Origin of the sequence: Thermopolyspora sp. NPDC052614, assembly GCF_040678635.1 — a bacterium.
In the GTDB taxonomy this organism is placed as follows: Bacteria; Actinomycetota; Actinomycetes; order Streptosporangiales; family Streptosporangiaceae; genus Thermopolyspora.
This window is the reverse complement of record NZ_JBFATZ010000001.1, coordinates 242,266-298,946: the sequence shown is the minus strand read 5'-3', so window position 1 is coordinate 298,946 and position 56,681 is coordinate 242,266. Positions and strand designations below refer to the sequence as shown.

Genomic DNA, 56,681 nt, shown 5'->3' with positions numbered 1-56,681 from the left:
GCAGCCCCTCGGGCCGGTGCCGTTCGGTGTGTTGGCCGGGCTCCCTGCCGGAGGAGCCGACGCCTGCCGCGCCCGCCGCGCCCGCGTCCACGACGACCGTTCGGCCCGGATCGGCCTCGTCGACGCGGAGCGCGCCCGTCATGACCGCGACGACCTCGGACATGTCGCGTTCGCGCGGGTTCACCACCGCCACGCGGCGGCCCAGGCGCTGTACGTGGATCCGGTCGGCGATCTCGAACACCTGGGGCATGTTGTGGCTGATCAGCACCACGGGCAGGCCGCGGTCGCGGACCCGCCGGATCAGGTCGAGCACCTGGCCGGACTCCCGGACGCCGAGCGCGGCGGTCGGCTCGTCCATGATCACCACGTGCCGGGCCCAGGCGGCGGCGCGGGCCACCGCGACGCCCTGCCGCTGGCCGCCGGAGAGGTTCTCCACGGCCTGGGTGAGCGAGCGCAGGCCGATCTTCAGCTCGTCCATGTGGCGGGCGGCCTGCTCGCGCATGGCCTTCTTGTCGAGCATGCGGAAGATCGTGCCCAGGGGGCCGCGGCGCCGTACCTCGCGGCCGAGGAAGAGGTTGGCGGCGATGTCCAGGGCGGGGGCGACGGCGAGGTCCTGGTAGACGGTCTCGATGCCGGCGCGGCGGGCGTCCAGCGGGGTGCGGAAGTGCACGCGGCGGCCGTCGAGCAGGATCTCGCCCTCGTCCGGCTGGAGCGCGCCGGTCAGCGCCTTGATCAGGGTGGACTTGCCGGCGCCGTTGTCGCCGATGACGGCGAGCACCTCGCCGGGCAGCAGGTCGAAGTCGGCGCCGTCCAGGGCCGTGACGTGGCCGTAGCGCTTGACCAGGCCGCGCGCCGAGAGCACGGGCCGGGGACCGGCGGCCGGGTCCCGCAGCGGATCGGCGGCCCGGTTCTGCGCCGGATCGCGCGCCGGATCGCGCACGGGATCGAGCGTGGAGCCTCGGACGGAGTGATCGGACGCCCGGACCGTCGTCGGGTCCTGGGAGGGATCGAAGGTCACGTCGCCCTCCTGCGGGAGATCTGGTCGACGGTCACGGCCAGGATCACCAGGATGCCGGTGATGAGGATCTGATAGATCGACGGTACGCCGATGAGCTGCAGGCCGTTGCGGATCACGCCGACGATGAGCGCGCCGAGCAGGGTGCCGAGCACCACGCCGCGTCCGCCGAACAGGCTGGTGCCGCCCAGGACGACGGCGGTGATGCTGTCGAGGTTGTCGGTCTGCCCGGCCTGCGGGTCGCCGACGCCGGTGCGGGCCACCAGCAGCACTCCGGCGATGCCGTACACGAGCCCGGCGACGGCGTAGACCGACAGCAGCACCCGGTTCACCCGGATGCCGGTCAGTCTGGCCGCCTCGGGGTTGTTGCCCACCGCGTACACGTGCCGGCCCCAGGCGGTCTGCCCGAGAATGTACGCGAACAGCAGGAACAGCGCGATCGCCAGCACCGAGCCGTACGTGACGTCGGTGTCGCCGACGCCGAACGTCGAGCCGAGCGCCAGCATCTCGTCCGGCAGGCCGGTGACGGTCTGCTCCTGGGAGTACACGTGCGTCAGCGCGAAGGCGATGTTCAGCATGCCGAGCGTCACGATGAACGGCGGCAGCGGCACCCGGGTCACCAGCAGCCCGTTGGCGAGGCCGAAGAGGGTGCAGACGGCGAGCCCGGCGGCGACGGCGACCGGCGGCGGGAGGCCGTTGTCCACCGCCAGCCTCGTCATCACGATCGTGCCGAACGCCATGATCGCGCCGCAGGACAGGTCGATGCCGGCGGTGAGGATGATCAGCGTCTGGCCGATGGCGAGCGTGCCGACCACCATCACCTGCTGGATGATGAGCGAGAAGTTCGCGCCGGTCAGGAACCGGTCGGTGTTGAGGGCGAAGAACGCGCAGGCCAGGATGAGGGCCGCCAGCGGGCCCGCGATGGACCCGCCCGGTATCCCACCCGGGATCCTGCGGCGCGGCGAGGTCGCGGACCGGCCGGAAGGTGCCTTGGGCGGCGCCTGCGCCGGTGTGGTCATCGGGAACCTCCGGGGAAACTCTCGACATCAGGCGAGGGGGGAATCGGATCCTCCGCGGAGCTGGGCGGGGACCATTCGATCGCCGCCGAGGCGATCGCGGGCGCCACGTGCGGCGCCCGCGCCGTGTTCGCGCTCGCCTTTCCGGCGATCACCAGGCGTGGAGGGGCCGCCGCCGGGCCGGCGGGATGTGCAGCCGGTGGAGGCCGCATAGGACCGGTCACTGTCGCTCCTTGAGGAGTGGTGGCGAGGGCCGTCGCCCGTGAAGCGGGGAGGTCCGGCCCGCGAGAGCGGGAATCCCCTCGTTCACGAAGGGGAGGAAGTCAACGGCCGCTCCTTCCCTGGAGACCTCGGGCTTCCGCCCTGGCGTAGCAGGCGAACCCACCGCGTGGCGGCACGGGATCGTCGGTCCGTCGCCAGGGCGGAGTGACGTCGTGATCGGACGCCGGCGGGCGAGCCGGAATCCGCCGGGCCGGCGGACCCGTTCACCCTCCCCGTGTCGGCGCTTCGTACGGTGGGCCCTGCCGGTTCGCGGAGGATCGGTGGCCTTGCGACGCGGCGAGGGCCGGGCCGTACGGTCAGCCCCAGCAGTTGTCCAGCCCGAACTGCACGTCCTTGGACTCCACGCCGTCCACCGGCTTCGCGGCGATGAGCGTGACGCCGGTGTCGGTGTAGCCGGAGGCCTTCGTGCCGTTCTGAGCGAACTCGACGACCGCGTTCACGCCTTGCTCGGCCATCTTCAGCGGGTACTGCTGCGAGGTCGCGGCGATCTGCCCGCTCTGCACCGCCCGGACGCCCGTGCAGCCGCCGTCGACCGACACGATCATGACGTCCTTCTCCTTGCCCGCGGCCTTGAGCGCCGTGTACGCGCCGAGGGCGGCGGGCTCGTTGATGGTGTAGACGAGGTTGATGCCGGGGTCCTTCTGCAGGCAGTTCTCCATCGCCGTCTGGCCCTTGGCCTGGTCGCCCGCGGTGTCCTGGCTGCACACCACGCGCGGGTCGGTGAGCTGCTGCTTGGCGTTCTGGTCGATGCCGGGCACGCCGAAGCCGGACAGGAAGCCGTTGTGCCGCAGCACGCCGACGGTGATGCCGGGCGCGAGGTCCAGCGTGGCGATCTTTGCCTGCCGGCCGGCGAACGCGGCGGCGGCGTACTTGCCGATCAGCACCCCGGCCTGGAAGTTGTCGGTGGCGAACAGCGCGTCGGCGCCGTCCTGCGGGTCGGTGGGGGTGTCGAGCGCGATGACGAGCACTCCCTTGTCGCGGGCCCGCTGGATGACGGGGACGATCGCCTTGGTGTCGCTCGGCGTGATCAGGATGCCCTTCACGCCGGCGGCGACCATGTTCTCGATCGCGGTGACCTGGCTCGCGTTGTCGCCGTCGAATTTGCCCGCCGCCGTCATGAGTTCGACGCCCTTGGCCTCGGCGGCCTTCTGCGCGCCCTCCTTCATCTTGACGAAGAACGGGTTGGTCTCGGTCTTGGTGATCAGGCCGACCCGGATCGGGCCGCCGGACACCGACGACGAGGTGGATGTCGAGTCGTTCGAGCCGCCGCAGGCGCTCAGTGCGAGCGCGGCCGAGACGAGAACGGACGCGAGGGGAACGATTCCGCCCCGCTTTGGGCGATGGTTGACGTGCATCTGATTTCTCCTGCCGACTTGCCGTCCGCCTCCGCTCAGACGCGTTGCGCTAACGTTGTCACGCGATAACGTTGTCGCATTTTCTCCACAGTGATCTGGATCACAATGGAGCGTCAATACGCAGACTTTAACTAGTGGGTAACAGTCGGGGTGAAAGATCGCTGGAGGGAAAAGCATGATCGTCGTCTGCGGTGAGGCCCTGATCGACCTCGTGCCCACGGGGGAGCCGGACACCTATCGCGCGGTCCCGGGCGGCGGTCCGGCCAACACCGCGGTCGCCCTCTCCCGTCTCGGCACGCCCGCGCGCCTGCTGTGCCGGCTGTCCGGGGACGGCTTCGGCCGGCGGCTCCGCGATCATCTGGTCGCCAGCGGCGTCGATCTCTCGCTCGCCGTCGAGGCGGCCGAGCCGACCACGGCCGCGGTGGTGGGCCTGGACAACTCCGGCGGCGCCGCGTACCAGTTCTATGTGCAGGGGACGGCCGACTGGCAGTGGGCCCCGGCGGAACTGCCCGCCGAGCTGCCGCCCGGCACCCGCGCCCTCCATTTCGGCACGCTCGCCTCGATCCTGCCGCCCGGCGCGGAGGTGCTGCGCGCCTGGGCCGCCGCCCAGCGCGAGCACGCCACGGTCGTGTACGACGTGAACGTGCGCCCGGTCCTGCTCCCCGACAGGGCCCGCTACCGCGCCGCCGTCGACCCCTGGCTGAAGGCCGCCCACGTGGTCAAGGCGAGCGACGACGATCTCGCCTGGCTGTACCCGGAGCGGGACCCCCTCGACACCGCCCGCGCCTGGATCGGCGACCACGGCCTCGCCGTGGTGCTGCTCACCTGCGGCGCGGAGGGCGCGGTCGCGGTGACGCCGAGCGGCCCGCCGGTGCGGGTCCCCGGCTTCCCGGTGAAGGTCGTGGACACGGTGGGCGCCGGGGACACCTTCACCGGCGCGCTGCTGCACGCCCTGGCCGCCCGCGGCGCCCTCCCGGACCGCACCGCCGAATCGGGATCGTCCGCGGGCCCGGACCAGGTCTCCGCGAGCCCCGGCCCTGAATTCGCCTCCCGGTCCGACCTGGCCGACGCCCTGCGCTTCGCGGTGGCGGCGGCGGCGATCACCTGCACGCGCGCAGGGGCGGTCCCGCCCACGCGGGCGGAGGTCGACGGGTTCCTGCGCGACCACGAAGCGCTTGACGGCGACGGCAGGTGAGCTGAGGGCGCGCTCAAGGCGGAAGCGCGTACGGAAATGGCGATGGTAGGAGGCGCTGGGCGCGGTCGCCGGCCCGTGTGTGACGACCTGGGTGAGGACTCGCGGCCACATGGACCAGTGGCCGCAGGGATGCTCGCCGTGCAGCGGCGGCCGCTGATCTCCCGGCCCGCCGCTCCGGTTCACGTCCCGCCGCGTACCGTGCCTGCCGGTCGTGCAGTGCGGGCCCATCGGCGAGTCCCCCGATGGATCCGCCGATGGGCCCGCGGCTCAGGGACCCGCCCGGTCAGGCGGGTTCGGGCTCCTTCTGGCGCGGCTCGACGGGTTCGGCGGCGGCCTCGTCCTCGTCCAGCAGCGTGGCCTCGTCGAAGGGCAGGCCGCCCGACAGCACCTGCCGCGCCCGCTCCCGGTCGAACTCGCCGGTCCAGTGGCCGACGAGGACGGTCGCCACCGCGTTCCCGGCGAAGTTGGTCAGCGCACGCGCCTCCGACATGAACCGGTCGATGCCGACGATGAGGCCGACGCCGTCCACCAGGTCGGGCCGGTGGGCCTGCAGACCGCCGGCGAGGGTGGCCAGGCCCGCTCCCGTGACCCCGGCCGCGCCCTTCGACGCGATGATCATGAAGAGGAGCAGCGAGATCTGCTCGCCCGGCGACAGCGGCGAGCCGGTCGCGGTCGCCACGAACAGGGTGGCCATGGTGAGGTAGATCGCCGTGCCGTCCAGGTTGAAGGAGTAGCCGGTCGGCACCGTGATGCCGACGACGGGGCGGCTCACCCCCATGTGCTCCATCTTGGCCATGAGCCGGGGCAGCGCCGACTCGGAGGAGGAGGTGGACAGGATGAGCAGGAACTCGCGGGCCAGGTAACGCAGCAGCGACCACAGGTTGACCCGGGTGACCGCCCACAGCAGCGGGCCGAGCACCGCGCCGACGAACAGCAGGCAGGTGGTGTAGAACCCGACCATGATCATGGCGAGGCTGGTGAGCGCGTCGACCCCGGTCGCGCCGACGACGGCGGCGATCGCGCCGAAGGCGCCGACCGGGGCCGCCCACATGATCATGGCGAGGATGCGGAACACGAGCCGCTGAAGGTGCGTGATCCCGGCGATGATCGGCGCGCCCCGCTCCCCCATCGCCTGCAGCGCGAATCCGGCCAGCAGCGACACCAGCAGCGTCTGCAGGATCTCGCCCTCGGTGAAGGCCGAGACGAGCGTGGTCGGGATGATCCCGAGCAGGAACGCCACCGTGTCGCTCTCGGCCGCCTTGGCCGCCTCGGCCTCCGCCGCCTGCCGCGCCTGGTCGGTGAGCTGGAGTCCCGCGCCCGGATCGACCAGGTTGCCGACGACGAGGCCGATGGCGAGCGCGACGGTGGACATCACCAGGAAGTAGCCGATGGCGAGGCCGCCGACCCGGCCGACCTTGGCGGCCTTGGTCACCGAGCCGACGCCGAGCACGATCGTGCAGAAGATGATCGGGCTGATCATCATCTTGATCAGCGCGACGAAGGCGGTGCCGAGCGGGCGCAGCTCCTTGCCGAGCTCGGGGGCGGCGAAGCCGACGCAGATCCCGAGGATCACCGCGACGATGACGGCGAGGTACAGGTAGTGCGTGCGGTCCCGGCGGGCCGTCGGCGCCGCCTCGGGTGATCTACCCCGTGAAATGTCCTCTGACATGCGACTCGACCTTTCTGAGCGGGCCTGTGATGCACACCGCGGTCGAGTGACTATGTGCCGAGGCAGTGATGGGGGTCACTATTACGTACATTTCGTTCATCATGTGCCTCGGCGGAAAGTGAGGGCATCGCGATGACCCTGGTCGCGCGTCCCCGGCGGTGGAGCCTGGCCCGGCAGATGCTGGCCCTGCAGATCGCCGTCGTCGGGGTGATCGTGCTCGGCGCGAGCGTGCTCGCGATCGCCCAGGCGAGGGCCCTGCTCACCGAGGAGGCGGCGGCGGTGGCGCGCGGCGTGACGATCTCCGTGGCCGAGTCGCCCGTGGTGCCCGAGGCGCTCGGCGAGGCCAACCCCTCGGCGGTGCTTCAGCCGTACGCCGAGCGCATCCGGACCCGGACCGGGGTGGACTTCATCACGATCATGAGCCCGGACGGCCGCCGCTACACCCACCCCAATCCGAGCCGGATCGGCGGCCGGTTCCTCGGCAACACCGGGCCCGCCCTGGCGGGGCGGACGTTCACCGAGACCTACACCGGCACGCTCGGCCCCTCGGTCCGCGCGGTCGCGCCCGTACGCGACAAGGACGGCAGGATCGTGGCGCTGGTGAGCGCGGGCATCACCGTCCAGAAGATCAGCGAGTGGCTGCGCGGCCAGCTCGCCTGGACCGGGCTCATCGGCCTGGTCGGGCTCGGGGTGGGCGTCGCCGGCGCGGCGCTGGTCGGCGCGCGGCTGCGGCGGCAGACCCACGGCCTCGGGCCGACGGAGCTGAGCCGCATGTACGAGTACCACGAGGCGATCCTGCACGCGGTGCGCGAAGGGCTGCTGCTGGTGGACGCCGGGCGCAGGCTGACGCTGTGCAACGACGGCGCGCGGGAGTTGCTCGGGCTGGCCGCCGACGCCGAGGGGCGGCCGGTCACCGAGCTGGACCTGCCGCCGTCGCTGGCCGAGCTGCTCGCGGCCGGAACGACCCGCACCGACGAGATTCACGTGACCGGGGACCGGGTGCTGCTGGTCAGCGTCTCGGTGGTGCGGGCCGGGTCGCGTTCGCTCGGCACCGTGGTGACGTTGCGCGACCACACCGAGCTGCAGGCGCTCACGAGCCGGCTCGACGCCGAGCGCGGGTTCGCCGACTCGCTGCGCTCGGTCGCGCACGAGTCGGCCAACCGGCTGCACACGGTGGTGTCGCTGGTGGAGCTGGGCCGTACCGAGCAGGCGGTGGCGTTCGCGACGCAGGAGCTGAAGATGGCGCAGCGGCTCACCGACAAGGTGGTGGGGGCGGTGCGCGAGCCGGTGCTCGCCGCGCTGCTGCTCGGCAAGTCCGCCGTGGCGGCCGAGCGGGGCGTCGAGCTGGTGATCGAGGGTGAGATCGACGACACCGGCGTCGAGGAACGCGAACTCGTGACGATCGTCGGAAATCTGATCGACAATGCGATCGACGCGGCCGGCTCCGGGCCGCCGCCGCAGCGGGTGGAGGTCCACCTGCGCGCGGACGACGCGGAGCTGGTCATCCGCGTCGCCGACAGCGGGCCGGGACTCGACCCGACGGCGGCGCGGGAGGCGTTCCGGAAAGGCTGGACCACCAAGGGCGATGGGAGGGGCCTGGGTTTGGCTCTGGTCGGGCAGGCGGTCCGCCGACTCGGCGGAAGCGTGGAGGTCGGGCACGAGACGGGCCCGGTGGTCAGCGCGATCACCGGCCCGGGTTCCGCCACGCCGCCGGACCCCGACTCCGGGCCGACTCCCGGCACCGGCCTCGACGCGACCCCCGGGCGGCGATCCGGCAGGTCGCTCGGTGCGGTGTTCACGGTACGGCTGCCGCTGCGGCAGGGAGAACGGAATGATCCGGAATGATCTCGGTGCTGGTCGTTGAGGACGAGGAGATCGCGGCGGAGGCGAACCGCCGGTACGTCGAGCGGGTGGGCGGCTTCGAGGTCGCCGGCGTGGCCCGCTCCGGTGGAGAGGCGTTGCGATTACTGCGTGAGCGACCGGTCGAGCTGATCCTCCTCGATCTCTATCTGCCCGACATGCACGGGCTCGAGCTGTGCCGCAAACTGCGCGCCGCCGGCCTGCTCTGCGACGTGATCGCGGTCACCTCGGCACGCGACCTGTCGGTCGTACGGGCGGCCGTCTCCATCGGCGTGTCGCAGTACCTGATCAAACCGTTCACCTACGCCGCGCTGGCGGAGAAGCTGAAGCGCTACGCCGAATTCCGCTCGACGATGGACGGCGAGGCCGAGGCCGACCAGGTCGACGTGGACCGCGCCCTGGCGACGCTCCGTGGCTCCGCCGGTTCGGCGCTGCCGAAGGGCATGACCCTGGCCACCCTGGAGTCGGTCGCGGCCGAACTGCGCAAGGCCCCCGAGGGCATCTCGGCCCAGGCCGTCGGCGCGGCCATCGGCATCTCCCGGGTCACGGCCCGCCGCTACCTCGAGTACATGATCGAGACGGGCGTGGCCCGCCGCCTCCCCCACTACGGCTCCGTCGGCCGCCCCGAACTGCGCTACCAGTCCACCATCGACCGCCCAAACCCGACCCGAAAGCACCCCTGAGCCGCTCAGCCGGCCGCCAACCGCTCCGCGTCCGCCCGGTCCACCATGTGCTGTGTCGGATCGACCGGCAGGATCACCCGGAAGCGGGTGTCGCCGGGCCGGGAGTCCACCTTGATGCTGCCGCCGTGCTTGTTGACCACGATCCGGTAGGAGATGTCCAAACCGAGCCCGGTGCCCTCGCCCACGGGTTTGGTGGTGAAGAACGGCTCGAAGATGCGGGGCCGGATGTCCTCGGGGATGCCCGGCCCGGTGTCGCCGATCTCCACGAACAGGCAGTGCTCGTTCTCCCACCCGGTACGGATCGTGAGCGTGCCCGACTCGCCCATCGCGCTCAGCGCGTTGTCGATCAGGTTCGTCCACACCTGGTTGAGTTCCGCCGCATACGCCGGGATCGGCGGCAGGCTCCGGTCGAACTCCTTGACCACTCGCACCCCCTTGGGGATCCTCCCCCGGAGCATGGTGAGCGTGGCGATCAGCAGGTCGTGCACGTCCACCGTCTGGTACGGCGCGCGGTCCAGCTGGGAGTACTGCTTCGCCGCCGCCACCAGCGTCGACACCCGGGTCACCGAGTCGTCGATCTCCCGCATGAGGAGTTCGGTGTCGATGGTGTAGGTGAGCCACCGCACGGCCGCCTCGCGGTTCTCCTCGCCGACGGCGTCGGCGATCCGGTCCAGCCACTCGGCGTCGATGCCGCCGGCGACCAGCGTCGGCGCGATGTCCCAGCCGCCGGTGATGCCGTGCTCGTCGAGCCAGTCCTCCACCGCGTCCTCGGCGTCGCTGGTCTGCATCGCGGTCAGCTCGGGGGCGGACGCGGCCCGCTTCACCGCGTCCTCCTGCAGCTCGACCAGGGCGCGCAGGCGCGTGCCGTCCAGCCTGCCGTCGGCGATCAGGGCGAGCTTGTGGCGCATGCCCGCGACCTTGTCGCGCAGCACGGAGGTGGCCCGCACCGCGGCGGCGGCGGGGTTGTTCAGCTCGTGGGTGAGCCCCGCGGACAGCGAGCCGAGCGCGACGAGCCGCTCCCGCTCGCTCACCGCGCTCTGGGTGGCGCGCATGCCCATGAAGAGCCCCTCCAGCAGGTGCATCGCCATGGGGAACCATTCGCGCACGGCGGCGGCGAAGGTGTCGGCGGGCAGCGCCAGGAACGCGCAGTCGGTGATCGCGCGCATGGTGTTCACATAGGTGCGGCCCATGGGATTGGTGAGGTAGGCCTGCGTGGCCCCGGCGTACACGCCGCGCTGGCTCGTGCGGCTGACCTCGATGTCGACCCCGTGCACCCGCCGGTTGAGCGACACCTCACCGCTCAGCAGGACGAAGAAGCACGTCGCCTCCTCGCCCTCGCCGTACACGACCGAGCCCGCCGGCCGCCGGTCCACCCGGCCCTGCTCCGCGACCGTGCGGAGCTGCTCGTCGGTGAGCGACTCGAAAAGGAACAGCGTGCGCAGCTCGTCCGGCGTCAACCGGTCGCCGATGTGCTCGGTCATTGCGCCTCCAGATATCGGTGGACCAGCGATACCGCCATCGCGCCCTCCCCGACGGCGGAGGCGACGCGCTTGACCGACTCGGCCCGCACGTCACCGGCCGCGAACACGCCCGGCATGCTCGACTCCAGGTGGTAGGGATCGCGGGGCAGCGTCCAACCGGGCGGCTTGGCGCCCCCGGCGAGCAGGTCGGGGCCGGTCAGCACGAAGCCGCGCCGGTCCCGCAGCACCGCGTCGCCGAGCCACTCGGTGCGCGGCTCGGCCCCGATGAAGATGAACAGCCAGGACGTCTCGACGACGCGGCTCTCGCCGGTGCGGCCGTCGCACAGGTACAGCCGCTCCAGGTGGTCCTCGCCCTCGCCGCCGACGCACTCGGTGCGCGGATGCACCTCGATGTTCTCGATGCCCGCGATCTGCTCGATCAGATACTGCGACATCGAGCGGCTCAGATCGTCGCCCCGGATCAGCATGTGCACCCGCCTCGCGTAGCGGGAGAAGTGCACGGCGGCCTGCCCGGCGGAGTTGGCGCCGCCGACGATGTAGACGTCCTCCCCCCGGCAGCTCGGCGCCTCGGTGGGCGCCGCGCCGTAGAAGACGCCGCGGCCGACCAGGCCGTCCAGGCCGGACACGTCCAGCATGCGGTAGGAGACGCCGGTCGCCAGCACCACCGTGTGCGCCGCGATCGTGCCGCCGTCGTCGAAACGCAGCAGCCGGGAGGTGCCCCCCGCCTCCAGCCCGACGACCCTGCGGGCGGTGAGCAGCTCCGCGCCGAGCCGGATCGCCTGCCGCCGCGCCCGGTCGGTCAGTTGCGAGCCGGACACGCCGTCGGGGAAGCCCAGATAGTTCTCGATGCGGCTGCTCTGCCCGGCCTGGCCGCCGGTCGCCCGCTGCTCGATCAGCACCGTGCGCAGCCCCTCCGAGGCACCGTAGACGGCCGCGCCGAGCCCGGCCGGCCCCGCGCCGACGACGACGAGGTCATAGAAGTCGGAGGCCGGGCTGGTGGCCAGGCCGACGTGGGCGGCGAGGTCGGCCGTGCTGGGCCGTATCAGCGCCTTGCCCTCCGGCGTCACGACCACGGGGACGTCGGCGGCGGTCACCCCGGCCGCGGCGAGCAGCCGGCCGCCCTCCGGGTCGTCGGCGAGCAGCCACCGGTAGGGCACCAGGTTGCGCGCGAGAAAGTCACGGATCTTATACGACGGGGCCGACCAGCGATGGCCGATCACGCGCACCTCGGCCACCGCCGAATCCGGGCTCGACCGCCACGCCTCCAGCAGCGCGTCGACCACGGGATACAGCTTCTCTTCTGGCGGGTTCCACGGCTTGAGCAGATAGTGGTCCAGATCGACGACGTTGATCGCCGTGATGGCCGCGTCGGTGTCGGCGTAGGCCGTCAGCAGGACCCGCCGCGCCATCGGGAACAGGTCCATCGCCGCCTCGAGGAACTCGATCCCGTTCATGTGCGGCATGCGGTAGTCGGCGAGCAGCAGCGCCACGTGCTCACCACGCAGCTTGATCTCGCGCAACGCCTCCAACGCCGCCTCCCCTGAGTCGGCCCTGACGATCCGGTATCGGTCGCCGTAGCGCCGCCGCAGGTCGCGCGCCACCGCACGAGAGACGGCCGGATCGTCATCGACGGTCAGAATCGCCGGATTAGCCATGCGTCCATAAAAGCACGCGGGTCCAAACGTCGATTCCCGTTGATCTCTCACCTGTGGATGACTCTCGCCTGTGGATAACTGGCGGGTGGGCCGGCGATGAGGTAGTTTTTGGGCAAACGCCTAAGTCGTTTGCCCAAAAAATGGAGATCGCAGGGTGGGACGCGGAAACGAGACCCGGGAACGGCTGTTGGAGGCCGCAGCCGCGCTCATCGGCGAGGTCGGCTGGAACGGCGTCACCACCCGACTGGCCGCCGAGCGCGCAGGCGTCAACCAGGCCCTGGTGCACTACCACTTCTCCTCGGTCACCGACCTGCTCGCGGCCGCCGCCACCGCCTACATCGCACGTCTGCTCGACGAGGCCCTGGCACGGCTTGCCGACACCCGCGACGCCGACGACCTCGTCACCACGATGCTCGCCGAGCTCTCCCGCTACACCGGCGACGACCCGGCCTCACTCCTGGTCATCGAGGCCTACCTGGCCTCCACCCGCGTACCCGGCCTGCGAGAACGGCTCGCCGGGCTCATCGAGACTTTCCGCGACGGCCTGGCCGACCTGCTGCGCGCCCACGGTCACACCGCCGAGGCCGAGGCCTGCGCCACGGTGCTCGGCGCCGCGATGGACGGGCTGGTGCTGTACCGCTCCCTGAATCCCGAGGTGGACCTGGCCGCGTTCGCCGGACCACTGCGCCGCATGCTCGGCACCGACGAGAGGACAACCCCATAAAGACGATCACCTACGGGGCCGGAATCGCCGCCCTGACCCTCACCCGGTGGCTGGAGAGCTCAGGCCGACAGGCCGGGAACCTGGTCACCGACGGCGCGTGGCCGAAGGGATCGGACCAGGCGACGGGCCGCGCCTCGGACCGGGAACACCCCCGTCCGGCGGCCGACAGCCGCGAGGCCACGGCGACCCTGCTGAAGGAACGCGACGCGGCCGACGCGCCCGCCGACCCCTGGCTCGCCTCCGGGCATATCGGCCGCTCACGTAACAACCCACCCCGAGCGGTACAGGAACGATGAAGGAGCACATACGACATGGACGTCATCAAAACGCCTCAGCCCCCCACCGGACTCAGCCGTCTGCTGTGGCGGCTGCCGATCCGCCTCTACCAGATGCGCCTCGGCTTCCTCTTCGGGCACCGCATGATGCTGCTCACCCACATCGGCCGCATCTCCGGCAAACCACGCAAGGCGGTCATCGAGGTGGTGGAGCACGACCCGGTCCGCGGCGTCTACATCGCCGCCTCCGGCTTCGGCGCACGGTCGGACTGGTACCGCAACCTCATGGCCCACCCCAAGGCGACCATCGAGGTCGCGGGCCGTACCCTGCCGGTCACCGCAAGCACGTTCACCCCGCAGGAAGGCGCGGATCTCATGGCCCGGTACGCCATGCGCCACCCGAAGGCCGCCAGGCGGCTGTGCCGCATCATGGGCTTCGCCGTGGACGGCGGCGAGTCCGACTTCCGCGCCGTCGGCGAACGCATCCCCTTCGTCCGTCTCGTACGACGGGCCTGATCGCCGCCCCCGGCCACGACGCCGCCCCACCACATGGCCCCAAGACCACCCCCCGGCCTCCTCCTCGGCGTCCACCAACGCACCCGCGTCGTCGCCGCCAGGCCCACCGCCCTCGGGAAAGGCGCTTCTCAGACCATCCTCGACGAGGCGGCCAAGGCCAGCCACGGCACGGCGCTCACCGCGCACAACGTACGATGTGACTTCCGCAAGATCCTCGACAACGCCGATCTCCCCGGCAAGGACTGGTCACCGCGCGAGATGCGGCACAGTTTCGTCTCGCTGCTGTCGGACTCCGGCGTCCCGGCCACCGGAACACCGTGGTCACCGAGACCGTCTACCGCAAGCAGATCCGCCCGGTGCTCATGCAGGGCGCGGAGAAGGTGGACAGCCTCTTCGAGGCATAGTCACTCAGATGGTCACCCGCTCCACGAAAACAAGATCGGCAACACGCCGTTTCACCTGGTGGGCGGTACTGGGTTCGAACCAGTGACCCCTCGCTTGTAAGGCGAGTGCTCTACCGCTGAGCTAACCGCCCGGTGGGATGAGGATCGGACAACACCTTACGGCACAGCCGGGTGATTCGGCACATCGAGTGGGGCGGGTCGCCGGACCCGTGGCCCCGGGGGATCGGTCACTGGCGGGGCCGCCGGCCCAGGACCCGGTCGAGGGCGGCGGCCACCTCCTCGGAGAGATCGGGGGCGGTGGCGGTGCGGGAGGCGAGAGGGGGGTCGGGGGTAGTGCGGGCGGCCGGGCGGACGGTGCCGCAGGTGCGGCATTCGACGTCGCCGAGGCGGCAGATAAGGGTGGTGGAGCCGCAGGTGGCGCAGGTGTCGAGGTCGAGGTCGGGGGCACGCTGGCAGTCCGGGCAGATGAGGACCTGGGTCTCGTGGCGGACGCCGCGTTTCCATGGGCTGGCGCCGCGGACGGGGTCGGTCTGCCGGGCCCCGCAGCGATAGCAGGGCATGTTCGCCTCCAACGGCTCTGCCCGGGCGATCGCGGGCGCGGATGTCAGGAGATTTCGGCGAGTGCCTTGTGATATTCGGAGATGTCGCGTGCCGTGGACGTCGGGTTCACCACTTTCCAGCGGACCACACCCTCGGCGTCGATGACGAAGGTGCCGCGCTTGGCGACGCCCTTCTCATCGTCGAACACACCGTACGCCCGCGCCACCCCTCCATGGGGCCAGAAATCAGACAGCAGGGGAAAGGTGTACCTCTCTTGGTCGGACCATGCGCGAAGCGCGAATACCGAGTCCACCGAGACCGCGAACACCCGCACGTCGTCCCCTACGGTGGGCAGGAATTCGTCCCGGATCGCGGACAGCTCTCCGTGGCAGATGCCGCTGAACGCCAGCGGATAGAAGACCAGCACGACCTTGCCGCCACGGTGGGCGGAGAGCCGGACGGGCGCGCCGTGCTGATCCCGGAGTTCGAAGTCCGGAGCAACATCGCCGACTTCGACCGACATGTCGGTCCTTTTCCGCCGCGGTCACGCCGCGGCATGGCGCGGATGAGAAATGGGATGGGCAATATCGACGCACACCATCCTGCCGTACGGCCACGGCAGACCGTACGGCAGGGCAGCGTTGCCGGGACCGGCTGCCCGCCGGAGAATCACGTGCCTATCGGCGTGCCTTCGGCGCGACCAGCCGGGTCCCCGACCAGTCCTGGGCCGCGCTCACGCTGCTGGTCTGCGACAGCCCCGCGGTCGCGGCGTCCTCACCGATGTCGCTGGGCTCGACGTGCCCCTCCCGGCCGGCCTTCGGCGTCAGCAGCCAGATCTGGCCGCCGTCCGCGAGAGCGGTCTTGGCCTCGGTCAAGGCGTTGAACAGATCTCCGTCGCCGTCGCGCCACCACATCAGCACCACATCGACGACGTCGTCGTAGTCCTCGTCCACCAGCTCGTTGCCGGTCAGTTCCTCGATCGACTCGCGCAGAGCGTCGTCGCTGTCCTCGTCCCAGCCGACCTCCTGCACCACCTGACCCGGCTTGAGGCCGAGTCGTTCGGCCAGGCCGCGTTCACCCTGCGCCTGACCCGCGGTCGCGCTCACGTTCATCCCTCCTGCTTGAGTGGCCCCGCCCTTTGCGGTTACACGCGCTCCTCCGGGTTCCCTCACATGTCCTTCGGAGCCGCTCGGCACAGTCCACACGCTGTGACCCATCGTCGTCAACGGTCGCCACGAGCGGTGACCCGCACCGTTATTTCCTAATCCGACAAAAACGACAGACGGACACTGCGTTCCGGGTTGTCCACGTTGAGATCGACGATCGCGATGGACTGCCAGGTGCCCAGCGCCAGACGGCCGCCCAGGACCGGGACCGTGGCGTACGGCGGTATGAACGCCGGCATCACGTGCGAGCGCCCGTGGCCGGGCGAACCGTGGGCGTGCCGCCACCGGTCGTCGGCCGGCAGGAGTTCGCCCAGGGCGGAGAGCAAATCGGTGTCGCTGCCCGCGCCCAGTTCGATCAGCGCCACCCCCGCGGTGGCGTGCGGAACGAACACGTGCAGCAGGCCGTCGCCCCCGCAGGAGCGGACGAAGTCCGAGCACTCGCGGGTGATGTCGTGCACCCGGTCCCTGGTCCCTGTCGTCACCTCGAAGGTCAAAGATCTCACGTACAGATCTTAGGATCTCAGGCGCGTCGCTGAGCTGGGATGACGATCGCGTCCGGGCCCGGGAACACCAGGCCGGTGTGCCCGTCGTCGAATTTCACGATGTACGGCGGGCCGCCTTCCGCGCCGCGCACCTCGATGATCTCCCCCCGCCGTTCCGGGTCGCCGACGGCGTTGCCGTGCACCAGGAGCCGATCTCCTACCGCGGCCAGCATGCCACTCCCCCTCTTCATACGGGTTCTTCCGGCCGTATCTGCTTGGTTCCACATTCGTACGGCTCGTGCCCGCCGAAAAGGGGTGCGTCCCCCGACCCAACGAGAGGAAGCCGCAAAATAGACCGAAACGTTACGCGGCCTCGGCAGCGCGGGAGGCTCCGGCCCGGCATCCTCATGATCACCCCCGCGGACGCGACCGAAACCCGGGGGGAGCGCAACAAGCCTCGAGGATGTAATGTGAAAATCGTCCTACCATCGGTGGTCTAGGCCAAAGACCTGCCCTTGCCAGCAGGGACATCTTGGTTACCCGGAAGTAGAGATGCACTTTCCGGGGTACCTGAGCCAGGATGAGCAGAGACCCAGACGACCAGAAGAGGCTTACAAGTCCACCCGCGGAAGGCGAGACCCAGTGACTTCCGGACGCCAGCGTTTCTCGATCATCAGTGATGGCCTACCCAGCCAACTGCCTGATGTCGACCCGAGCGAAACCCAGGAATGGCTCGAATCGCTCGACACCGTCGTCAAGACGGAGGGGCGAGGCCGTGCCCGCTACCTGATGCTGCGATTGCTGGAACGGGCGCGTGAGCACCAGGTCGGCGTGCCTGGTCTACGCAGCACCGACTACATCAACACCATCCCGCCGGAGCGCGAGCCGTGGTTCCCCGGCGACGAGTACGTCGAGCGCCGGATCCGGGCCTACATCCGCTGGAACGCCGCGGTCATGGTCAGCCGGGCCAACGCCCGCACCAACGTGGGCGGCCACATCGCCACCTACGCCTCCGCCGCGTCGCTGTACGAGGTCGGCTTCAACCACTTCTTCCGCGGCAAGGACCACGGCGAGTCCGGCGATCAGGTGTTCATCCAGGGGCACGCCTCCCCCGGCATCTACGCGCGGGCGTTCCTCGAGGGCCGGCTGAACCAGGCCCAGCTCGACGCCTTCCGCCAGGAGCTGTCGCACGGCGTCCGCGGCCTGCCGTCCTACCCGCACCCGCGCCTCATGCCGGACTTCTGGGAGTTCCCCACCGTCTCCATGGGTCTGGGCCCGATCGCGGCGATCTACCAGGCGCGGTTCAACCGTTACCTGCTCAACCGGAAGATCAAGGACACCTCGCGCTCGCACGTGTGGTGCTTCCTCGGCGACGGCGAGATGGACGAGCCCGAGTCGCTCGGCGCGATCGGCGTGGCCGCCCGCGAGGAGCTGGACAACCTCACCTTCGTCATCAACTGCAACCTGCAGCGGCTGGACGGCCCGGTGCGCGGCAACGGGAAGATCATCCAGGAGATGGAGTCGTTCTTCCGCGGCGCGGGCTGGAACGTCATCAAGGTCGTCTGGGGCCGCGAGTGGGACCCGCTGCTCGCCGCCGACGTCGACGGCGTACTGGTCAACAAGATGAACACCACGCCCGACGGCCAGTTCCAGACGTACTCGGTCGAGTCCGGCGCGTACATCCGCGAGCACTTCTTCGGTGATGACCCGCGGCTGCGCAAGATGGTCGAGCACCTGTCCGACGACGACATCCGCAAGCTGTCGCGCGGCGGCCACGACTATCGCAAGGTGTACGCGGCGTTCAAGGCGGCCCGGGAGCACGTCGGCCAGCCGACCGTCATCCTCGCCCAGACGATCAAGGGCTGGACGCTCGGCAAGGACTTCGAGGCGCGCAACGCCACGCACCAGATGAAGAAGATGACCAAGGCCGAGCTCAAGGAGTTCCGCGACCGGCTCTATCTTCCGATTCCGGACAAGGATCTCGAGGGCGATCTGCCGCCGTACTTCCACCCGGGCGAGAACAACGAGGAGATCGCCTACATGAAGGAGCGCCGCGCGGCGCTCGGCGGTTTCCTCCCCCGGCGCGTAGTACGCGCCAAGCCGCTCAAGCTTCCCGGCGACGAGGTGTACAAGGGCCTGAAGAAGGGCTCGGGCAAACAGAACGTCGCCACCACGATGGCGTTCGTCCGCCTGCTCAAAGACCTCATGCGCGACAAGGAGATCGGTGCCCGGTTCGTGCCGGTCATCCCCGACGAGGCGCGCACCTTCGGCATGGACGCGATGTTCCCGACGGCCAAGATCTACTCGCCGCACGGGCAGACCTACGACGCGGTCGACCGCGACCTGCTGCTGTCGTACAAGGAGTCCACCGAGGGCCAGATCCTGCACGAGGGCATCAGCGAGGCCGGGTCGATGGGCTCGGTGATCGCGGCCGGCACCTCGTACGCCACGCACGGCGAGCACATGATCCCGGTGTACGTGTTCTACTCGATGTTCGGGTTCCAGCGCACCGGCGACCAGATGTGGCAGCTCGCCGACCAGATGGGACGCGGCTTCCTGCTCGGCGCCACCGCGGGCCGCACCACGCTGAACGGCGAGGGACTGCAGCACGAGGACGGCCAAAGCCCGCTGCTCGCCTCCGCCAACCCGGCGGCCTTGGTGTACGACCCGGCGTGGGCGTTCGAGATCGCGCACATCATCAAGGACGGCCTGCGCCGCATGTACGGCGAGCAGCCCGAGGACGTCTTCTACTACCTCACCGTCTACAACGAGCCCTACCCGCAACCCGCCGAGCCGGCGAACGTGGACGTCGAGGGCATCCTGCGCGGCGTGTACCGGTTCTCCCCGGCGCAGGACCGGGGGCGGCCGCGGGCGAACATCCTCGCCTCCGGCGTGGCCGGGCGCTGGGCGCTGGAGGCGCAGCGGCTGCTCGCCGAGGAGTGGGGGGTGGACGCCGACGTCTGGTCGGCCACGTCCTGGTCCGAGCTGCGCCGCGACGCGCTCGCCGCCGACGAGTACAACATGCTCAATCCGGATGCCGAGCCGCGGGTGCCGTACGTGACCCGGGTGCTGTCGCAGGCGAGCGGGCCGTTCGTCGGCGTCAGCGACTACATGCGGGCCGTGCCCGACCAGATCGCCCCGTGGGTGCCCGGCGACTGGACCGCGCTGGGCACCGACGGATTCGGCCTGTCCGACACCCGCTCCGCGCTACGGCGGCACTTCCACGTGGACGCGGCCTCGATCACGCTGGCGGTGCTCACGCGGCTCGCCAAGCTCGGCGAGATCAAGCAGGAGACGCTGCGCGAGGCGATCGCCCGCTACCACCTGAAGAACGGCGTCACCGAGGTCGGCGCCCAGCCCAACCCGGAGAGCAACGAAACCCAGTCGATGGGGTTCTGACCCGGACCCGGGCTCTTGGGCCAGATGCTCGGACCCGGGCGCTCCGCCCGGGTCCTCGGGCCCGGTCGCTGAGGCCCGGATGCCCAGGTCCGGCCGGGTCCTCGGGCCCGGTCACTCAGGCTCGAATGCACAGGTCCGGGTCCTCCGGCCCGGGCGCTCGGGCCCAGATGCCCAGGGCCGGGTCCTTGGGCCAGGTTGCTCCGGTACGGCTCCGGCCGACCCACGCGCCGACCCACGCGGTCGGCCGACCCGGTCACGGCACCGCATCACGCGTGGACGGCGCCGTCGCGACAAGTGGTCGCGGCGGCGCCGTGCTGTTCGCCAAGTTGGTTACAAGTCATGGACAAGACCGGTATTCCACGCTTTGTCCGTGAACGGAGCATTTATCAAGAAGCTGGCCAGGATCGCGGGCACCATCGCGATCGCGGCTGGTCTGTCCTCGCTGGCCGCGGCGCCGGCGACCGCCGATGACGGGCCGTCGGTGGCGATCGGGACCCGGCTGGCCGCCCAGACCCACCCCGCCGTGCAACTGACCACCCTCACCTACACCGGCCAGGTGGTCGTGCCGACCAGCACGATCAAGCAGGCGGAGTTCAACCAGCTCGTGCAGGCGGCCACGCAGGCCGTGCTCGCGGGCAAGATCAGTTCCAACGAGAACGACATCGCCAAGTGGCTGTTCCGGCGCATCGCCGCCGACGTCGACACCTACCTTGCCGCCACCACCCCGGAGCGCACGGTCGACGCCCAGGTCGGCGGTCTGTGCACGGGCTGGTGGGTGACGCCCGACGGCTACATGGTCACGGGGGCGCACTGCGTGGAGGTCGGCGAGACCGAACTGGCGCAGTTGTTCGCCCAGCAGGCGCTGGCCAAGTTCAACGAGCAGGACGCCCAGGAAATCATCAAGGGCCTGCAGGGCATCGAGGCGGACGAGGAGCTCATCAAGCTCGCCCAGCAGATCTATGTGACGTTCAACACCACCCACATGCAGATCCGCGGCCTGCAGAAGAGCCTCGCGGTGGTGCAGAGCCTGCCCGGCGGCGGCGTCGACAAGACGGCCAAGCCGGTGCCGGCCGAGTTGGTCTCGGTCGGCGAGAGCTACCCCGGCAAGGACTTCGCGCTGCTGAAGGTGAACGGCCAGCAGAACCTGCCGACGGTGCCGCTCGGCGACGACTCCGACGTGCAGACCGGTGACACCCTCTACATCAGCGGCTTCCCCGGCCTGGTCACCAACACCCCGTTCTTCAGCCTGGAGTCGAAGCTGGACCCGGCGCTGACCGAGGGCCCGTACAACGCCAAGCGCACCACGCAGAACGGCGTGCCGTACATCCAGACGCAGGCGCCGTCCTACCACGGCAACTCCGGCGGCCCGGTGTTCAACAAGGACGGCAAGGTCATCGGCATGCTGATCGCGGGCACCGTGAGCGCGAACGGCGAGGCGTCCGAAAACGAGAGCTTCGTGCTTCCCGTCAGCATCATCAAGGAGAAGCTGAACGAGAAGAACGTCAAGCCCGCCGCGGCGCTCACCACCACCCGGTACAACGAGGCGCTCGACGACTACTTCAAGCACTGGTACGAGTCGGCGCTGCCGAAGTTCCGCGAGGTCCAGGCGCTGTACCCGAACCACCCGTACGTCGCCAAGTACATCAGCGAGTCGCAGCAGGCGATCTCGGCGGGCAAGGACGAGACACCCCAGCCCTTCTGGACGTGGGTGCTGATCGGCGGCGGCGTGATCGTGGCCCTCATCGTCATCACCGTGCTGGTCAAGGTCCTCGGCGGACGCCGGCGCAAGTACCAGCAGACGCCCCCCGGCTCGTGGCCCGGCGGCAACAACGGCTACGGCCAGATCCCGCCGCCGCCCTGGCAACAGCAGCAGATCTCGAACGGCGCGCACTCCTCCTACCCCGTCGCCCACAACCAGGTGAGCCCGGCCGGAGGCGACCAGACCCGCGCGGTCCGCTACGGCCAGTTCGCCCCGCCGCAGCCCCCGTCGACGCCGCAGGCCCCGCCCGGCCCCTACGGCCAGTACGGCGCCCCCGGCCCGTACGGCAACGCGGGACCGTACGGCAACCCCGGCCCATACGGCAACGCGGGACCAGGCCAGGTCGGCTGGCCCGGACAGCAAGGCCCCGGACAGCAAGGCCCCGGACAGCAAGGCCCCGGACAGCAAGGCCCCGGTCAGCAGGGCTAGACCTGTTAGCACGGCTAGACCTGTCAGCAGTGATAGACCGGCCAGCAGGGATAGAACAGCCATGTCCCCGTCCACATATCGAATCCCGATGTGCACCGCACGTTCGGCCGACGGCTCCACGGCCTGACGAGAGCCACCGGGCCGGTCCGACCAGGCGGACCGGCCCGGCGCCATGCCCGGCGCCCATCGGCGAAGGCGCCTCAGGCCGCGTCGCCACCGTGCACGCAATCTCGACGGCGCCGAATACCGAGGCCGACCAGAAGTGCCGACCAGAAGTGCGGAGTCACCCCCTTGGGGCGGCCAGGCCACGCCCCCGGGATGCGGCCGGAGCCCGCGGGCCCTCCCACCTCCTGGAGGCTTTCGGGCGGTGGTGCGGGGAAGGCGTGCGCCACCGCCCGAAAGCCTCCGGTCAGTTGGCGGGTCGCGGCGCGAAGACGGAGAACACGTTGCCGGAGATGTCCTGCAGGTAGGCGAAGTCGGGGCCGGACGAGTTGCCGACCACCTTGGTCACGACCTTGCCGCCGAGCCGCTCGACCTGCTCGCAGGTCGCGGACACGTCGGCGACGAGGACGACGAACACGGCGTGATTGGGCCTGTCCCCCTCGGTCCCGAGGATGGCGCCCTTGAACGCCTCGCCGCCCTGATAGCGAATGAGGCGATAGTCCATGCCCGCGGACCGCAAATCGGGGTCGGCGACGAAGTCCCAGCCGAACAACTCGCCGTAGAACCGCTGCGCTCCGTCGGGGTCGTCACTGGCCACCTCGAACCAGGTGACGGTGTTGATCGCGGGTGCGCTCATAATGGTCCTCCTCGTCACGGCCTGAGGCATCTCACGTGCGGGGCTGCGCCCGCTCACGGCCTCGGCCATCGGCTTTCCTCTCGAACGTGTCCACGATCTCTCGGCCACGCGACACCCCTATGTCGGTGTTTCCGAAGATCTTTTCCCAGAGGGTGCCGAGGCAAGGCGACCGGACCGTGGACGCGACCGCGCGTACGCCCAGCCCGGGCGGCCCCGCACGGCCCGTGATGAGCGCGACCGCCGACCGGCCGGTTCAGTCGAGAGCCGGATGCAGCAGGATCGACGTGTCCGGCAGGTTGCCGACGAACTGGGCGGACGGCCTGGCGGGGGCTCGCTCTCCCGTCGGCGAGGCGGACCTGATGCGGTCGAGGCGGAAGACACGAACCTCATCACGGAGCCGGCACCAGGCCGAGAGGTACCACACGCCGTGGCTGCCGCCGAGGAACAGGCCGGGCTCGACCTCCCGCACGGTGACCGAGCCTGTCCGGTCGGTGTACTCGATGCGCAGCACATGACGGTGGAGCAGGGCATCCTCGATCGCACGGACGACGCTCCGGGCGGTCGTCCCATCGGCGGCGGCACCAGGAAGGATCGCACGTCCCCGCAGCGCGTCCTGTTCGCCCGCATCGGGCAGGACCGCGCGTGCCCGAGCCCCGTCCGGCTCGGGCGCCTCGGCCCGACCGGCCGGATCCCTCCGGCCGTCACGTGGGCCGGGGATCAGAGGAAGGAACCCGATCCTCGCCGCCAGATCGCGCGCCCGCTCCCCGTCCCGGCCGGGCATGGCCGCCACGACCTTGCGCAGCGCGGTGCGCGCGTAGGCGGCGAAGGGACGATCCTCCGTCCGGCTCAGCGCGAGCGCGATCGCCACCGCCTCCGCCGGGGTGAAGTTGAGCGGCGGCAGCGACATCCGCGCGTCGATCGCGTAGCCGCCGCGCCGGCCAGGCTCGGCGTAGATCGGAACCCCTGACTGCTGGAGAGCGGAGATGTCCCGCTCGATGGTGCGCGGGCTCACCTCGAACCTGGCGGCGAGCTCCCGCGCGGACCTGCAGCGCGGCGAGATCGCGCGCAACTCCTCGACGAGGGCGTACAGCCGATCGGTGCGATTCACGCGCGAAGGCTACGCCACGCCTCCGACAGTTTCCCCGCCCCCGTGTCCCCGCTCCCCGCCTCCCCCTGGCTCGCCACCGGTCAGCGCCTTGCCGCCGCTCGCCGTACCGGCACCACGCGCGACCGGAGCGCTACTCGCGGGCACCCTCCGGCGCAGACCACGACCGGGACGCCGCCCTCGGCCATCGAGGTCAGGACCTGTGGCCAGGGTCAGCGCTTGCGGCGAGGGCGGGGTCATGGCTCGACGGCGTCGACGCCGGGGCGGTGTGCCGGGCCGTCACGGTCGCCCCGGTCCCCGGTCGGCCGGAGTCGGCACCACAGTGGCTTCGCGACCCGGGCACCTTGACGTACCGGCCGGTGTGGTAGGCGCCGCCCCGTCGTGCCCGGCGGGCGTCGGGCCGGTGGCGACGGCGGCTCAGCGTTCTTTCACACCAAGCGTTCTTTCACACCAAGCATTCCTTCATCCTGAGCAGACTGCGGGCCTCGCCGGGGGACATCGGCGGGCGCTGCGCGATCGTCGCGAGCCGTGCGGCGCGCGAGACGAGCTGGGCGTTGTCGCGTACCGGCCGACCTTTGGCGAAGGTAAGGGTGTCCTCCATGCCGACGCGCAGGTGCCCGCCGGCCGACAGCGCGGCCAGCGCGACGGGCAGGGTCGTGCGGCCGACGCCCGTGGCGCTCCAGCTCGTGACGGCGTCGGGAAGCGCCTGCACGGCGGCGACGAGCGCGGCCGCGGTTCCGGGCATCCCGCCCGGCACGCCCATGACGAGGTCGCAGTGGACCGCGCCGCCATGGGGGAGACCGTACGTGCCGAGCAGCCGGTGCAGTGCCGCGATATGGCCGAGGTCGAACAGCTCGAACTCGGGCACGATCCGGCGGTCCCGGGCCTGCTGGTATAGCTCGACGATGAACGGCCAGGGGTTCATGAAGACCTCGTCGCCGAAGTTGACCGTACCCATCGTCAGCGAGCACGAGTCGGGACCGGCGTCGAGGACGCGGAGCCGGTCCTCGTAGCGGTCGTGCACCGACCCGCCCGTGGAGAGCTGGACGACCAGGCTCGTTTCCGCGCGGAGGGCGGCGACGGCCTCCCGGAGCAGGCCGGGATCCAGGGTCGGCCGGGCGTCGGCGTCGCGGATGTGGACGTGGATGAGCGCCGCGCCCGCGGCCTCGCACGCCTTCGCCGTGGCGACCAGCTCATCGAGGGTGGCCGGCAGGTTCGGCACGGCCTCCTTGCTCGCTTCGGCCCCGGTCGGGGCCACGGTGATGAGGGTCTTGCCGGTCGGCGCGCCGGTCATGAGACCTCCTCGGCGGGTGCGGGAACGACGACGGTGCCCACGGCGTCGACGGCGACGATCGGCGGGTCCAGGACGGTCGCCGCGCCGGGCCGGCCGCCGGAGCGTGCGCGTGCCACCACCCGGCACTGAAAGCGCAGCCTCCGGCTGCGCCGCCCGACGTGCTCGACCACCGCCTCGGCCTCGACCACGTCACCGCCGTAGACGGGCGCACGGAATTGCACGTCGTGATAGGACGCGAACAGACCCTCGTCGCCGTCGAGCCGGATGCACACCTCCGTGGCCACGTCGCCGAAGAGGCCCAGGACGAACGCCCCGTCGACGAGCCCGCCCGCGTAGTGCGCGTGGTCGAACGAGACATACCTGCGATGCACCGTGCGCAGACCGGTTCCGCCGCTCATGCCGTCTCCACGTAGTGACGCACTTCCCAGTCGGAGACCTGGCCTCGGTACTGCTCGACCTCCCAGCGCTTCATCGCCACGAAGTGCTCGACGAAGGCGTCGCCGAAGGCGTTCCGGGCGAGGTCGCTCGCCTCCAGCCGGTCAAGCGCCTCGGCGAAGGTGGCCGGCAGCCGGGGAAGCCCGTCGTCGGCGTAGGCGTCCCCGCCGTACGGCTCGCCGGGCTCCAGGCCGTTCTCCATCCCGTGCAGGCCCCCGGCCAGGCATGCGGCGATGGCGAGGTAGGGGTTCACGTCGGCCCCGCCCAGGCGATGCTCGACCCGCCTGGTCCGCGGGCCGTCGCCGACGACCCGCAACCCGGTGGACCGGTTGTCCAGCCCCCAGCTCGCCGTGGTCGCCGCCCACGAATACGGGACGAGGCGCTTGTAGGCGTTGACGGTGGGCGCGAACAGCGCGGCGAAGTCGGCCATGGTGGCCAGCAGCCCGGCCACGTACTGCCGGCCCGCCCGTGACAACGGCCCGTCCTGTGACCACATCAGCGCCGCGCCGTCGTCGAGCCGCCACAGCGACTGGTGCAGGTGGCAGCTCGACCCGGCCCAGTCGGTGCGGGGCTTGGCCATGAACGTCGCGACCAGGCCCTCGGCGGCGGCCAGCTCCTTGATCGCGTTCTTGTAGAGGAAGGCGTCGTCACCGGCGCGCAGCGCCTCGGAGAACCGCGTGTTGATCTCGTACTGCCCGGGTCCGGTCTCGGGATTGAGCCCCTCGATCGCGATGCCGGCTCCTTCCAGGCCGTCCCGGATGCGCCGCAGCAGCGGGGCGTCCACGCTGGACCGGAACACCATGTAGGTGTACGGCCGCGCGGACAGCGGCCGCAGCTCGTATCCGCCGTCCGCCAGCTCGGCGAGCGAGCCCCGCAGCAGATAGAACTCGAATTCGAATCCGATGCGGACCTGGAGTCCGAGAGCGCGCGCCCGCTTCACCTGGGCGACCAGGACGTTGCGCGGGGCGATCGGCACCGGGGTGTGGTCCGGGAGGACGAACTCGCCGTTGACCGCGGCGGTGCCGTCGTGCCATGGCAGCAGCCGGGCGGTCGACGGGTCGGGCCGCAGGAAGATGTCGGGGTAGCCGTTGTCCTTGCGCGGGAAGTACGTCGCGCAGGTCGCGGGCGGCTCCACGACGTTGTTCCCATCCCGGGTGATCGCGAAGAGCACGTCGCTGAAGGCCAGCCCCTCTCCGCGGAGCAGCGCGGGCAGCTCGCGCACGGCGACCCGCTTGCCGATCCAGGACCCGTGGGTGTCGGACGTGCCGACGACCACCGTGTGCACGCCGCGCTCCTCGCACCACGCCATGAAGTGCTCCGCGTCCGCCGGCCGGTCACCGTTCACGTGTCACGCTCCGCGTCTTCGTCGAGGTCCGGAAGGAAGTTGAAGACGAAGGGGTAGCCCCGGGGGACGACCTCGACGTCGAGCTGCGTGGCGCATCCGGGGCAGTAGAACTCGCGAAGAATGTTCCACTGCGGATCGGCCGCCCGCGGGCCGCGGAAGACCTGCCCGTCGCCCGGGTCCCGCTCGTAGACAAGCGCGGCCTCCTTCCAGTTGCGCCGATGATCGCCGAAGTCATGGCCGCAGTCGCAGCGCACGGTCCGGGTTCCGTCGGATAGCCCCACGATGTACAGGTGCTGCTGCAGACAGACCAGGATGGGCTCGGTCCAGCCGAGGCGCTCCTGTTCGATCTTCCTCACAAGGGCTTCCCGCCCCGGGTCCTTCTCCTGACGCTGCAGCGCCTGCAGATCCTCGGAGCTGAGCCGGCCCGCGAGCAGGTCGGCGATCTGGGCCTTGGAATCTTCAGACACGGCCGGCCTCCAGCGGGTCGGTGTTTCGGGTGGACATCCGGACCGGCTCGGAGGCGGAGCCGGCCGCCTCGGCCACCTGAGGCTCCCAGTCGTCCGGCAGGCCCCAGAAGCCGAGGAAGTGTCTGCGCCACTCCGGGGAGAAGCGCAGGACGTCGCGGTACATCCGTCCGGTCGGCGCGGGGAGCCGATCTTCCAGGAGCTCTCCCCGTACGCGGGCGCGGTATTCGTCGGCCGGGAGGGCGCGTTCGAGCCGGGCTCGGCGGATCCGCGCGCGCAGGCCGCGGGTCGCCTCCTCATCGACCTCGCCGTCCTCGCCGACGGCCACGCCGTAGACATGCTCGGCCGCCCATCGCGTGCCGACGCCGTTGGCGAGATCGCGGGCGACCGCGGCGGGGTCGCGCTCGATGGGATCGCCGAATCCGCCGCCGTCGCCGGACATCGCCGTGAAGACGTCGTGGTCCCGGACCGGCCGGGCGAGGCGGTTCGCCCCAGGGTACAGCTCCCAATCCGCTCCGATCGCGTCGACGAAGGCGGGGCGCTCCGGGTTCTCCCCCTCACCGGCCGGCAGCGCGGCCCCGGACTCGATGAGCTCCCGCAGGTTGGTACGGCCGCCGACCCACATGTAGAGGGCTCCGGCCGGGTAGCCGCCCATCAGCCCGGGGGCACTGAAGATCGGCGCGGATCCGAACGAGCCGATCTCCAGATCATCGCTGTTCGACACCATGTAGAGGGAGAAGACGCCGTTCCCGCCGCGGTACCGGCCGAAGCCGCCGCCGTCGATGTGGATCTCCCGGGCCAGGTAGACCGGCGGCATGATCTGCTCCCAGATCTCCGCGTCCCCCATCTCACCCTCGGGGTTGAACTCCACCCCGGCCGTGTCGAGGCCGTCGGCGACCCCGGTCGCGAACAGCCCGGCCGCCGCGAACTCGAAGTTGTGGGCTCCGAACGGCCGCCCGTAATGGTCGGTGCCGCCCGCGGTGTAGCCGGTCGACAGCGCGCTCGTCGCGTGCACCTCCTCCCGGTAGCCCCGCGCGTAGTAGGCCCGGGACAGCGCCTGCCCGGCGGCGAGCCCTGCGCTGTAGGTGACGCCCCACAGCGCCGTGGGATAGATGAAGCTCGGCGGATCGCCGGCGCTGCCCTCCGGGACCTTCAGCCGGGTCGCCATCAGGACGCCTTCGTTGTGCTTGAGGTCGTAGAAGAGGTGCTGGATGATCACATTCATCACCAGTCCCTCCAGGGTCGGCAGCGTCCCCTGGAACGGGTGCCGGCCGGCCGGGGACATGCCGGTGAAGTCGATCTCGAGGTGACCGTCGCGCCGGACGGTCACCTCGACCGGCCCATGCAGCAGGCGCTCCTCACCCGGCATGACGCTGCCACGCCAGCTGATCTCGCGGTAGCGCCCGGGAGCGAGCACGGTCCGCACCCGGCTGCGGGCGGCCCGGTAGGTGTCCTCGATGTACTCGCGGGACGCCCGGGTGAAGTACTCCAGGCCGAACTCCCCGATGAGCTCACCGACCTGCTCCCGGATCATCCGGACCCCGGTGATCTTGGCCCGGTTGTCGGTGAGCCAGTAGATCGGGCTGCGCACGCTGCGCTCGACCATGATCTCCAGGTCTCGCTTGATCTCGTCGTTCTCCGCGATCTTCACGCAGGGGAGGAACAGCCCTTCCTCAAAGCGCGACCGCGCGAACGGAACGAATCCCCCCGGCTCGGATGAACCGGTCTCCGGGGTGTGGGTGAGTCCGCCGGCCCAGCCGACGAGCCGTCCCTCGTATGTGATCGGAGTGACGATCATCTGATCCGGGCAGTGCGCGCCGCCGATGTAGGGATCGTTGTTGAAGTAGTAGTCGCCGTGCGCGAACCCCGGGGAGTCCTCGTACCCGTTCCGGATCATCCACTTGATCATCCGGCTCATCGTGTGCACGTGGATCAGCAGCCCGCGGGAGAGCACGACCGCGTCCCCCTCGGGCGTGTAGAGCCCGAAGATCACCTCGCCCAGCTCGCGGGTCATCGGCGAGGCCGACACGAGCCGGGCCACCTCGTGGGCGCTCGTGACGGCCTCGACGAGCTTGGAGTTGAGCAGCTCGTAGCGGATCGGGTCGGACTCCTTGGCCGGCAGCTCCGTCAGGTAGCAGCCCTGGGCCGCGATCCGGCGTTCGAGCTCCGCCAACTGCCGGCGCAACGGGGTGTCGTCGGTCACGCTCACCGCTCCTTCTCCATCCACAGCGTGCTGTACTGGTCGAGCCGGACGTACCGGCCGGGCGGGACCACCACGGTGAGCGTCGCGTCCTCGACGACGCACGGTCCGTGCAGCTCGTTGCCGGGCCGCAGCCCGGCCAGGTCCCATACGGGCATGTCGGTCCAGCCGCCGAAGTAGCCGCGCCGGGTCGCGCGCCGCGCGCCGGGCGCGGGGTCGGGTCCGGCGAGCGCCTCCGCGCGCAGCTTGGGGCGGATCTTCTCGACGTACGCCACCAGGCCCACCTCAAGCACCTCATAGCCGGCCTGGGGATATTTCGCCGCGACGGCGTAGACGCGCTCGTAGATGTCCTCGAACGCGCCGATCAGCAGGTTCCAGTCGGCGCGGGCGCGGATGTCGGTGACTGGCGACTCGACGACCAGCTCGTTGAGCTGCCGGCCGTACCGCAGCATCGCCAGCGGCCGGAACCGGACCCTGGCCCGCTCGAAACCCTCCCGGGCCATCTGGTCGAGCGCCTGCTCGCCCAGCTCCCGCCACGCGTCGCCGAGCGTCCGGCCGAGGGCCTCGATCTCCCGCTCGTCCGGGTCCGGCGAGACGACGACGTTGACCGTGCGGTTGTAGTGGTGCTCGTAATCCGCGGACGAGGCGCCGAACGCGGAGAACACCGGGCTGAACGGCAGGACCAGCACCCCGGCGAGGTTCAGGCCGTCGGTGTAGCCGGCGACGTGCGAGGGACCGGCGCCGCCGAACGCGAGCAGGTGATACTCCGACAGGTCCAGGCCGCGGGTGGCGATCAGCCCGGCGATCGCGTCGCGCATCTTCGCGTCGGCGACCACCCGGATCCCCTCCGCCGCCTCCTCGACGCTCATCCCCAGCGGCTCGGCGACCTGCGTCCGGATCGCCGTGCGCGCGGCCTCGACGTCGAGCGGCAGGCTGCCGCCGGCGAAGTTCGCGGGGTTGAGGTAGCCAAGCACCAGATCGGCGTCGGTCACCGTGGGACGGGTGCCGCCCCGCCCGAAGCACGCCGGGCCGGGCTCGGATCCGGCCGAGGCGGGCCCGATCTCGAGGCGGCCGGTGAGCGGGTCGATGGAGGCGATCGTGCCGCCCCCGGCCCCGATCGACAGGATCTCGATCATCGGGAGGCCGACCAGCATCCGGGCCACGCTCGGCTCGCGGTTGACGTTGATGTAGCCCTCGGTGACCATGCCGACGTCGAAGCTCGTGCCGCCGACGTCGCTGGTGATCACGTTGTCGAAGCCGTACACCTGGCCGAGGTAGCGGGCGCCGATGACGCCGCCGGCGGGCCCGGACTGAATCGTCTCGACCGCTTTGACGTGCGTGGCCGGGGCGAGGCCACCGGTCGACTGCATGATCTGCAGCCGGCCGCGGAACCCGCGCTCGCGCAGCCGCTCCTGCATGCCGCCGAACGCGTTGCGGGCGATGTCCCCGGTGTAGGCCTCCAGGATCGTGGCGTTGACGCGCGGCAGCTCGCGGATGACCGGGGCGACGTCCACGCTGCACACGACCCGGACCGTGCGGCCGCGCGCGTTCGCCTCCTCCGCCACGATCTCGGCCACCCGGCGCTCGTGCCGGTCGTCAAGGAACGACCACAGCAGGGCGACGCAGATCGCGTCCACCCCGGCGTCGAGCAGCTCTCCGGCGGCGCTGCGGGCCTCCTGCTCGCGCAGCGGGATGACCTCCCGGCCCCGGCCGTCGATCCGGCCGGTGACGCCCCGGATCAGCCGGCGCGGGACGATGGGCTCGTTGTGCCGGTGGGTGACCGGGTGGAGCCGGGACGCCCGGTCGAGGTCGAGCCAGGTCTGCTTGCCCCGCTCCATGAGCAGGATCGCCTCGAAGCCGCGCGTTGTGATCAGGCCGGGGGTACGGCCCGAACGGGTGAGAATCGCGTTGAGGACGGCGGTCGAGCCGTACCCGAGCACCTTCAGGTGCGGCAGCACCTCGTCGGCGGACATGTCCCACTGCCGGGCCGCGGCATCGATCGCGGCGAAGAACCCCCGGGCGATGTCGCCGTGGGTCGAGGGCGCCTTCCCGGTCGCGTAGCCTCCCTCGCCGTCCACGATGAACGCGTCGGTGAAGGTCCCGCCGACGTCGATGTAGCAGATCTCAGGAACGTGTGGGCTGGGCATGCGCCGTCCTTTCCGCCTGGGCGACAAGTGCGTCGAAGATCTGGGGGTGCGGTGGATCCGCAAGGCACTCCGGGTGCCACTGGACGCCGAGGGCGAACGGATGCCCATCGACCTCGATCGCCTCGATCACCCCGTCCGGCGCGTGGGCCACCGCCGTGACTCCCGGGGCGAGCCGGTCGACGGCCTGGTGGTGAACGGAGTTGACCGGGAACGAATCGCCCGCGATGCGGGACAGCAGGCTGCCGCGGACCACCTCGACCGGGTGAACGCCGCCGTCCCAGTCCTCGGTGTTCCAGTGCGCCGCCCGCCCGGCGGCGCGAAGGTCGCCGACGAGAGTGCCGCCGAGGACGACGTTGAGCAGTTGCGCTCCCCGGCAGATGCCGAGGACGGGCAGGCCGCGATCGAGCGCCTCGCGCAGCAGCGCGGTCTCCACGTCGTCCCGGACGCGGTCGACGCCCTCCACGCCGTCGGCGGGCCCGCCGTAGCGGCACGGATCGACGTCGCCCCCGCCGGTGAGCACCAGGGCATCGATCCGTGCGCACAGCTGCGGCGCGGGGCTCCCGTGCACGGGGATGATGACGGGAACCCCGCCGCCTCGGCGGACCGCGTCGAGGTAGTCCTCCGGCACGGTCTCGTGCGGGAACTCGCCCATCGCGTTACGCGCGCGCCGGGGAATGGAGGTGACTCCGATGACGGGACGCATGACGGCGTCGTGTCCTCTCTTTCGCGGTTGTGTCCGGGGGCGCGACCGACCCCGATCCGGGGCACGTCATGACCTGTCCGGGAGCTGCCTGCGGTCCACGCCGTCGACGTCGTCGAGCTCCGCCAGCTCCCCCATCACCAGCCCGGCCCGGCGTACCGCCTCCGGACGTCTGGCGGAGAGCCAGACCATCACCACCACGCCGAGCGCGATCCACCCGAGGACGGCCAGCGCGAGCAGCGGCAGCGGCTCGGCCGGCAGCGGCCACACGGTCCGGTAGAGCGGGTACGCCATGGCGAGCAGGCCGATCGCCGGGAGGATCCCGTGCTTGACCGGGTGGAACCGGGCGCGATGGTTGCGCAGGGTGTCCACGATCAGCGCGAGGTTGGTGGTCCCGTACACCACGAGGAACATCACCGAGATCATGAAGCCGTAGTAGATCCACACGTTCAGCGGACCGCTGCTGATCGCCGGCGGCACGCCGAGGACGACGACCAGCGCCGCGACCACCCAGGCCGCCACGTGCGGTGTCTTGTGCACCGGGTGGGTACGGCCGAGCGGCCGGGGCACCAGCCCCTCGCGGCCGAGGGCGTACAGCACCCGCAGCGCGGCGTTGAAGGCGGTCTGGGTGAACGCGAGGATGCTGGACAGGACCGCGAGGAACACGATCCACAGCCCGACGCCGTCGCCCCAGAACCTCGTGGTGACCTCGCCGAGCGGATCGGCGGTGGCCGCGTCGAGGTTGGACATCACCTCGTCGCCGAGCCCGGCCGAGACGGCGTATCCGGCCAGCACGTAGGTCGCCGGGATCACGATGGCGGCCAGCAGGACGCCGCGGGCGACCGCGCGCCGCGCGTTGGCGGTCTCCTCGGCCAGGGTGGTCGCCTCCTCCAGCCCGACGCAGGACAGCACGCCGAACGTCATCGCCAGCCCGATCGCGGCCCACCCGCCTCCGTGCGGCACCGCGGACGGCTGGAACGGTGTCGTGGTCAGTCCCCCGGTGGCGGCGACCCGGATGATCACCCACAGGGCCAGCGCCAGGACGACCGCGAGTTCGACGCCGAAGAGGATGAGCATGCTCCGCGTGCTCTGCGCGATGCCGCGATAGGCGAGCAGGGCGATGAACGCCAGCCCGGCGGCGCTCCACACCCACCACGGCACGGCGCCGCCGAGCGCGATGCCGGTGATCGTCTCTCCCCAGTAGCCCAGGACGATCACGGCCGCCGCCGAGAGCAGGATGTACGAACCGGCGAACAGCCAGCCCAGCACGAAGCCGGTCCGCTGCCCGAAGGCGCGGGTGACCCAGGTGTAGATCGCCCCGGCGCTGGGGTAGCGATGCGAGAACTGAACCAGCGTGTTGGCCAGGAACAGTACCGCGATCAGGGTGAAGACCAGGGCGAGCACGAACGCCGGGCCCGCCATCGCCCCCATGACTCCGAAGTTGAGCGCGAGGACGGCGGCGGGGCCGGTCGCGGCCATCGACATGATCGCCACATGTCGTGCCGTCAGCGCGTGCCTCGCGAGGTTGTTGTCTGTGGACACCGGCGCCTCCAGTCCGTTCGGCCGGAGATCTCGCACCTCCGGCAGCCGGCAGCCCCCCGAAAGTCTGAAAGCCAGACCATTAATGGACTGGATTAAATACCTTAGACTCGGAAGGAGTCAATAGACCCGTGGCATCCGATCGGGCAGACCCGGCGGCGACCCGCCCGCAGGCCTCCTCTCGGCGCCGAGCGCGCGTTTGACCGGATCGGGGGGTGTATCTAACGTGATCAACATGAGCAATGCGGAGAGTGCCGCGCGACCGGCCGTCGCACCGACGACGCCCCAGGTCATCGTCGAGCACCTCCGGGGGCTGATCCACCGGGGTGAGGTCGGCCCTGGGGATCGGCTTCCGCCCGAGCGAGCCTTGGCGGAGCAGCTCGGCGTCGCCCGGGTCTCCGTCCGCCAGGCCCTCGCCCAACTGCAGGGCGAGGGATACCTGACCACTCGACGGGGCGCGTTCGGCGGGACGTTCGTCACCGAACTCGTCGAACCCCGTCGCCGCTGGCTGCGGCGGATGCGCGAGAACCTGGCCGATCTGGAGGACATCCTCGACTTCCGGATCGCGGTCGAGTCCCACGCCGCGCGTCTCGCCGCCCGGCGGCGAGACGAGGAGAACCTGGCCGCGATCGAACGGGCCGTCGCACAACTCGACGACGTCAGCGACGTCACAAGCTTTCGCGCCGCCGACAGCGCCTTCCACCAGGCGATCGCCGCGGCCGCGCGCAGCCCCCGGCTGACCGCCGCGATCACCGACACGCGCGGGCTGCTCTTCCTCCCGACGGACGCCTTCGTCTATCCCCCCGACGTCGCGCAGACCAGGCGCGACCACCGCCGGATCGCCGCCGCGCTGCGGCGGGGGGACCAGGAGGAGTCCGCCGCAGCGATGATCGAGCACATCGAGTCGACCCGGACCTGGCTACGTCAGATCCTCACCCGATCCGCGCCCGCGTCCATCGGCGAGTCAGACCCACCGGACGACACGGCCGCACCCAGGGACTGAACCGACGGTCGCCGGCGGATTCGCATGCGATCGCCACGCAGATGTCCGTCTTCTGGTCGTCCGGCTCCGCCCTCCATGTCCAGCACCATGAGGCTTTTTTCATCCTGTGTAGCGGTTCTCCGCAATGGTCTGCAGGACGAAGATGGCCTGAACCAGCGCCGTGGCGCGGCGAGGGCAGCAGCGCTGCTTGACCGGCACCTTCCAGGCTCTCAAGGTCGCGACGGCACGTTCGCCGACCGCTCGGATGCGGAACCCCAAGAAGGAGAATCCCTCGCTCATGTGCACCACCTGAGTCTTGGCCTCCGACAGACGCAGGCCCAGCCCAGCGGGGGTGGCGGCGATCTGTTCCCGCAATGCCTCGGCATCGTGCCGGCTCCCATTGACCAGCACGGCGAAATCGTCCGCGTAGCGGACGAGTCGCCAGGTCGCCAGGCCTTCGCGGCGGCGCGTGCCGCGTCGGCTTTCGGTGGACGTGACCCCGCCGTCCCTCCATGGCCCAGTCAGGTGCTCATCGAGAGCCGAGAGGGCGATATTGAAGATCAGCGGCGACAGGATGCCCCCTTGCGGCGTGCCGGTGTGCGTGTCCTGGTGCTCGCCGAGTTCGGTCATGATCCCGGCTTTGAGAAACGCCTTGACCAGCCCCAGTACGCGTTTGTCCTAGACACGGCCTCGAACCCGATCCACGACGGCCGAGGCCGCGGGTGCCGAAGTGGTGGATCTCGGCGATCGCATCCTGGGAACGCCGTTTGGGCCGGAACCCATACGAGACCGGCTCGAAATCGGCCTCGAAGATCGGTTCCAGCACCAGCTTCAGCGCCGCCTGGACAACCCGGTCCACCACGGCCGGGATACCGGGCTTACGCAGCTTCCCCGACCCGCCCGGCTTCGGGATCTTTCTCTCCCGCACCGGCAACGGACCGAACGTGCCCGCCTTCGGACGGGCAGGCAGGTCATCCAGAAAATCTTCGACGCCAAGCAGTTCTTCGACGTGGGCGACCGTCAAGCCGTCCACACCCGGGCTGCGCGCACCGAGGTTCATCGCGACCCGGTCGAACGCCACGAGCAGCGTGGCCGGGTCATGCACGAAATTGAACAGGTCATCAAACCGGCGGCCGGGATCTGCCGCCGCCCACTGCCTCGGCGACGACGACGGCCCTGGTCTGGTCTGCCGCCAGTGGCGCGGTCACCTCGTCCACGATGGGAACTATCAGCCACTGACACCCGCTGTCGAAGGCGCCGACCTGCTCATGCGCCCCGATCCATTCGCCCAGCTGAATAAGGCCGTCGGTGAGGCGCGCATCCGCGTAGGTATCTCCGTTAGCCACCGAGCCGAACGAGAAGCCGCCGCCCATCAAGACGGATAGGGAGGCCGTGGTGATCCACTCATCTGCCGCAGGTCGTGTCCCCCTATAGGCCGTCGCCGCCTTGGCTGCGCACCAGGTCGGTGCACCCGCTGGTCGAATCACGGGCGCCCTCAATTTTCCAAGTCGCCGACACCGGCGGCCCGAGAACTTCGGATGCGTGTGATCGCCAATAGCGTGAAGGCCGCTTGAATCGTCGAGATCGTGGCCCATGCAGGAGTCTATCCCCCGCGGCCTGGGGCCCGGTTCGAGTCCGGTAGCTCTGCGGCGCCCCCGCCGACGGGCATCACCGCGTTCTCGACCTGGAGCCTGTCCAAGCTCGCCGCCCACCTGAAGCAGATCAGGCTGGTGACCTCGATCAGCCGACAGCACCTGTCGCGGATCCTGAAGGCGGGCGGGGTCTTCTGACGACGACCTGGAAAAGCAGCGGCGACCCCGACTTCATCGCCAAGGCGCAGCAGGTCCTGGCCGTATACGACACCCGCCCGAAGGGCGGGAGAGTGATCTGTGTGGACGAGTTCGGCCCCCTCAACCTCCAGGCCCGTAAGGGCCAGGCATGGCGGCCGCAAGGGCATCCGCAGCGCCCGCGGGCGACGCCGGGGCCCACGACGTCGAGATGGTCTACCTGCCGACCTACGGCTCCTGGCTGAACTGGATCGAGTCCTTCACCCCCGAGTCGCTGCTGGCGGCCGTGCGACTAACCTACTGGGGTCCTGCTTTCCGTGATGCCATCACTTTCACGTCCGCGGGACGCGCCGATACGTCTTCTTGGCCATGGCGCGCTTTCCATCTGGTCAGGCAATCGTGCCTGGCTGACCGTCCTCCCTTTCCGTACCTTCCGGGATGGTGCAGCACATCAACGCAGGCGAGGGATGTATGACGGAGCAAGGGAGTAAGAAGGGCCTACTGGGCAGGACCAGGCGTGCAGCCGAGGCGGCCCTAGATGTCGCCCGCGAAACACGGACGGTTGCCGAAGAGACCAAGTTTCGGGTTACCGAGACGCAGGCGGCCATCACGCGGATGGAGGAGGCAGTAAGCAGGGTCGAGAAAATCCTCCGTGAGCGAACCTCCGATCGGGAAGCGACTCCAGAGGAAGAGGTGGGACGACTTCTCCTCGCTTATATTGAGCAGGGCCCCAAGAGGGGCAACTGGAACAACATCTGGATCAGTAAGATTTACGAGCGGCGACCGGATGCGGTAGAGAAGAACATTCGCGGTGCCGCCCTACTCGCAAAGAAGATTCTCTCCTTGGAGTCACCGGAGAGCGACTCCGTCGGCAGAGACGCCCGAGCTGTCCTTGAGGGAATGGTTAAGCGCGCGGAGGATGGCCAACTACCAGGGAACGTCACTTCTCTGGACCGCGACAGCAGACGCGAGGGGCATGACCCTCCGCTGCGGAGAGTCTTTCCACATCCCTAAAGGGTCACGCGGCTGACCTGGGATTTTGGCTGGTGAAGCTAGGGGATTCGAACCCCTGACCCTCTGCTTGTAAAGACGCATGCCGATCTTGAGTGACCAGCGAAGGCGCAGCTCGCGCGATCAGGCCCGGGGCGCCGTCGGAGATCACCGGCAGCGGCGGGCGCAGGCCACGGGCGGCCAGATCGGTGAGGAAGTCGTGCCAGGCGTCGGTGGACTCCGATCCGGCGGCGGCCAGGCCGACGAAGGCCGGCTTACCCTCGACCGTGATGCCCCAGGCGGCCAGGATCGGCTCGGCGCGACCGCCGTCGTGCATCCTGAAGTGCGAGGCGTCCAGGAACAGGTGGTCCAGCTCGATGCCGGTCAGGTCACGCCGGCACCAGGCGTCGTACTCCGCGACGATGGCCTGGCAGATCGCCGAGACCGTCGATGTGGACAACGCGGCCTCGGGGCCGAGGGCGTCGGCCAGGGCGCCTGCGACGTCGCGGACGCTCAGCCCGCGCACGAACGAGGCGATCACCAGGGTCTCCAGCGCGTTGGTGCGGGTGACGCCGGTGCCGGACAGGCGGGAGGCGAACGCCTCGGTGGTGCCGCGCAGCTTGGGGCGGGCGATGGTGACCGGCCCGGTGGTGGTCTTGACGGTGGTCGGGCAGTGGCCGTTGCGGTGGCCGGGCCCTACCAGGGCCTGCTCGCCGGCGGCGGTGACGACGGCGGCGCGCGCCGGTGGCGGGCACGGCCCAGGAAGGCGTCCACCTCGGCCTCGACAGCGGTCTGGATGATCAGTCGAGCTCCGAGACGGGCGACGTCCTCGACGACCTCGACCAGGCCACGGCCCTCGGCGAACAGGGCGTCGATCTCGGCACGGATGGCGGCGGCGGGCGATGGTCTGCGAGACACGGGCGCAGGTCTCCTGTCGTGCGAACTTTGGTCGGTTCAACACGGCAACCTACGCCCGCTCCCTTTTACACCGCATCTCGGACGCGACCTGGTGGGGCGCCAGGGGCTCGAACCCTGAACCTACAGATTAAAAGTCTGCAGATCTACCACGCTCACCCGCGCACGCGCGGGCGCTATGACGTCCGGCTACGCCGCCCCCGGCGGTCCACCCGCTCCGGCCGTCCCGTCGTCGCACGCCGGCGTCTCGTCCAGTTCGACGGCGGAGGCGATGCGGTCCAGGCGGAAGACACGCACGTCCCGGCGCATCCTGCACCACGCAACCAGGTACCAGAAGCCGCCGCGGCCCCCGAGGAAGATCCTGGGCTCGACATCCCGAGCGGTGACGGCGCCCTTGCGGTCGGCGTACTCGATGCGCAGGGGGCGATCGCGGAGCAGGGCGCGCTCGATCACGCGGGCGACCGGGGGCATGCCGGTCAGCTCCTCCTCGGGCACCGCCAGGGCAGCCGAGATCTTGCGCAACGCGGCCGCCGCCTGGGGCGCGAAACGGTCCTCCTCCATCCGGTGGAGCGCGACGGCGATGACCGCGGCCTCCTCGGGGGTGAGATTCAGCGGCGGCAGGGCCATGCCCTCCGCCAGCCGGTAGCCCTCGCCCGGCACGAGGGTGATGGGCAGGCCGGACCGCTGCAGCCGCGCCACGTCACGCTCGACGGTCCGGACGCTGACGCCGGACCGCGCGGCGAGTTCCTTGGGGCCGGCGCACCGGGGGAAGATCGCCCGCAGCTCCTCGACGAGGGCGTACAGCCGATCGATGCGGTTCACATCCGCGACGGTACGTCCGAGAACCGACACTTTGCGGTTGAAAGCGCCGACGGCTAGGTGGTTGTGGCCTTTCGGAGGGGATGCGACAGGAAGATCGTCTACTATCGCGAACGATCGGGGAAGGACGGTACGCTGGCTCGATTCCAACAGGCAGGAGCCCCATGGCCACTATCGGGTACCAGGCCGGCCCCTCACCCGACGGGCCCAAACAGCCGTCTCAGCGCGCCTCGAAAGTGGTCAAGTTGGGGACGATCACCGCGCTCTCCGTACTGGTGGTCGGATTCTGCGCCGCCCAGAACAGCGCGGAGGAGGTGGCCGCTGACTGCGTCGACTGGACCAACACCGACGCGTCCGGGCAGTACCTGGTGGTCAGCGACTTCTACTGCGACGATGATGACGACGACGATGACGACTTCTCGTCGTCACGCGTCGCGTACCGCTGGTACTACGGCGGGCGCCGGGTCGGCGACCGGGTCACCGGAGGCACCACGATCCGCCCGTCGGACGCCCACATCACCAGCCGGAACGGCCACGTGATCCAACGCGGTGGGTTCGGCGGGCGCATTTTCGGCGGAGGCTGACGCCGGGCGGGTCAGAGGTGGGCGGGTCAGGGGTGGGCGTGGAGATGGAGGGCCGTACCGACCCGGGGCCGGGCAGGGCAGGGGCGCCAGGAGCCGAGGAGCCGGGTGGCGTGGCCGGAGATCGACGGGCGGCGGGGCCGACAAGCACGGTCGTGGCGCGATTCGGAGCGAGCGGCTTCCCGGCGGGTGTGAAACACCGGCGACGCGCGCCGGCGCCTCGAAACCTCTGGCCCTGCCGGTCGATGCAGGCCCGCCAGGCGAAACCAGGGCAGACGGCAACCGGGCCGGCGAATACCGCCGGGACGAACACCGACGTAGGGGGGAAACCGGGTGGAGCGGATGTCCAGCACACCTCGGGAGAACTGGGAGTCGATCATCGAGTCGCAGGGGCTCGCCTTCCATCGATCCGCGCACCCGGTTCACCTGAGCAGGCCGTACTGGGACGAGAGCGTCGAGTACGTGTTCTCCATGGAGGAGGTCCTCGACCTGGAGAACCAGGTGGAGGAGCTGCATCGGATGTGCCTGTCCGCCGTCGAGCACGTGGTGACGGAGAAGCGCTTCGCCGACTTCGCGATCCCGGAGTGGGCGGCGCCCGCGGTGACCGACTCCTGGAAGCGCCGCGACCCGCACGTGTTCGGCCGCTTCGACCTGCGCTACGACGGGCACGGCCCGGCCAAGCTGCTGGAGTACAACGCCGATACGCCCACGAGCCTGCTGGAGAGCTCCGTGGTGCAGTGGTACTGGCTGCAGGACGTGCACCCCGGCGACGACCAGTGGAACTCCATCCACGAGCGCCTCGTCGACCGGTGGAAGGAGCTCGAACTGCCCACGGGTCCCGTCCACTTCGCCTGGACGAACATGGACGAAACCGGCGAAGAGGTCATGACGCTCGGCTACCTGCAGGAGACCGCCGATCAGGCCGGGCTGACCACCGTGGCGATCGCGATGGAGGACATCGGCTGGGATCCGGTCGCGCGGCGCTTCGTGGACATGGACAACCGCGTGATGCGCTCGCTGTGCAAGCTCTATCCCTGGGAGTGGGCGGTCGCCGACCCGTTCGGGCCGCAGGCGGTGGCGCAGCAGGTGTCGATGACGTGGATCGAGCCGCTGTGGAAGATGCTGCTGTCGAACAAGGCCCTGCTGGCGATCCTGTGGGAGCTGTACCCGGACCACCCGAACCTGCTGCCCGCGTACCTGGACGGCCCCCGGGACCTGACCCACTACATCCGCAAGCCCCTGCTCGGCCGCGAGGGCGCGTCCATGCGCGTCGTCGTCCCCGGGGAGTCCACCGAGACCACGGGCGCGTACGGCGCTGAGGGCCACGTCTACCAGGAGTTCCTGGCCCTGCCCGAGTTCGGCGGCCAGCGCCCGGTGCTGGGCGCCTGGGTCGTGCACGACGAGGCCGCCGGGCTCGGCATCCGCGAGACCACCACGCTGATCACCGACGACACCTCGTCGTTCGTCCCCCACCGCATCGCGCTGTAGAGCCGGAGATATCGAGATATGTCACCCACCCCCCTGCCCGCCCCCCTGCCCTCCGCCACCGCCTTCTCGACTCCCCTGCCCTTGCCCGGGACCCCCGGCGGGGAGGTTCCCCCGGGCATCCGGTACGGCGATTCGTCCCTGCCGACCTCCCAGCTCGTCGAGGTGCTCGCCAACGGCGCCCTGGCCATCGTGGCCTACGCGATCCTCGGCGTACTGCTGCTGATCGCCGGTTTCTACGTCATCGACCTGGTCACCCCGGGCAAGCTGAGCGCACTGCTACGCACCGAGCGCAACCCCAACGCGACCCTCGTCGCCGCGTCCGGCATCGCCGGCATCGGCCTGATCGTGGCCGCCTCGATCTGGTCCTCCGGCGGCGCCCTGCGCGACGGCCTGCTCGCCACGCTCGTCTACGGCCTGGTCGGCATCGCCGCCCAGACCATCGGCATGATCGCCTTCGACAAGGTGGCCGGGATCTCCGTACGCGAGCTGACCCGGGAGCAGAAGCTTCAGCCCGCCGCGATCCTGCTGGCCGTGACGCACCTGGTCATCGGCCTGATCACGGCGGTCGCGGTGATCTGAGCCGCCCGATCCCGTCCCGGATGGCGGACGCGCCCCGCATGACCTGGCACTCTTGTGAATGTGAACGACCGGGTACGTGAGGACACCGCACGGCGACTGGAAAAGGCGATGGGCGCGCTCGGCACCGCCGCGATGACGCGCATGGAGGAGCGCCTGCCCTGGTTCCGCGCCCTGTCGGCGGAGGATCGCTCATGGATCGGCCTGGTCGCCCAGGCCGGCATCGCCGGGTTCGTCGATTGGTTCCAGCACGCCGCCGACGACCGCCCCGCGCCGAACATCGAGTTCTTCGGCACCGCCCCCCGGGAGCTGAAGCGCTCGGTCTCGCTCCAGCAGACCGTCGACATGGTGCGCGTGATCGTCGAGGTGGTCGAGGCGCAGGTCGAGGAGCTCGCCGCGCCGGGCGGCCTGGAGCAGCTGGAGCAGGCCATCCTGCGCTACACGCGGGACGTGGCCTTCGCCGCCGCCCAGGTGTACGCGCGCGAGGCCGAGGTGCGCGGCGCCTGGGACGCCCGCCTGGAGGCGCTGATCGTCGACGCGCTGGTGCGCGGCGAGGTCGACGACGGGCTGCACTCCTGGGCGGCGGCGCTGGGCTGGACCTCCTCCCCGGTGGTGGTCCTGGCCGGATTCGCCCCCGACGACGACCCCCACACGGTGATCGACGGGCTGCGGGACCGCGGCCGGCGCATCGGGCTCGACCTGCTCGCCGGCGTCCAGGGCGACCGGCTCATCGTCATCGTCGGCGGCGCCGACAGCATCAAGGAGGCGGCCCGCGGGGTGGTGCCCAAGTTCGGCCCCGGCCCCATCGTCATCGGCCCCGAGGTGCCCGACCTGCACGCCGCCGCCAGATCGGCCCGCGCCGCCGTCGCGGGCCTGCGCGCCGCCCCCGCCTGGCCGGACGCGCCCCGCCCGGTGCTCGCCGAGGACCTGCTGGCCGAGCGCGCCCTCGACGGCGACGAGGACGCCCGCGCGCAACTGATCGAGAACGTGTACAAGCCGCTGGCGGGCACACCGCTGCTCGACACCCTCGCCACCTACCTGGAGCAGGGCACCTCCCTGGAGGCGACCGCCCGCCTGCTGTTCGTCCACCCCAACACCGTCCGGTACCGGCTCCGCAAGATCACCGAGCTGACCGGCTACCAGCCCACCGAGGGCCGGTCGGCCTTCACCCTCCAGGTCGGCCTCATTCTCGGCCGGCTGTCCGGAATACCCGCGAACTAGTGCCGTAACCTGGCCTTGTACCGGAAACTGCGACGAAACTCCCGTTGTAGGAAACGCACAAAATCATCAACGCAAACTTCGTGCGGATCTCCACCTGTGTGGTGAACTCCTACAGGGCAAGGTGGATTGCGTGCTCGTCATCGTTGCTCCAGGCCAGGGGGCGCAGGCCCCAGGCTTCCTGACTCCGTGGCTCGAAATCCCCGGTCTGGCCGACCGCCTGTCCGCGTGGTCGGAGATCGTCGGGCTTGACCTGACCACCTACGGCACCACCGCCGACGCCGAGGAGATCCGCGACACCGCCGTCGCGCAGCCGCTCCTCGTCGCCGCCGGGCTCGCCTCGGCCGAGGCTCTTGTCCGGCACGCGTACGGCGACGCCGCCGGCGCGGTCGCGGACCTCGCGGGCGCGGTGGCCGGGCACAGCGTGGGCGAGTTCACCGCCGCGGCGCTCGCCGGGGTGCTCACTCCCGAGCAGGCGCTCGGCCTGGTTCGCGAGCGCGCCCAGGCCATGGCCAAGGCCGCCGCCATCACCGCGACCGGCATGACGGCCGTGCTCGGCGGCGACGAGGCCGAGGTGCTCGCCGCGCTCGACCGGCACGGGCTGACCCCGGCGAACCGCAACGGCGCCGGGCAGATCGTCGCCGGCGGCACCCTGGAGGAGCTCGCCGCGCTCAAGGCCGACCCGCCCGCCCGGGCCAGGCTCATCTCGCTGTCGGTCGCGGGCGCGTTCCACACCGTCCACATGTCCTCCGCCGTCGACCACCTGCGCGCCGCGGCGGCGGCCGTCACCCCGGCCGACCCGCGCACCCGGCTGCTGCAGAACGCCGACGGCGCCGTGGTCGGCAGCGGCGCGGAGTTCCTGACGCGGCTGGTCGACCAGGTGGCCGGCCCGGTGCGCTGGGACTCCTGCATGGCCACCATGGCCGACCTCGGCGTCACCGCGATGATCGAGCTCGTCCCGGGGGGAACGCTCACCGGCCTGGCCAAGCGCGCCCTGCGCGGGGTGCGGACGGTCGCGCTGAAGACGCCCGACGACCTCGACGCGGCTCGGGATCTGATCAAGGAGGAGACCCGCACGTGAGGCATAACCAGGGCGCCCCCGGCGCACGGGTGCTGGCGTTCGGCGGCTACCAGCCGGCCAACGTCGTCACCAACGATCACCTCGCCAAGACCATGGACACCGACGACGAGTGGATCCGCAGCCGCGTGGGCATCGCCGAGCGCCGCGTGGCGGGTCCCGAGGAGTCCGAGGTCGACCTCGCCGTCGCGGCCGGCGGCAAGGCCTTGGCGGCCAGCGGCCTGCCCGCGAGCGACATCGACCTGGTGATCGTCGCCACGTGCTCCGCCGAGGCCCTGATCCCCAACACCGCCAGCAGGGTCGCCCACCGGCTCGGCATCGAGGCCCCGGGCGCCTTCGACATCAACGCCGCCTGCGCCGGATTCTGCTACGCCCTGTCCGCCGCGTCGGACGCGATCCGCGCCGGTTCCGCCAACCATGTGCTGATCGTCGGCGCCGAGAAGATGTCCCAGTGGGTCGACTGGACCGACCGCACGACCGCGGTGATCTTCGCCGACGGCGCGGGCGCGGCCGTGGTCGGCCCCTCCGACACCCCCGGCATCGGCCCGGTGGCCTGGGGCAGCGCGGGCGACAAGGCCGACGCGATCTACGTCAAGGACCGCAGTTCCTTCCTCCACCAGGAGGGCCAGGCGGTGTTCCGCTGGGCGACGACGGCCCTGCACCCCGTGGCCAGGCTCGCCTGCGAGCGCGCGGGCGTGCGGCCCGAGGAGCTCGCCGCGTTCGTGCCGCACCAGGCCAACCTGCGCATCGTCGAGGCGATCGCCCGCAAGCTGGGCGCCGAGCAGGCGGTCGTCGCCAAGGACATCGTCCTGGCGGGCAACACCTCGGCGGCCTCGATTCCGCTCGCGCTGTCGCGCATGATCGAGCGCGGCGAGGTGTCCTCCGGCGGGCTCGCGCTGCTCCTCGGCTTCGGCGCCGGCCTGACCTACGCCGGGCAGGTCATCGAGATCCCGTAGACCCGTACGGCGCGCCACGCCGTACACGCATGAAAAAGATCATTATTCAAGGAGAAATCGCGACATGGCACTGACCGAGCAGGAGATCCTCGCCGGCCTCGGCAAGATCATCAACGAGATCACGGGCATCCCGGCCGCCGAGGTGACCCCGGAGAAGAGCTTCGTGGACGACCTGGACATCGACTCGCTCTCCATGGTCGAGATCGCCGTCGCCGCGCAGGACGAGTTCGGCGTCGAGATCCCCGACGACCAGCTCAAGAACCTCAAGACCGTCAAGGATGTCGTCAACTACATCCAGGCCTGACCACCACCGGGGTCACCTCCGGAACCTTCCGGGGCCGCTTCCGGTGTCGTCCGAGCCACTCCGTGGTTCCCGTGGCCATTCCCGACGGGCGCCGCGTCCCGGCCCTGAAGCGGCGCCGCCGGACGGCCCGCCCCCCGAGCAGCAAGGAGCGCAAAAGTGAGTAAAGACCGGGTACGTGTCGTCGTCACCGGGCTTGGCGCGACAACGCCCCTGGGTGGAGACGTCGCCTCGTCCTGGTCGGCGCTCCTCGCGGGGCGGTCGGGCATCCGGACCCTCACCGAGGACTGGGTCGACTCGGTGCCGGTGAAGTTCGCCGGCGTCGCCGCCGTCGAGCCGGGCGAGGTGATCCCCAGGCCGGAGGCGCGGCGCCTGGACCGGGCCGAGCAGTTCGCCCTCATCGCCGCCCGCCAGGCCTGGGCGGACGCCGGGACGCCCAAGGTCGAGTCCGACCGGCTCGGCGTCGTCGTCGGCAGCGGAATCGGCGGCATCACCACGATCCTCAACGCGTACGACACCTTCAAGGAGAAGGGCTGGCAGCGGCTGTCGCCCTTCACCGTCCCCATGCTCATGCCGAACGGCCCGGCGGGCTGGATCGGCATCGACCTCGGCGCCACCGCCGGCGTGCACGCCACCGTGAGCGCCTGCGCGACCGGCGCGGAGTCCGTCGGCTACGCGATCCAGATGATCCGCTCCGGGCGGGCCGACGTCGTGGTGGCGGGCGGCACCGAGGCGGCCATCCACCCCCTCAACGTGGCCTCCTTCGCGGCCATGCGGGCGATGTCCACCCGCAACGACGAGCCCGAGCGGGCGTCGCGCCCGTTCGACAAGCAGCGCGACGGCTTCGTGCTCGGCGAAGGCGCCGGAATCCTGGTGCTGGAGTCCTACGAGCACGCCGTCGCCCGCGGCGCGCGCATCTACGCCGAGGCGGCCGGGGTGGGCTACTCCGCCGACGCCCACCACATCGCCCAGCCCGAGCCGAGCGGCGAGGGGATCAAGGCCGCGACCCGGCGACTGCTCGCCGACAGCGGCCTGTCCGGCTCCGACATCAAGCATGTCAACGCCCACGCGACCTCCACCCCGGCGGGCGACGTCGTCGAGACCATCGCCATCGCCAACGTCATCGGCTCGCACCCGCTGGTCACCTCCACCAAGTCGATGACCGGTCACCTGCTCGGCGGAGCGGGCGGCATCGAGTCGGTCTTCACCGTCATGGCGCTGCACGAGCGCACCGTCCCCGCCACCGCCAACGTGGACGACCTCGACGACGGCATCGAGGTGGACATCGTGTACGGCGAGCCGCGCCGCCTGCCGGACGGTCAGATCGCCGCGATCAACAACTCGTTCGGGTTCGGCGGCCACAACGTCGCCGTGGCCTTCGCCACTCTATGACGCCTGCCCCGTGAGGCGTGGCCCTCGCCCGCCCTAGGAGAAGGAGCGAACGTGACGATTCTCGACACCGGGGTGGTGACTCCCGCCTCGGATCCGGAGATCGCCGATCCACGTGATCCGGTGGTGCGGTTGTCGTCGCTGTTCGACGAGGGTTCGCTGCGGCTGCTCGCTCCGGTCGACGACAGCGGCGTACAGGCCGCGCTCGGCCGGATCGAGGGCGTGCCGGTGGCCGCCTTCTGCTCCGACGCGCGGGTCCAGGGCGGCGCGATGGGCGGCAAGGGCTGCGAGCACATCGTGGCCGCCTACGACACCGCGGTGCGCGAGCGGCTGCCCATCATCGGCCTGTGGCACTCCGGCGGCGCGCGACTGGCCGAAGGGGTCACCTCGCTGCACGCGGTCGGCACGGTGTTCGCCGCCATGACCCGCGCCAGCGGCGTCATCCCGCAGATCTCGGTGGTGCTCGGCCCGGCGGCGGGCGGCGCGGCCTACGGCCCGGCGCTCACCGACATCGTCATCCTGTCCGAGCAGGGCCGCATCTTCGTCACCGGGCCGCAGGTGGTGGCCTCGGTGACCGGCGAGCAGATCGACATGGCCGGCCTCGGCGGGCCCGAGCCGCACGCCAAACGCTCCGGCGTGGTGCACGTGGTCGCCCCCACCGACGCCGACGCGCTGCTGCGCGCCCGGCAACTCGCGGTGCTGCTGGGGCATCAGGGCCGCGTGCATCTCGGCGATATCCGCGAGGCCGATCTGGGGGCGCTGCTGCCCGAATCGCCGCGGCGCGCCTACGACGTGCACCCCATCATCGACGGCCTGCTGGACGACGGGCTGTCGGCCGCGGTCGAGCTGCACCCGAAGTGGGCGCCGAACATGGTCACCGTGCTCGGCCGGCTGGGCGGTCGGACGGTGGGCGTGCTGGCCAACAACCCGCTGCGGCTGGGCGGCTGCCTGGACTCGGCCTCGGCCGAGAAGGCGGCGCGGTTCGTGCGCATGTGCGACGCGTTCGGAGTGCCGCTCGTGGTCGTCGTGGACGTGCCCGGCTACCTTCCCGGGGTCGGGCAGGAGCACGGCGGCGTGGTGCGTCGCGGCGCGAAACTGCTGCACGCCTTCGCCGAGGCCTCGGTGCCGCGGGTGACCGTGATCACCCGCAAGGCGTACGGCGGCGCGTACATCGCGATGAACTCCCGGGCGCTCGGAGCCACCCGGGTCTTCGGCTGGCCCACCACGGAGGTGGCGGTGATGGGCGCGGTGGCCGCGGTGCGGGTGCTGCACCGTCGCGAGCTGGCCGCCGTGCCCGAGGACCAGCGGCCAGCGCTCGAACAGGAGCTGGCCGAACGCCACCAGCGGGAGGCAGGCGGCCTGGCGAAGGCGGTCGAACTGGGCGTGATCGACGAGGTCATCGACCCGGCCACCACCCGCGGGGCCATCGCCCGTGTGCTCGCCCAGGCCACCCCGGCCCGTGGCAGCCACGGCAACATCCCCCTCTGACCATCCGGTCGAGTGACCATCCGGTCGAGGGCCTTGGCGGGGCCGCCTGCGTGCGGCTCAGACCAGTGCGGGACGCTCGGGGCGGGCGTCCCGCACTCCCGTCTCTTTCTCATTCGTCCGGCGGCCGGATACGCTCGCAGGTTGCTCGGAGGGCGATTGACGTGGATATTCCTAAATCTGGGCGGGGTGATTGAATCGGCCCAGGCAGGGCAGTTGATCGAGTTCGCCAATAATTCACCGAGTGTTCCCGTGAACGGTTAGAACGTGACGGGAAAACGCTGTCGTGCTGCGAAATGTCACCCGCTTGTGAAAGATCAAGTGGCCGTGGCGTCTCTGACCGGCTCGGCGATCCTCGGCGTCGCCCAGGAGCAGGGCGCCTCCGGTGCCCGGACGAGCCGATCGTCCCCGTGCCCCGGTAGCGGCCGTCGGCCGGCGGTCCGGGTGCGCGCCGTCGCGTACGCCGATTGGGCGGCACCTGCCTGACCAGGACGGGGAGCAATGCGGCGCGGGTGCCAGGCACGTAGGTGACATGGCGCGGACGCCGCCGCTACAGATCGTTATTGGATCCGGTGAGCCTGCGTCTCTCGTTCTCCAGCGTCTCCACCATCAACATGATCTCGTCACGGACGTTCAGCATGGTGGCGGCGTCCACCTGGTCACCGGGTCCTTCGAGCCGGTTCTCCAGGGTGGCGCGCAGTTCGGCCAGCCTCTTGTCGATCTCTTCCACCCGGGCCCGGGGATCCTGAGGCTCCTCCTCGTCCTCCCATGCGCTCAAGGACCGCGTGTCATCGGGTGTCATCGCGCCGGGGCGGTCCTGGGCCCGCCCGTTCCCGGCGCGCGTGTCGTCGTTCCTGGAAGTCACAATCCGCCCCTACCCGGGAAGGGGGCGGCAATGCGGTGGCGCCGCAGAGCAGGCACCGCCGTGCCGGCGAGGGCCCGCCGTACCGAGCGGCTCGGGCCCGGCCGTCATCGCGCCAAGAGGGGAAGAGGCGATGCCCGGCGAGGCGGACGGCCCTCGGGGTGGACCCGCCGCCCCGAGGACGGGCGGCACGTGGGACGGGCGGCATGCGGGACGGGCGACCGGCGGGGACGCCTCGGTCGGCTACACGGCCGCGTGCAGCCAGCGCACGGGTGCGCCGTCGCCGGCGTAGCGGAAGGGCTCCAGCTCCTCGTCCCATTGCTTGCCGAGGAGACGGTCGAGCTCCTCCTCCAGTACCACCCGGCCCTGCGCGGCCCTCAGCATCGTGTTGCGCAGGCGGTCCTCCGGCACCAAGATGTCGCCGTTCGCCCCGATGACGGCCGTGAAGGCGCCCAGAGTCGGCGTGTAGGCATGTCGCGAGCCGTCCACTCCTGGCGAGGCATCCTCGGTGATCTCAAAGCGGATGCGTTGCCAGCCCATGAGCGAAGAGGTGATCTTGGCAGCCGTACCCGGCCTGCCCACCCACTCCGCCTGAGTCCGCACACATCCGGGCGCGGCAGGCTGAGGAGTCCACGACAGGTCGACGGGCACGCCAAGCACACCCGCCACCGCCCATTCGATGTGCGGGCACAGCGCGGGCTGAGCCGAGTGGACATACAGCACGCCACGAGCAGACACCGGACCTCCCGATTCGACGAGGTTCGCCTTCCCCAACGTCCTCGTACAGGGATGATCACATGTGACTGAACAGAGACTACCGTCCGTCGGCGTGCGGGCACCAGACCAAGTTCATACCGAATCGCAATTGACAAGTGTCTGCTTCGACACAACGACGATCAGTAAACATCCATATCAAAAGCGTTGTTCCACCTCATCCCTAGCGTAACCAAGTCGAAAACGCTGCGGGCAGGCGGAATCCCCGAACCCTCACGGCGAGGAAACGCACCGCGCTACAGTTCTCACGCATCGTCTCCTCCCGAACTCACAGAGTCACCATATGATCGATGACGACACGTTCCCGCGGCTGCCTGTGGATCAGGCCGACTGGGACGAGCTTGAGGCCGCCTTCGGCCCCCGGATGTGGGCGGTCGCCCGCGCCTTCGGACTGAGCGCCACCGACGCCGCCGACGCGGTTCAGGCCGCGTGGCTCCGGCTGGTCGAGAGCCTCGACCGCATCCGCGACCCGTCCAGGATCGGGGCGTGGCTGGTCACCACGACCCGCAACGAGGCGGCCCTGCTGTGCCGCAAGGCCCGCCGGGTGACGCCGATGTGCACCCCGCCCGAAACCGCCGAGCCCGACGCCGACCCCGCGCTGGCCGTGCTCTCCGCCGACGAGGCCCGGCGCCTGTGGCAGGCCGTCGACAACCTCGACGAGCCATGCCGTACGTTGCTGCGCCTGCTGGTGACCACGCCGGAGAGCGGCTACGCCAGGATCGCCGCCCGCCTGAACCTGCCGATCGGCAGCGTCGGGCCGATGCGCGGACGCTGCCTGGGCCGCCTACGCAAGATCCTGGAGGTCGTCCCATGATCGACGAGGTGTACCTGCTCGCCGCCCTCCGCATCGGCGCGGGGGTGGACCCCGCCTCCCTCTCGGGCGTGGACCCCGCTCCCCTCTCGGTGTCGGCCGCCGCCCGGCTGAACCTGCCGATCGGCAGTGTCAGGCCGATGCGCGGACGCTGCCTGGGCCGCCTACGCAAGATCCTGGAGGTCATCCCATGATCGACGAGGTATACCTGCTCGCCGCCCTCCGCATCGGCGCGGGGGTGGACCCCGTCCCCCTCTCGGGCGTGGACCCCGCTCCCCTCTCGGTGTCGGCCGCCGCCCGGCCAAACCTGCCGATCGGCAGCGTGGAACCGATGCGCGGACGCTGCCTGGGCCGCCTACGCAAGATCCTGGAGGTCGTCCCGTGATCGACGAGGTGTACCTGCTCGCCGCGCTCCGCATCGGCGCGGGCGTGGACCCCGCCCCCCTGTCGGTGTCGGCCGCCGCCCGCGCCGCGTACGCGCTGCGCCTGCCCGGCGCCCTCACCGCCGAACTCGTCCCGCTCCCCCGGCCCACCGGCGCGCGCGACGGCACCGAACCCCGCCTGCACCGCTTCGCCGCCCCCGGCGTCACCATCGACGTCGAACTGACCCACACCGACGGCCGCATCGACGTCGCCGGTCAGGTGACCTTCTCCCCGGACCCCGCGCCGACGGACCCCACCCTGGTGAAACACATCCCGGCGGACCCCACCCTGGTGAAACACGCCCCGGGGGACCACACCCTGGGGGTCCACGCCTCGAGGGTCCACGCCTCGGGAGACCACACCCTGGAGGACCAGGCCCACGAGGGCCTCGCTCTCCCGCCGGACGGGCCCGCCGCCGTAGATCACACCGCCTCCGGCGAGGCTCTCACCCGTGGCCCCGTCCCTTCCGCCGAACGCGCGCCCGCCCCGGACCACGCCGCCGTCCACGAGCACGGGCACCCGTCCCCTGCCGCGTCCCCCGCCCGCGGCAGGATCGTCATTCGCACTCCGCACGACCGCTGGGTGCGGCTCCCCACCGAGACCGGCTACTTCGCCGCCACCGGCCTGCCCGTCGGCTGGCTCAGCATCGCCTGCCACCTCCCGGGCCGCCCCACCGTCGCCACCCGCTGGCTCCACACCGGCGACTGATGCCGCCGTGGGGTGGGGCCGTCCCCATGGCCCCACCCCACGGAACGGCACACGCGCAAGCCGCGAATCGGCCCACGGGCCGCTCCTCGTCAGCCCCCATCCCGCCCCCCTCCGGGAGAGCAGCGATCGATGACGGACGCCACCCCGGCCGACCGCCCGGCCCGGTCACCGGACGACGACCCCGCCCGGCTCATCGCGGCAGCCGAGCGGGCGATCAGAACCTCCGGGATCGATCCGCACCTGGCGCGGAAGGACGCGCGGCGGGTGCTCGACGAGGCCACGGCGCGGGGCGACGCGGAGGCGGCCTCGGTGGCGTGGCGGGCGCTCGCGCTCGCGGCCCGTGAGCTCGGCGACCTCCCGCTGGCGGAGACACACCTGCAAGAGGCCATCCGGGTGGGCGCGGACGTCCCCCGGCGGCTGGCCCAGGCGCGCATGTCGCTGGTGTCGGTGCGGACCGAGCAAGGCGATCCGTCGGGTGCGCTGCAGCTCGCCGACCAGGCGGAGCAGGATCTGCCGGAGGAGGATCGGGCCGCGCTCGCCGTCCAGCGGGCGATCGCCCTGGTACGGCTCGGCCGCCACGTCGAGGCCGTACGCCTGTGCGACAGCGCCCTCGACGGGCGCGGCGCGGACGCCGATCCCCGTCTGCGCAGCGCGGTCCTGCTCAACCGCGGGCTCGCCCTGACCTACCTGGGCGATCACGACTCGGGGGCGGAGGACCTCGCCGACTGTCTGCGGGTCGCCGCCGAGGCCGGGCTCGACTACGTGAGCAGGCTCGCCGAGGCCAATCTGTCGTTCAACGCCGTCCGGCGCGGGGACATCCCGGCGGCCTTCGCATCGTTCGCGTCCGTCGAGCACCGCCTGGCCGGTTACCCGGAACGTCTCGCCGCCCTCCGCAGCGACTTCGCCGAGGCCCTCGTCGCCGCTCATCTCCCCGGAGAGGCACGCGCCCTGCTGCGGCAGGCCGTACCCGAGCTGACCGCCGCGGGAGCGCTCGTCCACCTCGCCGAAGCCCGCCTGTTCCTCGCCCAGGTGGAGCTCCTGGCCGGCAACCCTCACGGCGCGATCGAAACCGTCAGGCTCGCCCGCCAGGCGCTGGAGAGCCAGGATCGGCACACCTGGATCCCACTCGCCGACGACGTCGCCGTACGCGCCCGCCTCGCCCTCGACCCCGCCGCCCCCGGCCTCCTCGCCGAGGTGCTCGCCTGCGCCGACGCCCTCCACGACGCCGACTGGTTCGCCAACGCGGCCGCCCTCCGGCTGACCGCCGCCCGCCTCGCCGCCGACCTCGGCGACACCCACACCGCCGAGGCCCAACTCGACCTGGTGGTCGCCCTATGCGAACCTCCCGCGTCCCACCCCGGCCCCGCACACCGTCACGATCAGGCGCCCTCCACCGCCCTAGCGCCCGCGCCCGGCCCGGCGAGGCGGCCGGACCGCCACCAGGTCCCCGCCGCCCCGCCTCAACCGGACGCGTCACCGCGCCCGCCGTACAGGAAGCGTCCCGCACCGCGTGACCGGATGCCGCCTCAGGTCCGCACACTGACCTTTCACCACGCCGTGGCGCTGCGCAGGCGGCTCGCCGGCGAGCACGCGGGGGCGCTGGAGGCGGTGCGCGCCGGACTGAGCGCTCTCGGAGGCCGCGAGGGGCCGTGGGACATCCGCGCTCACGCCGCTCGCCCCGCCCAGGAACTGGCCGAGCTGGGGCTGGAGTCGGCGCTGCTGAGCGGCGACGGTGCGACGGTGCTGGCCTGGGCCGAGCGGTGGCGCGCCTGCGTGCGGGCCGAGCCACCGGTCGCGCCGGACATCGAGCGCCTGTATGAGAGCATCGGCGACGCCGTCCTGCTGGAGCTGGTACGGCACGGCGACGCCCTGACCGCCGTCACGGCCACCCGTCTGGGCTCCACCCTGCATCGCCTCGGGTCCTACCGCACGGCCGTGGAGGCGACCGTACGGCTGCGCTACTGCCTGCGCCGCAGAGGGCTGCGCGACACCGGTACGGGCGACGGAATCGCCCGCGAGGCCGCCACCGTGTCCGCCCTCCTCCTCGGCCCGCTCACCGGGATTCCCTCAGACGTCCCCGTGGTGATCGTTCCCACGGGGGCGCTGCACACGGTCCCCTGGCCGGTTCTGCCGCCTCTGCGCGGCCGCGCGGTCTGCGTCGCGCCAAGCGCGACCGCCTGGCTCACCGCCGTCGCGCCGCCACGCACCACCACGGCCACGGCCGAAGACACTCCCATAGACACCCCCATCGCCAAGGCCGCCGTCGCAGCGGCGGCGAGGGTCGTGGTCGCCACAGATCGTCGGCCATCGCCCGCCGTTCGACGCGTGACGACGGCCACGCCCGCGAGGCGGCGCTCGGCGGCCCGGGTGATCGCGGTCGCCGGGCCCGGACTGGCCCACGCCGAGGCGGAGGCGTCGATGGTGGTGCGCGTACACGACGACGCGGTACGCGTCCCGCCACGTGCCGACGCGGTTCTGAGGGCGCTCGGCTCCGCCGAGATCGCGCACATCGCGGCTCACGGGGTGTTCTGCGCGCACAGCCCGCTGCTGTCCAGCCTCACGCTCGACGACGGCCCATTGATGGCCTATGACCTGCTGCGCCTGGACCGGGCTCCAAGGCTGGTGGTGCTCTCGGCGTGCGACGCGGGGATGGCTCACACCCCGGTCGACGGCGCCCCGCTGGGCCTCGCGGGAACCTTCCTCGACCGCGGCTCCGCCTGCGTCGTGGCCAGCCTGGTCCCCGTACGCGACGACGAGGCCCTCGCCTTGATGACCGCCTTCCACCGCCTCCTCGCCACCGGCATCGCCCCCGCCGAGGCACTGGCCGCCGCCACCGATGCGACGGGCGTCCCCGGCTTCATCTGCCTGGGCGCGGGCTGGCCCGCCGACTCATCCCCTCGCCCCCAGGCCCCGAGAGCCGCCACGCGGCGGCCTCTCCCCCACGATCCGGCCCACCGCTCCTGAAGCCCCTCACCACAGACGGTGGGGGCACCTGCGGGCCAACCGGCTCGAACCCGCGCCACCGGCCCTCGGATCACTCGTCGCCGGCACGCGACCGAGCGGGTGGGGTGACAGGACCCCGGCGAGATGGAAAGCGAGCACCGGCGGGCGACGGTGACACCGAAACCGCAGATCACTCCTCCCCAGCGGCCACCGGACGTGCCGGATCGGTAATCCAGCGGGACCAGGACCCCACGTACAGACTCGCGGGGCCCCCGGCGAGATGGAAAGCGAGCACCGGCGGGCGACGGTGACACCGAAACCGCAGATCACTCCTCCCTAGTGGCCACCGGACGTGCCGGATCGGTAATCCAGTGGGACCAGGACCCGACGTACAGACCGGCGGGGACGCCGGCGAGATGGAGGGCGAGGACCTGGTGGGCGGCGGTGACGCCGGAGCCGCAGTAGGCGCCGACGTCGACGCCGGGGACGGCGCCCAGCGCCGCGAAGCGCTCCTTGAGCGCCTGCGGGGGCAGGAAGCGGCCGGACGGGTCGACGTTGGCGGTGGTGGGGGCGCAGCGGGCGCCGGGGATGTGGCCGGCGACCGGATCGATGGGCTCGACCTCACCGCGGTAACGCTCGGGGGCGCGGGCGTCGAGGAGGACCTTGGTCGTCGCGGCCTGGTCGGCGTCGAGGATCGGCATGCCGCCGGGCGTGGCGGTGAAGTCGCCGGGATCGACGTCCGGCACGTCGGCGGTGACGGGGAGGCCCGCCTCGGTCCATGCGCGGAATCCGCCGTCGAGCACCCGTACGTCGTCGTGGCCGAAGTAGCGCAGCGTCCACCAGGCCCGCGCGGCGGCCATGGAGTCGGCGTCGTCGTAGACGACCACGGGCCGGGAGGCACGCACGCCCAGCCTGCGCATGGCCTCCTGGAAGGCCTCGGGCTCGGGCAGCGGGTGACGTCCGCCGGGGCCGGGCGGCGCGGCCAGATCACGGTCCATGTCGCAGTAGACCGCGCCCGGAACGTGCCCCTCGGCGTAGGACTCGGCGCCGGGCGGCCCGGCCAGCCGCCACCGTACGTCCAGCACGGTCACCTCGCCGAGCACGGCGGCGAGCTCCGAAGGAGTGACCAGCGTCATCAGAAACCTCCGAGGAGATCCCCGCCCTCGGGCGGAGAGTGGTCGAACGCCTGCGAAACGAGACGGGGCCGGGGAGCCGCACGGCTCACCGCCGTCTCGCCTACCCAGACCAGCTTCTCAGCAGACCGCGTGATGTGGTGTGAGGCCCGGGAGGAATCGGCGAGTCTCCAGCGCCGTTTCCGCCGCCGCTCCGGCCGAACTCGTAACATCTCGCCCAAACCAAGCCGCCCCCATCGCCGTCTCGGGCCACGCCCATCGAACGGTCCGCTCGATGAACCGGAAGGGCTTCCCGGTGATGATCGGCGACGAGGGTGGCCCGCGTCCGCCCAGAAGTCCGCCAAAGGTCCCTCGGGAAGCCCGAGGCCCGCCAGAAAGCCCGAAGTCCGCCAGGAAGCCCGAAGTCCGCCAAGAAGTCCGTCAAAGGTCCTCCCGGTGATGATCGGCGACGAGGGTGGCCCGCGTCCGCCCAGAAGTCCGCCAAAGGTCCCTCGGGAAGCCCGAGGCCCGCCAGAAAGCCCGAAGTCCG

51 protein-coding genes, 2 tRNA genes and 3 pseudogenes are annotated in these 56,681 nt (G+C 71.0%); 24 read left to right on the top strand and 32 right to left on the bottom strand.

The window, feature by feature from the left end:
* Positions 1-112: 112 nt before the first annotated feature.
* From AB0K60_RS01225 to AB0K60_RS01215, 3 genes and pseudogenes are all read right to left on the bottom strand, one after another.
* Positions 113-892, bottom strand: a pseudogene (locus tag AB0K60_RS01225) (ATP-binding cassette domain-containing protein); the annotation flags it as partial.
* 122 nt (positions 893-1,014) lie between these two features.
* Positions 1,015-2,034 carry an ABC transporter permease gene (locus AB0K60_RS01220; protein WP_364047203.1) on the bottom strand — a complete coding sequence of 340 codons (1,020 nt, stop codon included), beginning with the start codon at positions 2,032-2,034 and terminating at the stop codon, positions 1,015-1,017.
* Positions 2,035-2,609: 575 nt separating this feature from the next.
* Positions 2,610-3,668, bottom strand: coding sequence for a sugar ABC transporter substrate-binding protein (locus tag AB0K60_RS01215; protein ID WP_364047200.1), 1,059 nt, complete (start codon positions 3,666-3,668; stop codon positions 2,610-2,612).
* A 175-nt stretch (positions 3,669-3,843) separates the two neighbouring features.
* On the opposite strand from AB0K60_RS01215, the gene AB0K60_RS01210 reads away from it, so the two are divergent.
* Complete coding sequence (locus AB0K60_RS01210; protein WP_364047197.1) at positions 3,844-4,863, top strand: carbohydrate kinase; 1,020 nt, start codon at positions 3,844-3,846, stop codon at positions 4,861-4,863.
* 283 nt (positions 4,864-5,146) lie between these two features.
* On the opposite strand, the gene AB0K60_RS01205 is transcribed toward AB0K60_RS01210, so the two are convergent.
* Positions 5,147-6,532 (bottom strand): cation:dicarboxylase symporter family transporter, encoded by a 1,386-nt coding sequence (locus AB0K60_RS01205; protein WP_364047195.1) that lies wholly within the window; start codon positions 6,530-6,532, stop codon positions 5,147-5,149.
* Positions 6,533-6,664: 132 nt separating this feature from the next.
* Here AB0K60_RS01205 and AB0K60_RS01200 point away from each other — a divergent pair, with 132 nt between their 5' ends.
* Together AB0K60_RS01200 and AB0K60_RS01195 are read left to right on the top strand one after the other, a co-directional pair.
* Positions 6,665-8,377 (top strand): sensor histidine kinase, encoded by a 1,713-nt coding sequence (locus tag AB0K60_RS01200; RefSeq protein WP_364047192.1) that lies wholly within the window; start codon positions 6,665-6,667, stop codon positions 8,375-8,377.
* A complete protein-coding gene (locus AB0K60_RS01195) occupies positions 8,374-9,075 on the top strand; it encodes a response regulator (protein WP_364047189.1) in 702 nt (233 codons plus the stop codon). The genes AB0K60_RS01200 and AB0K60_RS01195 overlap by 4 nt, the downstream gene beginning before the upstream one ends.
* Positions 9,076-9,080: 5 nt before the next feature.
* Here the strand turns inward: AB0K60_RS01195 and AB0K60_RS01190 are convergent, their stop codons facing one another.
* Positions 9,081-10,556: an ATP-binding protein gene (locus tag AB0K60_RS01190; RefSeq protein WP_364047186.1), complete on the bottom strand. Its 1,476-nt coding sequence runs from the start codon at positions 10,554-10,556 to the stop codon at positions 9,081-9,083.
* Positions 10,553-12,211, bottom strand: coding sequence for an FAD-dependent oxidoreductase (locus tag AB0K60_RS01185; RefSeq protein ID WP_364047183.1), 1,659 nt, complete (start codon positions 12,209-12,211; stop codon positions 10,553-10,555). The genes AB0K60_RS01190 and AB0K60_RS01185 overlap by 4 nt, the downstream gene beginning before the upstream one ends.
* A gap of 154 nt (positions 12,212-12,365) precedes the next feature.
* Here AB0K60_RS01185 and AB0K60_RS01180 point away from each other — a divergent pair, with 154 nt between their 5' ends.
* Together AB0K60_RS01180 and AB0K60_RS01175 are read left to right on the top strand one after the other, a co-directional pair.
* Positions 12,366-12,935, top strand: a complete 570-nt coding sequence (locus AB0K60_RS01180; RefSeq protein WP_364047180.1) for a TetR/AcrR family transcriptional regulator — start codon at positions 12,366-12,368, stop codon at positions 12,933-12,935.
* Between the two features lie 311 nt (positions 12,936-13,246).
* Entirely contained in the window at positions 13,247-13,726 is a 480-nt protein-coding gene (locus AB0K60_RS01175; protein ID WP_364047177.1) for a nitroreductase family deazaflavin-dependent oxidoreductase, read from the top strand.
* A 460-nt stretch (positions 13,727-14,186) separates the two neighbouring features.
* On the opposite strand, the gene AB0K60_RS01170 is transcribed toward AB0K60_RS01175, so the two are convergent.
* The 6 genes from AB0K60_RS01170 to AB0K60_RS01145 all read right to left on the bottom strand — a co-directional run bounded on the left by AB0K60_RS01170 (position 14,187) and on the right by AB0K60_RS01145 (position 16,551).
* Positions 14,187-14,261 (bottom strand) — tRNA-Val (locus AB0K60_RS01170).
* A 96-nt stretch (positions 14,262-14,357) separates the two neighbouring features.
* Positions 14,358-14,690: a hypothetical protein gene (locus AB0K60_RS01165; RefSeq protein ID WP_364047174.1), complete on the bottom strand. Its 333-nt coding sequence runs from the start codon at positions 14,688-14,690 to the stop codon at positions 14,358-14,360.
* A 44-nt stretch (positions 14,691-14,734) separates the two neighbouring features.
* Positions 14,735-15,193: a peroxiredoxin gene (locus AB0K60_RS01160; RefSeq protein ID WP_364047171.1), complete on the bottom strand. Its 459-nt coding sequence runs from the start codon at positions 15,191-15,193 to the stop codon at positions 14,735-14,737.
* 154 nt (positions 15,194-15,347) lie between these two features.
* A complete protein-coding gene (locus AB0K60_RS01155; protein ID WP_364047168.1) occupies positions 15,348-15,776 on the bottom strand; it encodes a DUF3052 domain-containing protein in 429 nt (142 codons plus the stop codon).
* 155 nt (positions 15,777-15,931) lie between these two features.
* Positions 15,932-16,339: a YjbQ family protein gene (locus tag AB0K60_RS01150; protein WP_364047166.1), complete on the bottom strand. Its 408-nt coding sequence runs from the start codon at positions 16,337-16,339 to the stop codon at positions 15,932-15,934.
* A gap of 17 nt (positions 16,340-16,356) precedes the next feature.
* Positions 16,357-16,551, bottom strand: coding sequence for a DUF1918 domain-containing protein (locus tag AB0K60_RS01145; protein ID WP_364047163.1), 195 nt, complete (start codon positions 16,549-16,551; stop codon positions 16,357-16,359).
* A 409-nt stretch (positions 16,552-16,960) separates the two neighbouring features.
* On the opposite strand from AB0K60_RS01145, the gene aceE reads away from it, so the two are divergent.
* Together aceE and AB0K60_RS01135 are read left to right on the top strand one after the other, a co-directional pair.
* On the top strand, positions 16,961-19,717 hold the full coding sequence (gene aceE, locus AB0K60_RS01140) for a pyruvate dehydrogenase (acetyl-transferring), homodimeric type (RefSeq protein ID WP_364047160.1): 2,757 nt from the start codon (positions 16,961-16,963) through the stop codon (positions 19,715-19,717).
* A 370-nt stretch (positions 19,718-20,087) separates the two neighbouring features.
* Positions 20,088-21,905, top strand: coding sequence for a trypsin-like peptidase domain-containing protein (locus AB0K60_RS01135; RefSeq protein ID WP_364047157.1), 1,818 nt, complete (start codon positions 20,088-20,090; stop codon positions 21,903-21,905).
* 409 nt (positions 21,906-22,314) lie between these two features.
* On the opposite strand, the gene AB0K60_RS01130 is transcribed toward AB0K60_RS01135, so the two are convergent.
* From AB0K60_RS01130 to AB0K60_RS01085, 10 genes are all read right to left on the bottom strand, one after another.
* Positions 22,315-22,704: a VOC family protein gene (locus AB0K60_RS01130; RefSeq protein ID WP_364047154.1), complete on the bottom strand. Its 390-nt coding sequence runs from the start codon at positions 22,702-22,704 to the stop codon at positions 22,315-22,317.
* A 253-nt stretch (positions 22,705-22,957) separates the two neighbouring features.
* On the bottom strand, positions 22,958-23,812 hold the full coding sequence (locus tag AB0K60_RS01125; RefSeq protein WP_364047151.1) for a WYL domain-containing protein: 855 nt from the start codon (positions 23,810-23,812) through the stop codon (positions 22,958-22,960).
* A gap of 442 nt (positions 23,813-24,254) precedes the next feature.
* Positions 24,255-25,103: a 3-keto-5-aminohexanoate cleavage protein gene (locus AB0K60_RS01120; protein WP_364047148.1), complete on the bottom strand. Its 849-nt coding sequence runs from the start codon at positions 25,101-25,103 to the stop codon at positions 24,255-24,257.
* Entirely contained in the window at positions 25,100-25,501 is a 402-nt protein-coding gene (locus AB0K60_RS01115) for a hotdog domain-containing protein (RefSeq protein ID WP_364047145.1), read from the bottom strand. The genes AB0K60_RS01120 and AB0K60_RS01115 overlap by 4 nt, the downstream gene beginning before the upstream one ends.
* Positions 25,498-26,883, bottom strand: a complete 1,386-nt coding sequence (locus tag AB0K60_RS01110) for a glutamine synthetase family protein (RefSeq protein ID WP_364047142.1) — start codon at positions 26,881-26,883, stop codon at positions 25,498-25,500. The genes AB0K60_RS01115 and AB0K60_RS01110 overlap by 4 nt, the downstream gene beginning before the upstream one ends.
* Positions 26,880-27,350 carry an acetone carboxylase subunit gamma gene (locus AB0K60_RS01105; protein ID WP_364047139.1) on the bottom strand — a complete coding sequence of 157 codons (471 nt, stop codon included), beginning with the start codon at positions 27,348-27,350 and terminating at the stop codon, positions 26,880-26,882. Before AB0K60_RS01105 ends, AB0K60_RS01110 begins: the two co-directional genes overlap by 4 nt.
* A complete protein-coding gene (locus tag AB0K60_RS01100) occupies positions 27,343-29,550 on the bottom strand; it encodes a hydantoinase B/oxoprolinase family protein (protein ID WP_364047136.1) in 2,208 nt (735 codons plus the stop codon). The genes AB0K60_RS01105 and AB0K60_RS01100 overlap by 8 nt, the downstream gene beginning before the upstream one ends.
* A gap of 2 nt (positions 29,551-29,552) precedes the next feature.
* The gene (locus AB0K60_RS01095) at positions 29,553-31,694 is read right to left on the bottom strand and encodes a hydantoinase/oxoprolinase family protein (protein ID WP_364047133.1); all 2,142 of its coding nucleotides are present in this window, start codon (positions 31,692-31,694) and stop codon (positions 29,553-29,555) included.
* The gene (locus AB0K60_RS01090; RefSeq protein WP_364047130.1) at positions 31,672-32,397 is read right to left on the bottom strand and encodes a gamma-glutamyl-gamma-aminobutyrate hydrolase family protein; all 726 of its coding nucleotides are present in this window, start codon (positions 32,395-32,397) and stop codon (positions 31,672-31,674) included. The genes AB0K60_RS01095 and AB0K60_RS01090 overlap by 23 nt, the downstream gene beginning before the upstream one ends.
* A gap of 66 nt (positions 32,398-32,463) precedes the next feature.
* A complete protein-coding gene (locus AB0K60_RS01085) occupies positions 32,464-33,936 on the bottom strand; it encodes an APC family permease (RefSeq protein WP_364047128.1) in 1,473 nt (490 codons plus the stop codon).
* A gap of 232 nt (positions 33,937-34,168) precedes the next feature.
* Here AB0K60_RS01085 and AB0K60_RS01080 point away from each other — a divergent pair, with 232 nt between their 5' ends.
* Entirely contained in the window at positions 34,169-34,936 is a 768-nt protein-coding gene (locus AB0K60_RS01080; RefSeq protein WP_364047125.1) for an FCD domain-containing protein, read from the top strand.
* A gap of 99 nt (positions 34,937-35,035) precedes the next feature.
* Here the strand turns inward: AB0K60_RS01080 and AB0K60_RS01075 are convergent.
* The 3 genes and pseudogenes from AB0K60_RS01075 to AB0K60_RS01065 form a co-directional block, all read right to left on the bottom strand.
* Positions 35,036-35,185 (bottom strand): annotated as a pseudogene (locus AB0K60_RS01075) (IS5/IS1182 family transposase); the annotation flags it as partial.
* Positions 35,186-35,191: 6 nt separating this feature from the next.
* Positions 35,192-35,575 (bottom strand): annotated as a pseudogene (locus tag AB0K60_RS01070) (reverse transcriptase/maturase family protein); the annotation flags it as partial.
* Positions 35,576-36,036: 461 nt separating this feature from the next.
* Positions 36,037-36,291, bottom strand: a complete 255-nt coding sequence (locus AB0K60_RS01065) for a hypothetical protein (protein ID WP_364047122.1) — start codon at positions 36,289-36,291, stop codon at positions 36,037-36,039.
* A 210-nt stretch (positions 36,292-36,501) separates the two neighbouring features.
* Between AB0K60_RS01065 and AB0K60_RS01060 the strand changes: the two genes are divergently transcribed.
* The gene (locus AB0K60_RS01060) at positions 36,502-36,705 is read left to right on the top strand and encodes a hypothetical protein (RefSeq protein WP_364047119.1); all 204 of its coding nucleotides are present in this window, start codon (positions 36,502-36,504) and stop codon (positions 36,703-36,705) included.
* A gap of 468 nt (positions 36,706-37,173) precedes the next feature.
* Complete coding sequence (locus AB0K60_RS01055) at positions 37,174-37,716, top strand: hypothetical protein (protein WP_364047116.1); 543 nt, start codon at positions 37,174-37,176, stop codon at positions 37,714-37,716.
* Positions 37,717-37,720: 4 nt separating this feature from the next.
* On the opposite strand, the gene AB0K60_RS01050 is transcribed toward AB0K60_RS01055, so the two are convergent.
* The 4 genes from AB0K60_RS01050 to AB0K60_RS01035 form a co-directional block, all read right to left on the bottom strand.
* On the bottom strand, positions 37,721-38,395 hold the full coding sequence (locus tag AB0K60_RS01050) for a transposase (RefSeq protein ID WP_364048129.1): 675 nt from the start codon (positions 38,393-38,395) through the stop codon (positions 37,721-37,723).
* Positions 38,389-38,610, bottom strand: coding sequence for a hypothetical protein (locus AB0K60_RS01045; RefSeq protein WP_364048155.1), 222 nt, complete (start codon positions 38,608-38,610; stop codon positions 38,389-38,391). The genes AB0K60_RS01050 and AB0K60_RS01045 overlap by 7 nt, the downstream gene beginning before the upstream one ends.
* An 89-nt stretch (positions 38,611-38,699) precedes the next feature.
* Positions 38,700-38,768 (bottom strand) — tRNA-Lys (locus AB0K60_RS01040).
* A gap of 28 nt (positions 38,769-38,796) precedes the next feature.
* On the bottom strand, positions 38,797-39,429 hold the full coding sequence (locus AB0K60_RS01035) for a WYL domain-containing protein (protein WP_364047113.1): 633 nt from the start codon (positions 39,427-39,429) through the stop codon (positions 38,797-38,799).
* A gap of 161 nt (positions 39,430-39,590) precedes the next feature.
* Between AB0K60_RS01035 and AB0K60_RS01030 the strand changes: the two genes are divergently transcribed.
* From AB0K60_RS01030 to AB0K60_RS00990, 9 genes are all read left to right on the top strand, one after another.
* Positions 39,591-40,010, top strand: a complete 420-nt coding sequence (locus AB0K60_RS01030) for a hypothetical protein (protein ID WP_364047110.1) — start codon at positions 39,591-39,593, stop codon at positions 40,008-40,010.
* 339 nt (positions 40,011-40,349) lie between these two features.
* Positions 40,350-41,495 carry a glutathionylspermidine synthase family protein gene (locus tag AB0K60_RS01025; RefSeq protein ID WP_364047107.1) on the top strand — a complete coding sequence of 382 codons (1,146 nt, stop codon included), beginning with the start codon at positions 40,350-40,352 and terminating at the stop codon, positions 41,493-41,495.
* 18 nt (positions 41,496-41,513) lie between these two features.
* Positions 41,514-42,074, top strand: a complete 561-nt coding sequence (locus tag AB0K60_RS01020) for a DUF350 domain-containing protein (RefSeq protein WP_364047104.1) — start codon at positions 41,514-41,516, stop codon at positions 42,072-42,074.
* Between the two features lie 108 nt (positions 42,075-42,182).
* A complete protein-coding gene (locus tag AB0K60_RS01015; protein ID WP_364048127.1) occupies positions 42,183-43,292 on the top strand; it encodes a helix-turn-helix domain-containing protein in 1,110 nt (369 codons plus the stop codon).
* 130 nt (positions 43,293-43,422) lie between these two features.
* The gene (locus AB0K60_RS01010; RefSeq protein ID WP_364047101.1) at positions 43,423-44,370 is read left to right on the top strand and encodes an ACP S-malonyltransferase; all 948 of its coding nucleotides are present in this window, start codon (positions 43,423-43,425) and stop codon (positions 44,368-44,370) included.
* The gene (locus tag AB0K60_RS01005) at positions 44,367-45,323 is read left to right on the top strand and encodes a beta-ketoacyl-ACP synthase III (protein WP_364047098.1); all 957 of its coding nucleotides are present in this window, start codon (positions 44,367-44,369) and stop codon (positions 45,321-45,323) included. The genes AB0K60_RS01010 and AB0K60_RS01005 overlap by 4 nt, the downstream gene beginning before the upstream one ends.
* 64 nt (positions 45,324-45,387) lie before the next feature.
* Entirely contained in the window at positions 45,388-45,627 is a 240-nt protein-coding gene (locus tag AB0K60_RS01000) for an acyl carrier protein (RefSeq protein WP_364047095.1), read from the top strand.
* Positions 45,628-45,783: 156 nt separating this feature from the next.
* Entirely contained in the window at positions 45,784-47,016 is a 1,233-nt protein-coding gene (fabF, locus tag AB0K60_RS00995) for a beta-ketoacyl-ACP synthase II (RefSeq protein WP_364047092.1), read from the top strand.
* Between the two features lie 72 nt (positions 47,017-47,088).
* A complete protein-coding gene (locus AB0K60_RS00990) occupies positions 47,089-48,501 on the top strand; it encodes a carboxyl transferase domain-containing protein (protein WP_364048125.1) in 1,413 nt (470 codons plus the stop codon).
* Positions 48,502-49,048: 547 nt separating this feature from the next.
* Here AB0K60_RS00990 and AB0K60_RS00985 read toward each other — a convergent pair.
* Positions 49,049-49,276, bottom strand: a complete 228-nt coding sequence (locus tag AB0K60_RS00985; protein WP_364047089.1) for a hypothetical protein — start codon at positions 49,274-49,276, stop codon at positions 49,049-49,051.
* A gap of 327 nt (positions 49,277-49,603) precedes the next feature.
* A complete protein-coding gene (locus tag AB0K60_RS00980; protein WP_364047086.1) occupies positions 49,604-50,098 on the bottom strand; it encodes a DUF3145 domain-containing protein in 495 nt (164 codons plus the stop codon).
* Between the two features lie 319 nt (positions 50,099-50,417).
* Between AB0K60_RS00980 and AB0K60_RS00975 the strand changes: the two genes are divergently transcribed.
* The 5 genes from AB0K60_RS00975 to AB0K60_RS00955 all read left to right on the top strand — a co-directional run bounded on the left by AB0K60_RS00975 (position 50,418) and on the right by AB0K60_RS00955 (position 55,040).
* Positions 50,418-50,948: a sigma-70 family RNA polymerase sigma factor gene (locus tag AB0K60_RS00975; protein WP_364047083.1), complete on the top strand. Its 531-nt coding sequence runs from the start codon at positions 50,418-50,420 to the stop codon at positions 50,946-50,948.
* Complete coding sequence (locus tag AB0K60_RS00970; RefSeq protein WP_364047080.1) at positions 50,945-51,139, top strand: hypothetical protein; 195 nt, start codon at positions 50,945-50,947, stop codon at positions 51,137-51,139. The genes AB0K60_RS00975 and AB0K60_RS00970 overlap by 4 nt, the downstream gene beginning before the upstream one ends.
* On the top strand, positions 51,136-51,330 hold the full coding sequence (locus AB0K60_RS00965; RefSeq protein ID WP_364047077.1) for a hypothetical protein: 195 nt from the start codon (positions 51,136-51,138) through the stop codon (positions 51,328-51,330). The genes AB0K60_RS00970 and AB0K60_RS00965 overlap by 4 nt, the downstream gene beginning before the upstream one ends.
* Positions 51,327-52,076 carry a hypothetical protein gene (locus tag AB0K60_RS00960; RefSeq protein WP_364047074.1) on the top strand — a complete coding sequence of 250 codons (750 nt, stop codon included), beginning with the start codon at positions 51,327-51,329 and terminating at the stop codon, positions 52,074-52,076. The genes AB0K60_RS00965 and AB0K60_RS00960 overlap by 4 nt, the downstream gene beginning before the upstream one ends.
* 129 nt (positions 52,077-52,205) lie before the next feature.
* Positions 52,206-55,040 carry a CHAT domain-containing protein gene (locus AB0K60_RS00955; protein ID WP_364047071.1) on the top strand — a complete coding sequence of 945 codons (2,835 nt, stop codon included), beginning with the start codon at positions 52,206-52,208 and terminating at the stop codon, positions 55,038-55,040.
* Between the two features lie 305 nt (positions 55,041-55,345).
* On the opposite strand, the gene AB0K60_RS00950 is transcribed toward AB0K60_RS00955, so the two are convergent.
* Entirely contained in the window at positions 55,346-56,155 is an 810-nt protein-coding gene (locus AB0K60_RS00950) for a sulfurtransferase (protein ID WP_364047068.1), read from the bottom strand.
* Positions 56,156-56,681: the final 526 nt, after the last annotated feature.

Excerpts from the sequence above, each read along its gene's own strand:
- AB0K60_RS01220 (WP_364047203.1), bottom strand. The coding sequence starts at position 2,034 with ATGACCACACCGGCGCAGGCGCCGCCCAAGGCACCTTCCGGCCGGTCC.
- AB0K60_RS01215 (WP_364047200.1), bottom strand. The coding sequence starts at position 3,668 with ATGCACGTCAACCATCGCCCAAAGCGGGGCGGAATCGTTCCCCTCGCG.
- AB0K60_RS01210 (WP_364047197.1), top strand. The coding sequence starts at position 3,844 with ATGATCGTCGTCTGCGGTGAGGCCCTGATCGACCTCGTGCCCACGGGG.
- AB0K60_RS01205 (WP_364047195.1), bottom strand. The coding sequence starts at position 6,532 with ATGTCAGAGGACATTTCACGGGGTAGATCACCCGAGGCGGCGCCGACG.
- AB0K60_RS01200 (WP_364047192.1), top strand. The coding sequence starts at position 6,665 with ATGACCCTGGTCGCGCGTCCCCGGCGGTGGAGCCTGGCCCGGCAGATG.
- AB0K60_RS01195 (WP_364047189.1), top strand. The coding sequence starts at position 8,374 with ATGATCTCGGTGCTGGTCGTTGAGGACGAGGAGATCGCGGCGGAGGCG.
- AB0K60_RS01190 (WP_364047186.1), bottom strand. The coding sequence starts at position 10,556 with ATGACCGAGCACATCGGCGACCGGTTGACGCCGGACGAGCTGCGCACG.
- AB0K60_RS01185 (WP_364047183.1), bottom strand. The coding sequence starts at position 12,211 with ATGGCTAATCCGGCGATTCTGACCGTCGATGACGATCCGGCCGTCTCT.
- AB0K60_RS01175 (WP_364047177.1), top strand. The coding sequence starts at position 13,247 with ATGGACGTCATCAAAACGCCTCAGCCCCCCACCGGACTCAGCCGTCTG.
- AB0K60_RS01165 (WP_364047174.1), bottom strand. The coding sequence starts at position 14,690 with ATGCCCTGCTATCGCTGCGGGGCCCGGCAGACCGACCCCGTCCGCGGC.
- AB0K60_RS01160 (WP_364047171.1), bottom strand. The coding sequence starts at position 15,193 with ATGTCGGTCGAAGTCGGCGATGTTGCTCCGGACTTCGAACTCCGGGAT.
- AB0K60_RS01145 (WP_364047163.1), bottom strand. The coding sequence starts at position 16,551 with ATGCTGGCCGCGGTAGGAGATCGGCTCCTGGTGCACGGCAACGCCGTC.
- AB0K60_RS01130 (WP_364047154.1), bottom strand. The coding sequence starts at position 22,704 with ATGAGCGCACCCGCGATCAACACCGTCACCTGGTTCGAGGTGGCCAGT.
- AB0K60_RS01120 (WP_364047148.1), bottom strand. The coding sequence starts at position 25,103 with ATGACCGGCGCGCCGACCGGCAAGACCCTCATCACCGTGGCCCCGACC.
- AB0K60_RS01115 (WP_364047145.1), bottom strand. The coding sequence starts at position 25,501 with ATGAGCGGCGGAACCGGTCTGCGCACGGTGCATCGCAGGTATGTCTCG.
- AB0K60_RS01095 (WP_364047133.1), bottom strand. The coding sequence starts at position 31,694 with ATGCCCAGCCCACACGTTCCTGAGATCTGCTACATCGACGTCGGCGGG.
- AB0K60_RS01090 (WP_364047130.1), bottom strand. The coding sequence starts at position 32,397 with ATGCGTCCCGTCATCGGAGTCACCTCCATTCCCCGGCGCGCGCGTAAC.
- AB0K60_RS01080 (WP_364047125.1), top strand. The coding sequence starts at position 34,169 with ATGAGCAATGCGGAGAGTGCCGCGCGACCGGCCGTCGCACCGACGACG.
- AB0K60_RS01055 (WP_364047116.1), top strand. The coding sequence starts at position 37,174 with ATGACGGAGCAAGGGAGTAAGAAGGGCCTACTGGGCAGGACCAGGCGT.
- AB0K60_RS01030 (WP_364047110.1), top strand. The coding sequence starts at position 39,591 with ATGGCCACTATCGGGTACCAGGCCGGCCCCTCACCCGACGGGCCCAAA.
- AB0K60_RS01025 (WP_364047107.1), top strand. The coding sequence starts at position 40,350 with ATGTCCAGCACACCTCGGGAGAACTGGGAGTCGATCATCGAGTCGCAG.
- AB0K60_RS01020 (WP_364047104.1), top strand. The coding sequence starts at position 41,514 with ATGTCACCCACCCCCCTGCCCGCCCCCCTGCCCTCCGCCACCGCCTTC.
- AB0K60_RS01015 (WP_364048127.1), top strand. The coding sequence starts at position 42,183 with ATGGGCGCGCTCGGCACCGCCGCGATGACGCGCATGGAGGAGCGCCTG.
- AB0K60_RS01000 (WP_364047095.1), top strand. The coding sequence starts at position 45,388 with ATGGCACTGACCGAGCAGGAGATCCTCGCCGGCCTCGGCAAGATCATC.
- AB0K60_RS00975 (WP_364047083.1), top strand. The coding sequence starts at position 50,418 with ATGATCGATGACGACACGTTCCCGCGGCTGCCTGTGGATCAGGCCGAC.
- AB0K60_RS00970 (WP_364047080.1), top strand. The coding sequence starts at position 50,945 with ATGATCGACGAGGTGTACCTGCTCGCCGCCCTCCGCATCGGCGCGGGG.
- AB0K60_RS00965 (WP_364047077.1), top strand. The coding sequence starts at position 51,136 with ATGATCGACGAGGTATACCTGCTCGCCGCCCTCCGCATCGGCGCGGGG.
- AB0K60_RS00955 (WP_364047071.1), top strand. The coding sequence starts at position 52,206 with ATGACGGACGCCACCCCGGCCGACCGCCCGGCCCGGTCACCGGACGAC.
- AB0K60_RS00950 (WP_364047068.1), bottom strand. The coding sequence starts at position 56,155 with ATGACGCTGGTCACTCCTTCGGAGCTCGCCGCCGTGCTCGGCGAGGTG.